Annotated in this window: 51 protein-coding genes, 1 tRNA gene and 6 pseudogenes (1 of these 58 running past the window's edge); 19 read left to right on the top strand and 39 right to left on the bottom strand. The window is 58.8% G+C overall.

Translation table 11 applies throughout. The features are described 5' to 3' along the window. Both ACN0SC_RS15115 and ACN0SC_RS15120 read left to right on the top strand, forming a co-directional pair. Window positions 1-216, top strand: a pseudogene (locus ACN0SC_RS15115) (integrase); the annotation flags it as partial. A gap of 179 nt (window positions 217-395) precedes the next feature. Then, window positions 396-1031, top strand: coding sequence for a GntR family transcriptional regulator (locus ACN0SC_RS15120; RefSeq protein ID WP_417250529.1), 636 nt, complete (start codon window positions 396-398; stop codon window positions 1029-1031). 9 nt (window positions 1032-1040) lie between these two features. Here ACN0SC_RS15120 and ACN0SC_RS15125 read toward each other — a convergent pair whose 3' ends face one another. The 5 genes from ACN0SC_RS15125 to ACN0SC_RS15145 form a co-directional block, all read right to left on the bottom strand. Beyond that, window positions 1041-2087 carry a cyclase family protein gene (locus ACN0SC_RS15125; protein WP_417250530.1) on the bottom strand — a complete coding sequence of 349 codons (1047 nt, stop codon included), beginning with the start codon at window positions 2085-2087 and terminating at the stop codon, window positions 1041-1043. Further along, the gene (locus tag ACN0SC_RS15130) at window positions 2084-3976 is read right to left on the bottom strand and encodes a TRAP transporter permease (RefSeq protein ID WP_417250531.1); all 1893 of its coding nucleotides are present in this window, start codon (window positions 3974-3976) and stop codon (window positions 2084-2086) included. The genes ACN0SC_RS15125 and ACN0SC_RS15130 overlap by 4 nt, the downstream gene beginning before the upstream one ends. Before the next feature lie 80 nt (window positions 3977-4056). After that, window positions 4057-5010: a TAXI family TRAP transporter solute-binding subunit gene (locus tag ACN0SC_RS15135; RefSeq protein WP_417250532.1), complete on the bottom strand. Its 954-nt coding sequence runs from the start codon at window positions 5008-5010 to the stop codon at window positions 4057-4059. Window positions 5011-5076: 66 nt separating this feature from the next. Next, the gene (locus ACN0SC_RS15140) at window positions 5077-5436 is read right to left on the bottom strand and encodes a hypothetical protein (protein ID WP_417250533.1); all 360 of its coding nucleotides are present in this window, start codon (window positions 5434-5436) and stop codon (window positions 5077-5079) included. After that, the gene (locus tag ACN0SC_RS15145) at window positions 5433-6794 is read right to left on the bottom strand and encodes an acyclic terpene utilization AtuA family protein (protein ID WP_417250534.1); all 1362 of its coding nucleotides are present in this window, start codon (window positions 6792-6794) and stop codon (window positions 5433-5435) included. The genes ACN0SC_RS15140 and ACN0SC_RS15145 overlap by 4 nt, the downstream gene beginning before the upstream one ends. Before the next feature lie 252 nt (window positions 6795-7046). Here ACN0SC_RS15145 and ACN0SC_RS15150 point away from each other — a divergent pair. Then, window positions 7047-7177 (top strand): annotated as a pseudogene (locus ACN0SC_RS15150) (transposase); the annotation flags it as partial. Here the strand turns inward: ACN0SC_RS15150 and ACN0SC_RS15155 are convergent. The 3 genes and pseudogenes from ACN0SC_RS15155 to ACN0SC_RS15165 form a co-directional block, all read right to left on the bottom strand. Continuing rightward, a pseudogene (locus ACN0SC_RS15155) lies at window positions 7173-7716 on the bottom strand (transposase); the annotation flags it as partial. The pseudogenes ACN0SC_RS15150 and ACN0SC_RS15155 sit on opposite strands and share 5 nt — an antisense overlap. A gap of 76 nt (window positions 7717-7792) precedes the next feature. Then, window positions 7793-7912, bottom strand: a pseudogene (locus tag ACN0SC_RS15160) (hypothetical protein); the annotation flags it as partial. A gap of 231 nt (window positions 7913-8143) precedes the next feature. Next, window positions 8144-8425, bottom strand: coding sequence for a transposase (locus ACN0SC_RS15165; protein WP_417250535.1), 282 nt, complete (start codon window positions 8423-8425; stop codon window positions 8144-8146). Between the two features lie 394 nt (window positions 8426-8819). Here ACN0SC_RS15165 and tnpA point away from each other — a divergent pair, with 394 nt between their 5' ends. From tnpA to ACN0SC_RS15190, 5 genes and pseudogenes are all read left to right on the top strand, one after another. Beyond that, window positions 8820-9227 carry an IS66-like element accessory protein TnpA gene (gene tnpA, locus ACN0SC_RS15170; protein ID WP_417250536.1) on the top strand — a complete coding sequence of 136 codons (408 nt, stop codon included), beginning with the start codon at window positions 8820-8822 and terminating at the stop codon, window positions 9225-9227. Then, window positions 9224-9574, top strand: coding sequence for an IS66 family insertion sequence element accessory protein TnpB (gene tnpB / locus ACN0SC_RS15175; RefSeq protein WP_066604743.1), 351 nt, complete (start codon window positions 9224-9226; stop codon window positions 9572-9574). The genes tnpA and tnpB overlap by 4 nt, the downstream gene beginning before the upstream one ends. 59 nt (window positions 9575-9633) lie before the next feature. Then, window positions 9634-10065, top strand: a pseudogene (locus ACN0SC_RS15180) (IS66 family transposase); the annotation flags it as partial. Between the two features lie 112 nt (window positions 10066-10177). Next, a pseudogene (gene tnpC, locus ACN0SC_RS15185) lies at window positions 10178-11440 on the top strand (IS66 family transposase); the annotation flags it as partial. A gap of 2 nt (window positions 11441-11442) precedes the next feature. Beyond that, entirely contained in the window at window positions 11443-11655 is a 213-nt protein-coding gene (locus tag ACN0SC_RS15190) for a hypothetical protein (RefSeq protein WP_417250537.1), read from the top strand. A 322-nt stretch (window positions 11656-11977) separates the two neighbouring features. Here ACN0SC_RS15190 and ACN0SC_RS15195 read toward each other — a convergent pair whose 3' ends face one another. The 10 genes from ACN0SC_RS15195 to ACN0SC_RS15240 form a co-directional block, all read right to left on the bottom strand. Beyond that, window positions 11978-12676, bottom strand: coding sequence for an alpha/beta fold hydrolase (locus tag ACN0SC_RS15195; protein ID WP_417250538.1), 699 nt, complete (start codon window positions 12674-12676; stop codon window positions 11978-11980). 63 nt (window positions 12677-12739) lie between these two features. Next, complete coding sequence (locus ACN0SC_RS15200; RefSeq protein ID WP_417250539.1) at window positions 12740-13705, bottom strand: cupin; 966 nt, start codon at window positions 13703-13705, stop codon at window positions 12740-12742. A gap of 181 nt (window positions 13706-13886) precedes the next feature. Beyond that, the gene (locus ACN0SC_RS15205) at window positions 13887-14906 is read right to left on the bottom strand and encodes a LacI family DNA-binding transcriptional regulator (protein WP_417250540.1); all 1020 of its coding nucleotides are present in this window, start codon (window positions 14904-14906) and stop codon (window positions 13887-13889) included. 123 nt (window positions 14907-15029) lie between these two features. Continuing rightward, window positions 15030-16319: a TRAP transporter large permease gene (locus ACN0SC_RS15210; RefSeq protein ID WP_417250541.1), complete on the bottom strand. Its 1290-nt coding sequence runs from the start codon at window positions 16317-16319 to the stop codon at window positions 15030-15032. Window positions 16320-16322: 3 nt separating this feature from the next. Continuing rightward, the gene (locus ACN0SC_RS15215) at window positions 16323-16814 is read right to left on the bottom strand and encodes a TRAP transporter small permease (RefSeq protein WP_417250542.1); all 492 of its coding nucleotides are present in this window, start codon (window positions 16812-16814) and stop codon (window positions 16323-16325) included. A gap of 18 nt (window positions 16815-16832) precedes the next feature. Beyond that, the gene (locus ACN0SC_RS15220; protein WP_417250543.1) at window positions 16833-17816 is read right to left on the bottom strand and encodes a TRAP transporter substrate-binding protein; all 984 of its coding nucleotides are present in this window, start codon (window positions 17814-17816) and stop codon (window positions 16833-16835) included. A 514-nt stretch (window positions 17817-18330) separates the two neighbouring features. Then, on the bottom strand, window positions 18331-19095 hold the full coding sequence (locus ACN0SC_RS15225) for an SDR family NAD(P)-dependent oxidoreductase (RefSeq protein ID WP_417250544.1): 765 nt from the start codon (window positions 19093-19095) through the stop codon (window positions 18331-18333). Between the two features lie 105 nt (window positions 19096-19200). Continuing rightward, the gene (gene hisD / locus ACN0SC_RS15230) at window positions 19201-20532 is read right to left on the bottom strand and encodes a histidinol dehydrogenase (protein WP_417250545.1); all 1332 of its coding nucleotides are present in this window, start codon (window positions 20530-20532) and stop codon (window positions 19201-19203) included. A 97-nt stretch (window positions 20533-20629) separates the two neighbouring features. Then, window positions 20630-21388, bottom strand: a complete 759-nt coding sequence (locus ACN0SC_RS15235) for an HpcH/HpaI aldolase family protein (RefSeq protein WP_417250546.1) — start codon at window positions 21386-21388, stop codon at window positions 20630-20632. 306 nt (window positions 21389-21694) lie between these two features. Beyond that, window positions 21695-22675: a LacI family DNA-binding transcriptional regulator gene (locus ACN0SC_RS15240; RefSeq protein ID WP_417250547.1), complete on the bottom strand. Its 981-nt coding sequence runs from the start codon at window positions 22673-22675 to the stop codon at window positions 21695-21697. Between the two features lie 955 nt (window positions 22676-23630). Here ACN0SC_RS15240 and ACN0SC_RS15245 point away from each other — a divergent pair. Continuing rightward, on the top strand, window positions 23631-25706 hold the full coding sequence (locus ACN0SC_RS15245; protein ID WP_417250548.1) for an ATP-binding protein: 2076 nt from the start codon (window positions 23631-23633) through the stop codon (window positions 25704-25706). Here the strand turns inward: ACN0SC_RS15245 and ACN0SC_RS15250 are convergent. The 3 genes from ACN0SC_RS15250 to ACN0SC_RS15260 all read right to left on the bottom strand — a co-directional run bounded on the left by ACN0SC_RS15250 (window position 25688) and on the right by ACN0SC_RS15260 (window position 28967). After that, window positions 25688-26725 (bottom strand): DNA cytosine methyltransferase, encoded by a 1038-nt coding sequence (locus ACN0SC_RS15250; protein ID WP_417250549.1) that lies wholly within the window; start codon window positions 26723-26725, stop codon window positions 25688-25690. The genes ACN0SC_RS15245 and ACN0SC_RS15250 overlap by 19 nt on opposite strands. Before the next feature lie 176 nt (window positions 26726-26901). After that, window positions 26902-27870, bottom strand: a complete 969-nt coding sequence (locus ACN0SC_RS15255) for a site-specific integrase (RefSeq protein WP_417250550.1) — start codon at window positions 27868-27870, stop codon at window positions 26902-26904. Next, the gene (locus ACN0SC_RS15260) at window positions 27867-28967 is read right to left on the bottom strand and encodes a hypothetical protein (RefSeq protein WP_417250551.1); all 1101 of its coding nucleotides are present in this window, start codon (window positions 28965-28967) and stop codon (window positions 27867-27869) included. The genes ACN0SC_RS15255 and ACN0SC_RS15260 overlap by 4 nt, the downstream gene beginning before the upstream one ends. 407 nt (window positions 28968-29374) lie before the next feature. Here ACN0SC_RS15260 and ACN0SC_RS15265 point away from each other — a divergent pair, with 407 nt between their 5' ends. Then, entirely contained in the window at window positions 29375-30004 is a 630-nt protein-coding gene (locus tag ACN0SC_RS15265) for a DUF4236 domain-containing protein (RefSeq protein WP_417250552.1), read from the top strand. Window positions 30005-30043: 39 nt separating this feature from the next. Here ACN0SC_RS15265 and ACN0SC_RS15270 read toward each other — a convergent pair whose 3' ends face one another. The 5 genes from ACN0SC_RS15270 to ACN0SC_RS15290 form a co-directional block, all read right to left on the bottom strand. Beyond that, window positions 30044-30691, bottom strand: a complete 648-nt coding sequence (locus tag ACN0SC_RS15270) for a hypothetical protein (RefSeq protein ID WP_417250553.1) — start codon at window positions 30689-30691, stop codon at window positions 30044-30046. Next, window positions 30688-31395 carry a hypothetical protein gene (locus tag ACN0SC_RS15275; RefSeq protein ID WP_417250554.1) on the bottom strand — a complete coding sequence of 236 codons (708 nt, stop codon included), beginning with the start codon at window positions 31393-31395 and terminating at the stop codon, window positions 30688-30690. The genes ACN0SC_RS15270 and ACN0SC_RS15275 overlap by 4 nt, the downstream gene beginning before the upstream one ends. Before the next feature lie 181 nt (window positions 31396-31576). Beyond that, entirely contained in the window at window positions 31577-32152 is a 576-nt protein-coding gene (locus tag ACN0SC_RS15280; protein WP_417250555.1) for a hypothetical protein, read from the bottom strand. Window positions 32153-32161: 9 nt separating this feature from the next. Beyond that, complete coding sequence (locus tag ACN0SC_RS15285; protein ID WP_417250556.1) at window positions 32162-33907, bottom strand: DUF6538 domain-containing protein; 1746 nt, start codon at window positions 33905-33907, stop codon at window positions 32162-32164. Window positions 33908-34001: 94 nt separating this feature from the next. Beyond that, a tRNA-Ser gene (locus ACN0SC_RS15290) sits at window positions 34002-34091 on the bottom strand. 366 nt (window positions 34092-34457) lie between these two features. Between ACN0SC_RS15290 and ACN0SC_RS15295 the strand changes: the two genes are divergently transcribed. Next, complete coding sequence (locus ACN0SC_RS15295) at window positions 34458-35864, top strand: aldehyde dehydrogenase family protein (RefSeq protein ID WP_417250557.1); 1407 nt, start codon at window positions 34458-34460, stop codon at window positions 35862-35864. Here the strand turns inward: ACN0SC_RS15295 and ACN0SC_RS15300 are convergent. The 3 genes from ACN0SC_RS15300 to ychF are packed head-to-tail and all read right to left on the bottom strand — an operon-like array spanning window position 35847 to window position 38967. After that, complete coding sequence (locus ACN0SC_RS15300; RefSeq protein WP_417250558.1) at window positions 35847-36806, bottom strand: UDP-glucuronic acid decarboxylase family protein; 960 nt, start codon at window positions 36804-36806, stop codon at window positions 35847-35849. The genes ACN0SC_RS15295 and ACN0SC_RS15300 overlap by 18 nt on opposite strands. A 49-nt stretch (window positions 36807-36855) precedes the next feature. Further along, window positions 36856-37824: a glycosyl transferase family 90 gene (locus ACN0SC_RS15305; protein WP_417250559.1), complete on the bottom strand. Its 969-nt coding sequence runs from the start codon at window positions 37822-37824 to the stop codon at window positions 36856-36858. A 45-nt stretch (window positions 37825-37869) separates the two neighbouring features. Further along, complete coding sequence (gene ychF, locus ACN0SC_RS15310; RefSeq protein ID WP_417250560.1) at window positions 37870-38967, bottom strand: redox-regulated ATPase YchF; 1098 nt, start codon at window positions 38965-38967, stop codon at window positions 37870-37872. Window positions 38968-39278: 311 nt separating this feature from the next. Between ychF and ACN0SC_RS15315 the strand changes: the two genes are divergently transcribed. Together ACN0SC_RS15315 and trpA are read left to right on the top strand one after the other, a co-directional pair. Next, the gene (locus ACN0SC_RS15315) at window positions 39279-39797 is read left to right on the top strand and encodes an acyloxyacyl hydrolase (protein ID WP_417250561.1); all 519 of its coding nucleotides are present in this window, start codon (window positions 39279-39281) and stop codon (window positions 39795-39797) included. Window positions 39798-39879: 82 nt separating this feature from the next. Beyond that, window positions 39880-40671, top strand: a complete 792-nt coding sequence (trpA, locus tag ACN0SC_RS15320; RefSeq protein ID WP_417250562.1) for a tryptophan synthase subunit alpha — start codon at window positions 39880-39882, stop codon at window positions 40669-40671. On the opposite strand, the gene ACN0SC_RS15325 is transcribed toward trpA, so the two are convergent. Further along, the gene (locus ACN0SC_RS15325) at window positions 40672-41568 is read right to left on the bottom strand and encodes an alpha/beta hydrolase fold domain-containing protein (protein ID WP_417250563.1); all 897 of its coding nucleotides are present in this window, start codon (window positions 41566-41568) and stop codon (window positions 40672-40674) included. 138 nt (window positions 41569-41706) lie between these two features. Between ACN0SC_RS15325 and ACN0SC_RS15330 the strand changes: the two genes are divergently transcribed. Both ACN0SC_RS15330 and ACN0SC_RS15335 read left to right on the top strand, forming a co-directional pair. Then, window positions 41707-42816, top strand: a complete 1110-nt coding sequence (locus tag ACN0SC_RS15330; protein WP_417250564.1) for a carboxynorspermidine decarboxylase — start codon at window positions 41707-41709, stop codon at window positions 42814-42816. A 39-nt stretch (window positions 42817-42855) separates the two neighbouring features. Beyond that, window positions 42856-44106: a saccharopine dehydrogenase family protein gene (locus tag ACN0SC_RS15335; RefSeq protein ID WP_417250565.1), complete on the top strand. Its 1251-nt coding sequence runs from the start codon at window positions 42856-42858 to the stop codon at window positions 44104-44106. Between the two features lie 153 nt (window positions 44107-44259). Here the strand turns inward: ACN0SC_RS15335 and ACN0SC_RS15340 are convergent, their stop codons facing one another. Further along, window positions 44260-45063, bottom strand: a complete 804-nt coding sequence (locus tag ACN0SC_RS15340) for a ZIP family metal transporter (protein ID WP_417250566.1) — start codon at window positions 45061-45063, stop codon at window positions 44260-44262. 157 nt (window positions 45064-45220) lie between these two features. Here ACN0SC_RS15340 and ACN0SC_RS15345 point away from each other — a divergent pair, with 157 nt between their 5' ends. Beyond that, window positions 45221-46384, top strand: coding sequence for an alpha-hydroxy acid oxidase (locus tag ACN0SC_RS15345; protein WP_417250567.1), 1164 nt, complete (start codon window positions 45221-45223; stop codon window positions 46382-46384). 78 nt (window positions 46385-46462) lie between these two features. On the opposite strand, the gene ACN0SC_RS15350 is transcribed toward ACN0SC_RS15345, so the two are convergent. Then, the gene (locus ACN0SC_RS15350; RefSeq protein ID WP_417250568.1) at window positions 46463-47620 is read right to left on the bottom strand and encodes an MFS transporter; all 1158 of its coding nucleotides are present in this window, start codon (window positions 47618-47620) and stop codon (window positions 46463-46465) included. Window positions 47621-47841: 221 nt separating this feature from the next. On the opposite strand from ACN0SC_RS15350, the gene ACN0SC_RS15355 reads away from it, so the two are divergent. Then, window positions 47842-48483, top strand: a complete 642-nt coding sequence (locus ACN0SC_RS15355) for a 50S ribosomal protein L25/general stress protein Ctc (protein ID WP_417250569.1) — start codon at window positions 47842-47844, stop codon at window positions 48481-48483. A gap of 134 nt (window positions 48484-48617) precedes the next feature. Next, window positions 48618-49337, top strand: coding sequence for an aminoacyl-tRNA hydrolase (gene pth, locus ACN0SC_RS15360; protein ID WP_417250570.1), 720 nt, complete (start codon window positions 48618-48620; stop codon window positions 49335-49337). Between the two features lie 71 nt (window positions 49338-49408). On the opposite strand, the gene trpB is transcribed toward pth, so the two are convergent. The 5 genes from trpB to rpsA all read right to left on the bottom strand — a co-directional run bounded on the left by trpB (window position 49409) and on the right by rpsA (window position 54147). After that, window positions 49409-50659, bottom strand: coding sequence for a tryptophan synthase subunit beta (gene trpB / locus ACN0SC_RS15365; protein WP_417250571.1), 1251 nt, complete (start codon window positions 50657-50659; stop codon window positions 49409-49411). Window positions 50660-50823: 164 nt separating this feature from the next. Beyond that, complete coding sequence (locus ACN0SC_RS15370) at window positions 50824-51465, bottom strand: phosphoribosylanthranilate isomerase (protein WP_417250572.1); 642 nt, start codon at window positions 51463-51465, stop codon at window positions 50824-50826. Window positions 51466-51471: 6 nt separating this feature from the next. Beyond that, window positions 51472-51819 (bottom strand): DUF1049 domain-containing protein, encoded by a 348-nt coding sequence (locus tag ACN0SC_RS15375; RefSeq protein ID WP_417250573.1) that lies wholly within the window; start codon window positions 51817-51819, stop codon window positions 51472-51474. Between the two features lie 14 nt (window positions 51820-51833). Then, window positions 51834-52115, bottom strand: coding sequence for an integration host factor subunit beta (gene ihfB / locus ACN0SC_RS15380; RefSeq protein WP_090061870.1), 282 nt, complete (start codon window positions 52113-52115; stop codon window positions 51834-51836). Between the two features lie 352 nt (window positions 52116-52467). Next, window positions 52468-54147, bottom strand: coding sequence for a 30S ribosomal protein S1 (gene rpsA / locus ACN0SC_RS15385; protein WP_417250574.1), 1680 nt, complete (start codon window positions 54145-54147; stop codon window positions 52468-52470). 345 nt (window positions 54148-54492) lie between these two features. On the opposite strand from rpsA, the gene ACN0SC_RS15390 reads away from it, so the two are divergent. After that, window positions 54493-54948, top strand: coding sequence for a hypothetical protein (locus ACN0SC_RS15390; protein ID WP_417250575.1), 456 nt, complete (start codon window positions 54493-54495; stop codon window positions 54946-54948). 93 nt (window positions 54949-55041) lie between these two features. Here the strand turns inward: ACN0SC_RS15390 and ACN0SC_RS15395 are convergent, their stop codons facing one another. Then, window positions 55042-55671, bottom strand: coding sequence for a nitroreductase family protein (locus ACN0SC_RS15395; protein WP_417250576.1), 630 nt, complete (start codon window positions 55669-55671; stop codon window positions 55042-55044). A gap of 138 nt (window positions 55672-55809) precedes the next feature. After that, a protein-coding gene (locus ACN0SC_RS15400) for a (d)CMP kinase (RefSeq protein ID WP_417250577.1) crosses the window boundary here: on the bottom strand, window positions 55810-56360 show its 3' portion. It continues 64 nt past the right edge of the window; 551 of the gene's 615 nt are visible here — the last part of the coding sequence; its start codon lies off the right edge, out of view — the gene reads right to left on this strand; its stop codon occupies window positions 55810-55812.

Below are 56360 nucleotides of genomic sequence, written 5' to 3' on the forward strand. Positions count from 1 at the left end.
GACATTCCCGGACGGACGGCAACTGTACACGGTTTCCGCTCAAGCTTTCGGGATTGGGCCTCCGAGAACGGCTACGCACGCGACCTTGCAGAACGTGCCCTTGCCCACAGCATCAGGAACGCCACCGAAGCCGCCTATCACCGCACCGACCAACTAGAACAAAGGCGGCCTATGATGGAGGCCTGGGGCGAATTCGTGGTGCGCGCGTCAAAATAAAGGGCGTGGAAGGTTTGTCGGGTCGCGCCCAGTTTATGTTCACGTTTCGATGCCAGTTGCAGGATTACGAAGTGGCTCCGGCACGTCAGAATGCAAAATTTCTATGGACAGCGGCCATGCGAGTTTGCATCTTCCGAGAAGATTGTCGATAATCTAGATGACCACCAATTAGGGACCTTATGCCGCGCAGCCACGTAATCTCGAAAGCCCTGGAACAGCAAATCATCTTTGGCCGCTTGCATCCCGGACAGCGGCTGATTGAAGATGAGCTGCTCACCCAGTTCAACGCCACCCGCCATCAAGTACGCAATGCGCTGGAGCAGTTGGTGCGGGAGGGACTTGCCACCAAAGTCCGCAACAAAGGCGTGCAAGTCCGCGCCTACACACCGTCCGAAGTTTGTGAACTTTATGAAATTCGGGACATCCTGCAAACGGCAGCAATTCTGCGGATGCCCCTGCCCTGTCCTCCGCAGGCAATTGCTGACCTTCAAGACCTCTGTGACGCACATTCTGCCGCCACCGCGCCTCAGGAAATTCTACAACTGAACAACGCCTTTCATGAAAAATTCTTTACGCTGTGCAGCAACCGCATGCTGATAGAAGAGATCGCCTCACACACCCGTGCAACACATCCAATCCGGTCGCGCGGTTTTTTCGACGCTGCCTATCTCGACCTTGCCCGGCAGGAACACCAGCAGATGGTCGACGCCCTGCGCCGGGGCGACCTAGACCAGCTGGTCGCGCTGAACTCCCGCCATATCGAACGCCCCAAGACGCGCTACCTCGAAATGCAGGTGGCGCTCGACATGGCCTGACCTCAGCCGCTAGACCGTCGCAACCGGCGTTACCGGAGAGCCGACCGCGCCCGGCAGTCGCAGCGGCGGCGCCGTCAGAAGAAAGCTGCTGCGCCCCTGCGCTCGCAGGTGGCGATTCAACGGCCCCAGATGCCACAGCTCCCCAAGCGGCAGTCCGATCTTGAACAAGCAATGCTCATGCAGCGGCAGGGATGCACGGAGTCCCTTCCCAGACTCGGCGGGGGATTGCTCCACCGCGTAATTGTCTGCCGCCAGCGCGGCGATTCCGCTGTCGGTCAGCCAGTTCAAGAGTGCCGGGTCATGGCCATCCAGAACGGCAAAGGACGTATGCAGCCGCACGGCATCCGGTTGCCCGCGCATGGCGATTACCGCATCGGCGAAACCGGTGTGCAGACACAGTATGTCCCCCCGCTCGACAGCAACCCCTTGAGCATCCATCGCGCGCAGCAGCGCATCGCGCCCAATGGCAATCCGCTTCTCACCCGCGGCAGCATGCAGGTCGACAAGCACACCGCGGCTCTGGAGACCAGTTTCTGCCATGGTCTCGATGCCCAGCCTCCGGGCCGCCACGCCCTCGATATCGCCGCAGCCGCAGCAAGGTTCACCGCCATCCGATCCTGTAATATGCTCCCCAGCGCGCCAGCCGTTGTAATAGACCGGCTCCGCCACGCCATCGCCATCGGCATCGAATAGTCCACCCACATGCGCCAGCGAGTCCCACTGGGTGGAATACTGCGTGTGTAGCAGCACCGCATCGTCGCAGATCACGTCGGTCAAATCCGGGTCGTGACGCGCTAGCGCGTGGTTAAAGTTGCTTTGTCCGTTGCGCGCGGTTGCGAAGTGTCGCGGCGGGCTGCGTCTCGGGTTCAGCGCGCTGCCGCCGGGTAGGTCCAGCGGCAGCGACAAACAAAAGCTTCGCCCCTCACGCACCTCCGAAATACCGCGCATTACAGCCTCGGATCCCAGAAAATTCAGCCTACCGATCTGATCATCGGGACCGAAATCGCCCCAGTTCGATCCTTCGGGGCGGTACGTCCAGCGGTGTGTCCTAGTCATTCGGCTGCCTCCGCCACCGACCGCCGGCGCGAGGCCACCAGCACATGCACCAACGCCAAAACGGCGATGCCCGCAAAGTCGCTCACCGAATGCGGCCAAAGTAGCAGCCCACCGGCAAAAATGCTTAGCACCCGCGCGGCGGCGCCCGCCATCAGCCAGCCCGGCAACAGAGCGCCGGTCTGCGCCGCCGTCAGCGCGTAAATACCCAGAAACGCGGTGGTCAGCGACCAAAGTACCTGCCAGGTAATACCGTCCTGCAGGAGTAATTCCGGATGATAAGCAAAGATCATCGGAATAATGAAGCCTGGCAAGGCAAGCTGCATCGCATACACACCGACTTCAAGCGGTTTGGTCCCCTCTCCCGCAATGGTCGCCGCAATGAAGTTGGAGGGGCCCACGGGCGGTGTGATCGATGACAGGGAAGCAAAGTAGATCAAGAATAGATGCGCGGCGATTGGCGCAACGCCAGTATCAATCAACGCAGGCGCCACCAGAACCGCCATCAGAAGATAGCAGACGATCGTCGGAAGTCCCAAGCCAAGAATAATCGATGTCAGTGCTGAGAACAGTAGCAGCAGAACGAAGCTGTTGCCCGCAAGGTCCGACAGGATCTGCGACAGGACGAGTCCCAGCCCCGTAGTGCTGGTCAGCCCAGCGATGATCCCGGCCGCGGCAACGATGCCGACGATCACGGCGCTGCCTTTTGCGCCCTCAATCAGCCCCCGCGCAAGGTTACGCAGCACGCGCAGCAGGTTGCGCGTCTCGATAAGGTCCACCGCCAGAACCGAAAGCACCGCCCAGAAGCCCGCCCGCTGCGGCGTGTAGCCCTGCACAAGCATCACGATCAGAACCGCGATCGGCAACAGCTTGAGCCAGCCGCCAAAAACCAGATCCTGCGGCGCCACATCTTGGCCCGCAGCCGGAACGCTGCGGATGTTCTGGCGCACGGCGGTCAAGTCGACCATCAAAAAGATGCTGCCGTAGAACATTACCGCCAGCGGCAAGCTAGCCAGCATAACAGAACTGTAAGTGATGCCCAGAATGTCAACCATCAGGAACGCCGCACCGCCAAGGATAGGCGGCACAAACTGGCCGCCGACGCTGGCCGTGGCCTCGACAGCTGCGGCAAAGGCTGGGTTAAATCCAGAGCGGCGCATCATCGGAATGGTAAAAGCGCCGGTGCTGGCAGTGTTGCCATAAGCAGTGCCCATGACCGCACCCAGAGAGCCGCTGGCAACAACCGCGATCTTGGCCGGCCCGCCGCGGGTGCGGCCAAGCACGGCGCGGGACTTGTACAGTAGGAAATCAATCAAGCCGATCTGCCCAAGGTAGGCCGCGAAGATCACGAACAGCACGATATAGTTAGCGGACACTCCCGCGATGGTGCCATAAATGCCCCTCCCGGTCACATAGAGCGCCTGAACGATCTGGGTGATGCTCAGCCCGGCGTGGGAAAACGGCTCTGGCAGGCGGTTGCCCGCCAGCGTGTAAAACACGAAAAAGCCTGCAATGATCGGGATGCTAGGCCCGGCGACCATCCAGGCCGCCATCAGCGCAATCAATATCGCCGCGATGCCGAGTAGCAGCTCCACCTTCGACGGCGGCAAACCGACGAACTGCCAGGCAATCGGATAGAGATACAGCGCATAGGCGCTGACTCCGGCCATCAGCACCAGCGCCACGACCGACGGCAGGCGCCAGACACCCTGCACCGCGGCACGCATGGCAAACAGCATAATGAACCCCGCACCGATATGCAGGATGCGGTTGATGACAGGATCTACGAAGTAGACGCCCGAGGCCATGACAAGCGTCAAGCAGGCAAACCCGAGAGCCGCCGCGTCGCGGCCGATCTCGGGCGGCGACAGGCTGGATTGGCGGTCAGACATGGGAGAACTCCCCTTTTAGGACGGTCAGAACAGAATTTCAGCGGCCCCACACAGGGGCCGCTCCATTATTGGGCCGGCGCTTACCAGATGCCGATTTCGGTAAAGTACCGGATGGCGCCAGGGTGGTAAGCGATGCCCTTCTGGCCCAGGAAATCACGCGAGGCCAAGGCGTTCTCTGCGGTCCATTGGTTGCCGTTGGAATGGACCTTAGCCAGCTGTTCACTGTTTTCATAAATTGCCTTGGTCACGGCATAGGCCGTGTCATCAGGCGTGGCGGCAGTGATCATCATCAGTGAAGGCAGCATGACCGTTGTGACCGGCTCGGGTTGATTGTTGTAGGATTCGGCCGGGATGATGCCGGTGGTCATGTATGGCATGCGCTCGCGCACCATGGCAATTTCTGCCTCAGTTCCGCCGATCATCCTCGCATCGATCGAGGACATCACATCAACGACCGCGCCTGTAGGAATACCTGGGGTGACTACCATGGTTTCGATATCTCGGTTCTTCAGCGCATCCGCCTGAGCCTGATGGCCGATACGGGCCGAGCGGATATCGCTAAGGTCGGTGCCAAGCGCGCGGATCGCGCCTGTGGTGACCTCAAAGGCTGCGCTGCCGGGCTCGCCCACGCCGATGGTCCGATGGGATGCCATCGCTTCGGACCAGCTTTTGGCGCCATCCTCGGCCCGCACCACCACCTGCATGAAATTGCCGTGGCCGGCGCCGATAACGCGGATCTTGTCGGGATTTACGGTGCCGTCGGCAATGCCGTTTGCCACGCTAGTTGCAAGCGCCAGACCCATGGTCAGATCCCCACCGGCCGAAAGGCGGCGGGCGTTCTCCATTGATCCCGCTGTTGTGACCGGCGTAACTGTGGTGTCCAGCTCATCGCTCAGCACCTGGGCAAAGCCATTTCCGAGCACGAACCAGACGCCGCCTTCCGTGGCGGTGCCGAGCCGGATGGCATCCGCCGCCGCGGCCTGTGTTGCCATAATTGCGGTAGCTGCCGCGACAGCAAGGTATTGTTTATACATGTTTTCCTCCCTTTGAAATGTGTGGGCTATGCTCTCCTTCATGGCCCATGTAAAGTTTGCGCTGTATCATGGACTGCCTGGCCGGCTCACCGGCAGCGACAGCAGCCGGAAAGACTGCGACTTTCCGTGCCCGTCAAGATTCAGACTACCGTTCACACCGCCCTCGAGCACGCCGTCGATGACAAAGTTCATGCCCCCCAGCAACGGCAGAAGGTAGCGGCGGACCGAATGCGCGCCGCGATGGCCAAACAGCTCCTGCACGCGCTCGGCAGTAACCTGCTCGACCAAAAGGCCATAGTCCGCCGGATCATAGGCAAACAGGCAAATGTTCAGCCGCTCGCCCTTGTCGCCCGCTCGGGCATGGGCAAGGTCATAAAGGGGCACGGCCTGGTCCGAGGCCTTTGGAACAGCACGGTTATGTTTCATGGCAGAAGCTCCATTCGCGATTGCACTGAGGATTTTGGAGCAAGACAGGAAATCGTGTGAATGCGTTCGGTCGCGGCGAGACGCACCCCGCCACCGCCGGCTGGGCCACAACACAGCAGCGCCAGAACCTCCTGGGTTGCGGCCTCCACAACTGCGCGACTTCCACCTTCCACGGCCATGCGAAGCCGGATATCCTCTGGCTCCTGCAAGGCAGCAGCCGACAGTGCGCCGTCATCGCTATCAAAGACGCTGGCGACGCCAATCAGGTCGAACCGGTGCCGCAGCTCCAGCCCGCGGATCACCAGCCGTTCGCGCAACACATCCCGCGCCAACCGCGCCCGCGCCAAAGCGCCGGGGCCAGCATAACTGATCTCGCCCTCGCCCAGCCAACCGCCGGGATAACTGACGGTCACCTTGTAACTGTTGGTCGCAGGCTTGCCCCGCACACCTTGCACGGACACACGGTCCGGCGCCTCCTGACACACGCTGACGCCGCTGAGGTCGATGATGACATCGGGGGTGATGTAATGCGCCGGATCATGCACCTCATATAGGAGCTGCTCCTTGACGGTTCGCAGTTCGACGATACCGCCTGTATTGTCCGGCTTCGTCACCGTCAAAGCGCCGTCCTCGCACACCTCAACAATCGGGAAGCCCAGCCGCGCCATGCCTTCGACCGGCTTTTTCTGCGGATCGGCAAAGTAACCACCGGTAACCTGCGACCCGCATTCCGCAATGTGTCCTGCCAGCATGCCGGCCGCCAGCCGCGGCCAGTCATCCTCCGCCCAGCCGAAGTGATGCAGCAGCATCCCCAGCGCCAGCGCTGGATCGGCGACCCGCCCAGTGATGACAATCTGTGCGCCCGCGCCCAACGCTTCTTGGATGCGCTCTGCCCCAAGATAGGCGTTGGCAGCGATCACCTGCGCATCCGCAGGCACCGCCCGGCCGTCGTCACCGTCCCAAGGCTGCAGCGGAAGGTCAGCCAGTTGCGATGCAATATCATCGCCCGTGACAATGGCAATGCGGGGCCGCGGGCACCCCAGTTCGCTGGCAATCCGATAAATCCGTTCGGCCGCAGCCCGCGGGTTAGCCGCCCCCATATTTGAGACAATGGGCAGGCCGTGGTCCAGACAACGCTGAAGGACTGGACGCAGCAGCGGATCAAGCAGCGGTTCATATCCCGCGTTCGCGTCCTTCTGCTTGGATTTCTGAGCCAAGGCAAGCGTACGCTCGCCAAGCGTTTCAATCATCAGCCCCCCCGGCAAGCCAGAGGCGATCAGATGATCCACCACAGGCCCCGGCGCATCAACCCGGTCGCCTGAAAAACCTGCGCCACAACCGATCAAGAATCTCTTCATCTCACATCTCCTCCGTCACTCGAAACACTATCGACATTATTATCGATAATTCAAGCGTGGAGTTTAGCTATGAAAATTATTCACTTTAAAGCCACTGCCTGAGCTTGCATCGAGGGACAAGCGGCACCTCGCAAACTATGCTCGACCTTCGATGCTCTGTCGACAAAGTGAAACCTCGCAGATCGTGACCTGCCCTCCGACAAAATCCCACATTTTAATGTAGAGTCTGCCCGATCTTGAAGAAGCAGACGAATGCGGAAGAGCCTTTTACCGAGGCGCAGATAATCGGGATGATCAAGGAGCAAGAGGCTAGCATGCCGACGGCTGAGGTGTGCCGCAGACATGGCCGCAGCCCTGCGACGTTCTACAAGTTTAAGTCTAAGGATTGCGTCCCGGGAAATGGTGTAACTTTGCTCTTCGGCCTTGGTTTGGCCGCAGTTCCAGGACGGCGATCATCGCTGGGTCCATAGGATCAGTGTCGCAAATGGCAGCGATGGTTTCCAGAGTCATGTACATCGCGTGATCGCCTATTCATCATTTTTCTCCAACATCAGGGCACCGACCAGTCGCGTCACTGCAGCCTCGTTCGGAAATATCTCTACGACGTTGGCCCGGCGCTCTATCTCATTTTTCAAGCGCTCTGGCGGGTTCGTGGAATGGATTTTCGCCAGTGTTCGCGGGAGAAGCTTTTGTAGGCAAGGACGTCATCCTCTGCTTGGCGGATCAGCTCCGCGAGCTTGGAATGGCGCGGTTCGAAGGCGTCGACCAGCTTGGTCCAGTGTTCCTTCGACGCTGCCAGCGTGTCCTGATCGAAGGCGGTCCTGAGTGCTGCGGTGAAGATGGGGTAGTCCTTCTTGCCAACGCGGGCAAGCGCGTTGCGCATAAAATGTACGCGGCAACTCTGAACCGTGGCGCCGAGTACCAGCGTTCCTCAACAGGTATGGCCAGATCTTATGCTGCGGATGTTTCTTACTGGTGCTCGGTTCCTGACAGATCGGCACCAAACGCATAAGACGCATCAACCACCGGACACGATGGCGGCCACATTGGTGATTGTCGCGCTTCATATAACGCACCATCTGACGCGCCCCATACAGAGGCGTTTGCCAGGAACTGATTGTCGATTATTCTCATGAGGCGCAGGTTCTCAGTGCTCTCGCCAACAGGCTGATAGCAAAGCCCGGGTCGTGATAATTGCAGCAGTACGCACGGTTTACGCATACTCAGCTTATGATCCCGGCTCACCATTTTCTGTCCCGTTGACCGACAGTGCCTTGCCAACGGCGAGGTCTCAAGAGGGGCGCGTCCCGAGCAATTGATGCGAGGCATCCACTGCCCAGCAGTGCATGCTAGCATGCACGAAAAGGGGCTAAAAAATCTCGCTCCACAACAAGCTGGCAGATCTTGGCGTGCAGCTTATCAACATCAGCGGCACTGTCCTGTTCTGGCACTGAACCTTTGCGCATAAAGGCCGCCGCCATGTTTTCTACCGCCGCGCGTTTCCAAGTGCCGATCTGCGTTGGATGCACGCCGTAATTCTGGGATAGCTTAGACAGCGCCATCTCCTCGCGGATCGCTGTAAACGCAACCTTGGCTTTAAACTCTGGAGAGTGGCTCTTTCTTTTCTGCATTTTGGATCGTCACTTTTTTCATGCGATCCACCTTAACGTCTGGTCCGAATCTCCGCGACCACCTCTCATCTCTCAGGACCCAAGCGACCTGACCGATTTCATCGCCGATACGAGGGACTTTTTGGCCAATACCCGAAAGTTGGAGGGTTGCCTCTTCTGTAGCATCATTTTGGATGATTAGTCCTCTGGACTCGTGCTGACCGTTGAGCGCTGGAGAGACCAAGATGCGCTGACAGCTCATACCCTACGCGCTGAAATGGCGAAGGTGATGGGAAATTGGATGAGTAGGATAAAACTGGACATCCGAAAGCATGATGCGTCAAACGCGCTTGAACGTAATGCTCCGGCGAGGGCCGTCTGAACATGGCTTGGCTCCGATGGTAAGTCCGAGCTTATGTCCGACTTTATCAACTGTTCCCAAATTGAAGTTCTTTCCGCGACCGATGGCGTTCGCCGTCGGTCCTGGTCTGATGATGACAAACTACGCATTGTGGAGGAAAGCTTTATTGGCCACCGACAGGTGACCGCGACAGCTCGGCGGCATGGTATTTGCCGCTCGCTTCTGACCACTTGGCGGCGGCAGTATAGAAACGGTGAGCTTGGCTCTTCTCGCCCGGTGTCGTTTACGCCAGTGAGTGTAACGCAGAGCGGGACCACGGCGCAGAGCAGTTCGCTCAATTCCTGTCCGTCTCCGGCCTGTCAGATTGAGATAGCCTTGCCGAATGGGCGTAGGCTCATCGTGCCGGCGGGTGTTGAACCTGCGGCCCTTGCCCGGGTTCTGGCTGTGGTGGACCCGTCATGATTGCGTTTCCGGCGGGCGTGAAGGTTTGGATTGCAGGTGGCGTCACCGATATGCGGCGAGGCATGAATACGCTGGCGCTACAGGTGCAGGAAGGGCTCGGCCGTGACCCTCATGCAGGTGAGCTCTTTTGCTTTCGGGGCCGCAAGGGCGATTTGGTCAAAATCCTGTGGCATGATGGCGTGGGCATGTCGCTCTATCTGAAGCGCCTGGAGGCGGGCAAGTTCATTTGGCCCGTGAGCCAATCTGGTGAAGCTGTACAGATCTCGGCGGCGCAGCTCGGATATCTGTTGGAGGGGATCGACTGGCGCAATCCACGCTGGACGCAACGTCCTGCAAAGGCGGGATAAATCGCGTTTTAAGCCTGTTTTTGTTGGAGTTTTTGCGGCGCAGATGATAGACATTAGCTATGTCAAATGCCGCTTCCGAACTCGCCAAATTACGTGCCGCTCTGGCTGTCGCCGAAGCGCGTGCGGAGGTTGCGGAAAGCGAATTGGCGCAAGCCCGTGCGGTCGTATCCTGCTCGGAAGCGATGATCCAGGAACTCAAGCTTGAGATCGCCAAGCTGCGCCGCGACAAATACGGCATCTCGTCCGAGCGACGCGCCCGGCTGATCGATCAGCTGGAACTGCAGCTTGAGGAGCTGGAAGCTTCAGCAACCGAGGATGAATTGATCGCCGAAGAGGCCACCGCAAAGGCCAGCACTGTGCGCGCCTTTACGCGCCGCCACCCTGTACGCAAACCGTTCCCCGATCATTTGCCGCGCGAACGGGTTGTCGTCGAGGCGCCTACTGCTTGCACCTGCTGTGGCTCGGACAGGATCGTGAAAATGGGCGAAGATAAAGCGTTTTTCGTTTAATCTGAATCAGATTGAGCGAGAAACGTTTCGACACTGCATTGATGTTGCTGCGCCTCTCAAAAATTGAGTGCCACAAGTTTTTGAGAAACACTTTATTACCGAGACACTGGAAGGGCTCCGCCCGTTCTTGCCTCAAACCGTCCCCCGGACGGTTTGCCGCTGCGCGGATCAGCGCGAACTCCCACGCCAGTGGAAGGTGATCCAGACCGTGCGTGAAAAGTTCACCTGTCGGGCGTGTGAAAAGATCAGCCAGTCCCCAGCCCCGTTCCATGCAATCCCTCGTGGCTGGGCTGGCCCCGGTCTGATCGCCATGCTGGTCTTTGAGAAGTATGGCCAGCACCAGCCGCTGAACCGGCAGGCAGAGCGCTTTGCTCGTGAAGGCGTTGAGTTGAGCTTGTCGACGCTGGCTGATCTGGTGGGACATGCCGCCGTCGCGTTACAGCCCATTCATGCGCTGATCGAGAGCCATGTGCTTGCTGCGCACCGTCTACATGGCGATGATACGACTGTGCCGCTTCTGGCACGGGGAGGAACGAAGAAGGCTCGGCTCTGGACTTATGTGCGTGATGACCGGCCTTGGAACGGAGGAGCACCGCCGGCGGCAGTCTTCCACTTCTCCCGCGATCGCGCCGCGACCAATCCCAACCAGCATCTCGCCGGATGGCAGGGCGTCCTGCAAGCCGATGCCTATGGTGGATACAACGACCTTTACCGCGATGACCGCGAAGCCGGAGCTGTGACCAGTGCGTTGTGTTGGGCGCATGCACGCCGGAAGTTCTTCGAGCTCGCCGATATCGCGGGCAACGTGCGCAAGGGGAAGCCCGCCCATCAGATCTCGCCGGTCGCGCTGGAAGCGGTGAAACGGATCGACGCCATCTTCGACATCGAACGCGAGATTAACGGGCTGGATGCTGATGCGCGCCTTGCCGTCCGCCAAAAACTCTCGCGCCCCTTGGTTGATAATCTCCATGACTGGCTACTGGCAGAACGCGCAAAGCTGTCCCGGCACAACAAGGTCACCAAAGCGATCAACTACATGTTCGAGAAAGATAGCCGTTGGAAAGCCTTCACGGCGTTCCTCGATGATGGCCGCATTTGCCTGACGAATAATGCAGCTGAACGCGCCCTGCGCGGCGTAGCCTTGGGGCGGAAGTCATGGCTCTTTGCCGGTTCCGAGCGCGGGGGCGATAGGGCAGCCTTCATGTATACCCTTATCGTTACCGCAAAGATGAACGATATCGATCCGCAGGCCTGGCTCGCCGATGTTCTTGCCCGGCTGCCTGAAATGCCCGTCGCGCGCGTGCCGGAGCTTCTGCCATGGAATTGGAAAAACTGGTCCCTCCCAGAGGCGGCATAATCATGCAGCTCAATAAGGTGCATTCCGTCAAGACCATCGAGCGCGTTGCTGCCGAACTTGGCGAAACCGTCGACCGGATATTCGATCTCGCTATCAATATGGAAACCGAAGATGGCGTGATTTGGGTCTACGGCCTCCGCGACGAAAGCGTCATCGCATTCACGACGTTCGGTATCGAAAACCTACGCGACCTGATCGAAATGGACCAGGAGTAAGCGCGGTGGTCTCCCTGTGGCCTACGCCGGATGATTACGCTTGAACTGGCGAATTAGGTCGTTCTTTAAACCGACGTGATCGCGTGGACCAATGTCATCGGCATGGGGTCGGCATCGCAGCAACCAGCGACGTTATGCGCTTTGAACCGTTCCTTCGGCGGCAGTTTTCTGGCGGCCGAAAAGTCCAAAGCCGCTACCCTACGACCGCCGAGAATGCTGCTTGATGGGTTGAACGACATTGATCGGCGGAACGGTTGAGATCGGCTGTGGGCCGTTCGCGCAAACATTGCTCAGAATACAATATGACACGCGAAAAGAGGCCTTAATTTTCCAGCCAATCCTCAAGCGCACGGTTTGTTGCCTCTGGTTGCTCAAGCGTCGGGAGATGTCCCGCACCCTCGATGACTTCCAGTCGGCTCTTCTCCAGCGCATCACACATCGCCAAATGGCGATCCATCGGACACAGGCGATCGTTCTCGCCAGTCAGGACAAGGGCGCTACCCCGATAGGCCCGCAGCGCCTCGATTTGATCGGGCCGTGTCATCAGCGCCCGCGACTGGCGCAGGAAAACCTCCGCACCGAGATCAAGCGCCATATCCAGTGCCAAAGCATCCATTTCAGGCGTTTCGCACCTGCCATGCCGATAGAGGGGGATCATTTCGCGCGTCATCACCTCCGCGAGCCTCCCCTCCCTGACGGCGTCCATTTGCGGGCCCCGCTTTGCCTTCACCACATCGGTTTCGGCAAAAGGATTGGTGTCGAGAAGCGCAAGGCGCTCAACACGTCCCGCGGCCTGCCGCACCACCTCCATCGCGACGATCCCGCCCATGGACAGCCCCGCAAGCGCGAAACGCGGCGGTGCATTTTTCAGAATGTCGGCGGCCAATGCCTCAACATTGTCGTGGTCGCTGATCGGTGCATGGTGGACCACACGCTCTACTGAAAAAGCCGCGATTTGCGGCGCGAACAGGCGCGCATCACACATCATGCCAGGGACCAGAACAAGCGGCAGCTTTGTCATGTCTCATCTCCAAAGAAACGATCGGGCGCAAAACGCGCCCGATGTTGTGTTCTGGTCCTCAGGTCAGTCCTGACCGTTCCATGTCGGACCAGCCGGATCATCGGTCGCGGTGATCCGGTAAAGACCTGCCTGCCCTGTCATCGACGGCTCGACGGCATTGCTTTCCCCCGGCAGCACAACCGCCGTATCACCGTTAGACAGGGAAACCTCGACATCATTGATCCTGATGCGCCAATGGCCCGAGGCAGGCATCAAAACAACAGGCTTCTCTGCCTTGACCATCTCGGACTGCGCCGAACCGCGGCTGAGGAAGTCCACCTCGAAACCGGGTTTATCCTTGATCAGCCCCTCGCGCCCGATGACCGTCACAGGTTTATTGGCCGACAGGGCCATGAGGTCCCAGTAGCGGGCGACGTATTTGCCGACCACATCCTCGACAGGCACCTCGGGGAAGGCTTTCAATTCCTCCTCGGTCAATAGCGGCATGGGGCGGACATTGTGGGGAAGGGTCTCGCCCTTCTTGGAGTCATATAGCACGCCATTGTCGCCAAGCATCAACCCGTGATCGCGCGCGTCCTCGATGACTTGTGGGGCCCACGTAACGCCGCCCCCCGCATCATCGCCGCCAAGGATCGACATGATCATGCCGTAGTCCTGTCCAACATTTTCAAATCCGCGGAAAATGCCAGTGGGAATGTTGAAGATATCACCCTCTTCCGCGATGAATTCACCCGCTTGCCCCCAACGGCCCCAGAAGAACCGCCAGCGGCCTTTGGCGACGAAGAAAACTTCCGCCGTTGTGTGGGAATGCAGGGAGTTGCGGCATTTCGGGGGCTGGCCCGCCGCACCGATGTTGAAGCCGATCTTGTCGGTGATATGCACGTGTTGGTCAGGGCTTTCCGAGACCCCGCCCCCGACGATTGTGAAGTTTTCCTTCTGATCCGAGCCGGGAGTGTGGGCGTCGATGAATGCAGTCTTACAGGGCTTAAGATCGCCGTAGCGCACGATGCGTTCGTGAATAGTGCTCATGAGTTTATCCTTTTCAATCCATTTTCAGGTGTCTGGCAGTCGCAAGCACCCGCACTCGGAGGACGATTGTTGAGCCGTCGCGCGCGACGGCTTTGCAAATAGGCATGACGCCTGCGCAGCGTCTCGCTCCCGCAACACCGCCCCCTGCCCTGACGGACACAGCGATATGGGATGGCGACACTCACGGACGGAACACCTCGGGTTTGCGCGCCGATCCGCGAATGATCAGTTCACCCGAAATCTGACGGTGCGCAATATCCTCATTCCCGTTGATGCGCCCCAGAACGGCCTCCACCGTTTCCTCGACCATGCGATCAACCGGCTGTGAAATGGTGGTCAGGTCATAGGTCGGCCAGCTTGCCTGCGGAACGTCATCATAACCGATAACAGAGACATCCTCGGGCACACGCAAGCCAAGCTCGAAGCGCAGCACATCCATCGCGGCAATCGCCATATGATCGTTGCCGACAAAAACAGCGTCAGGTTGCTCCACCCCGCCAAACATCGCGCGGGTAACGTCGCGCAGATGCGCGATGTCATACATGCCGTCCTCAACCGCGAAGGGTTGCAGACCCTGATCAGCAAGCGCCTCGACAAATCCCTTCGCGCGGTCCCGTCCAGTGGATGACCCTTGCCAGCCCGAAATATGCGCAATCTTCCGGTGGCCGCCCGCGACAAGGAAGTTAGCCGCCATGCGCCCACCCGCAAGATTGTCAGAGGTCACAGCCGACAAGCGCGGATCATCCTGAGTGCGGTTGAACATGACAATCGGGATACCTGCGCCTTCACAGCGGGCAGTCAGATCGTTGGAAATCGAAACCGAAGCGGTGATAATCCCGTCCACCCCGTAGTCGAGCAGGTTTCGCACGACTTCTTCCGTCCCCGCCTCGCTGTTCTCAGCCATAAGAAGCAGGATGTGATAACCTTGCTCCTGAAGTTTGCGGCTGAGAAGCTCGATGGCGAGCGGGTAGAATTGGTTCTCCAGATAGGCAACGACCAACCCGATCATCCGGCTCTTACCCGTGATCATCGCGCGCGCCATCCGGTTGGGACGATACCCAAGCTCCTTCGCAGCCTCCAAAACGCGGGCGCGGGTTTTTTCGGACACGCTGGCACCATCGGTAAACGACCGGCTCACCGCCGACTGCGAGACACCCGCAAGACGCGCCACATCCGCCAAAGTGACCGTATCACGCGCCATGTCCCATCCTCCCGACGGGGGCGCTGTATGATGCTTTCTTCAGACTCATATCACTTCTCACCTGGTTACTCCGATTTCATCTTCGCCCCGACGAGAGGTCGGAGACGAAGTTAACGTGCGCCCCTATTGGCCGTAGCCGAGAAATGTTTGTGGCAGAACCAGTGACAGCCAAGGAACAAAGGCGATCAAAAGCAGGGCCACAATCATTGCCATCACCCACGGGAAAATCTTGCGCGCGACCTTGTCGAATTCAATCTGACCGACAGCCGCCGCCATGAACAAATTCGCGCCCAGAGGCGGCGTGACAAAACCAATCGCCAGCGCCACGATCATCACCACACCGAAATGCACCGGATCGATCCCGAGTTGCAGAATGATCGGCAGAAGCACGGGTGTGAGGATCACAATTGCTGCGAGGGTTTCAAGGAAGGTTCCGACAAAGAGCAACAGGGCAATGACCGCAAGCAGGACCACATACTTGCTTTGCGTATGCGCCAGCACGAATTGCGCCAGTTCCGTCGGAATTTTCTCCAGTGCGATCACGCGACCGAAAGCGACAGATGCGCCGATAATGACCAGAACGGCGGCGACCAGAAGGGCAGAGTCCAACATCATTTTCGGGATCGCCCGCAGCGGCAACTCTCGATACACAAAACAGCTCACAACCATCGCATAGACCACAGCCACGGCGGAACTTTCCGTCGGCGTCACGATACCGGAATAGATCCCACCCAGAACCACAACCGGCATGGCAAGCGCCAGCTTCGCCTCATTGAGCGCCGCCCAAAGGCTTCCCTTGTGCAGCGATCCGTTTCCCAGATCAGGCACGCGGCGACGATGCAGGATGTTGTAGCCCACCAGCGTCAGGGCGATCACGATCCCCGGAACGATACCCGCCATGAACAGCGCCGTCACCGAAACGCCTGCGGCCACGGCATAGACGATCATCACAACCGAGGGCGGGATCATCACGCCGAGCCCCCCTGCGGAGGCAACCATTGCGGAGGCATAGGCGCGATCATATCCTCGGTCGACCAGTGCCGGGATCATCGCAAGCCCGATAGCGGCGACGGTTGCCGATCCCGTCCCCGAAATCGCAGCGAAGAACAGGCAGGACATGATGGTGACGGTCCCAAGGTCACCCGGTGCGCGCCCGAAGGCGTGATCGGCAACTGCGATCAACCGCCGCGAAATACCGCCATGCGCCATCATCGACCCTGCGAGCGTGAACAGCGCAACGGCGATGAGCGTAAAACTGTCGATCCCTGATACCAGTCCGAGCGCATACATATCGAGGCTCAGAAACGGGATGTAGGTGATGGCAAGCATACTGGCGGCACCAAGCGCGATACCAATCGGCACACCAATAGCGAGAAGGAGGAAGAAGCTTCCGAAAAGTATGGCTGTCGTCATGGCTCAGATATCCGTTTGCAGCGCGAGTGGAAGGTCGTTCTTGACGGCTGCGCGCCAGATCGAGTGCAAAAGACGCAGGCTGGACAGCCCGCCCGAAAAGATAATCGCGGCATAGAGAACGCCCGAAGACCACTCGGTAGAGCTCAGGATTTTTCCCCGTTCCACCGCCTGCTGGGTAATGGTCACACCGAGCCAGCAAACCGTCAGAGAATAGGCGAGGAATGCAAGTTCGGCCACGACGAAGGTCCAGCGCCGCCAGACCTGCGGCATCGCATCCAAAAGGACAGTCACCCGCATATGCCGCTTCTCACGTATGGCGTAACTCACGCCGAAGTAGATCATGTAGACGAAGCAAAACCGAGCAAGTTCGTTTGCCACCGCAATCGAGGTGGAGAAGGCAAATCGCGCGATCACATCGGCGAAAACCAACAAGATGACGAGCGTGAATGCAGCGACAATCACTGCTGGCTCGAACCATTTTTCCAGATAGCGCATCTGCCTTCTCCCTTGAGTTTACTTGGACACGGCGGCCATGAAGGTGTCGTAGAACGCGTCTCCGACCTTCGCGCGGACATCCGCTTCGATGGCCGAATTCATGGTTTCGCCAAGGCGCTTTTTATCCTCGGCGGGCAGTTCATTGACCACGAGCCCCGCCTCTTTGAGCTTCGCGAGTGTTTCGGCATTCGCCGCCTCGGTCAGTTCACGTTCTTTTTGCACAGTCTCCCGCGCCACCTCATCGATCAGCGCGCGATCTTCGTCGGACAGCCCCTCGTACCAGTCGAGATTGGCCATCCACAGTTCGGGCCAGTAGATGTGCCCCGTGAGCGAGACATATTTCTGCACCTCGAAGAACCGTTCGATGATCATGGAGCTCAGAGCGCTTTCCTGACCGTCGATCAGCCCTTGTTGCAGCGAGGAATAGATTTCACCCCATGCCAGAGGCACGGGCACGGCCCCAACGGAACGCCACGCCTTGATTGCAATCGGGTTGTCAGCCGAGCGCATCCGCAGACCTGCAAAAGCTTCGTAGCTGTCGAGTGGCGCGCGCGAATTGGTGAAGCTGCGGAAGCCGAGTTCCATGAACCCCATATTCTTGAGCCCACGGCCTTCCATCGCCGCCGAAATTGCGTCGCCCGCCTCGCCGTCTAGAAGCGTGCGTGCTTTTTCCTCGTTTTCGAACAGAAGGAACTGGTCGAGCACGGCCAACTCGTCCACGGCCGAACTCAGATGCACCGAAGCGCCTGTCGTCATCGTGATATTGCCCGACTGGACCAGCTCGGTCATTTCCTGAACGCTGCCGAGCTGGCCGCCTGGGAAAATCTCGACCTGGATTTCACCGTCGGAGCGTTCTTCGATCTCGCTCTCAAAAAACGCCAGAGCCTCGTGGACCGGTGATCCCTCGGGCGTTGCGTGACCGATACGGATCACCTCGTCAGCATTCGCCTGAATGGCGCAGGCAAAGACAAGACCCGCTGCCAGTGTGAATTTACGTTTCATGATTTCCTCCCGTAGTCATATCAATTGTCTGCGCGAACACATTTTCAACGTCGCCGAGAAGTGTGTGACAGACTGGCCCTCAAGCCCCGCGCAAAGATCGCGCTCCAGAAAACACGTGGTTCTGGCGCATTGGGACCAACATTGCACTTACTCCTCCGCGAGCCGGGCAGTGTGCGTTCCTCCCGAGAAAGCCCGCCGCGCTAGGAGTCAGGTATCGGAGTTCTCGCAAATGCGTCAATAAATTTTGCAAACGTTTGCAATATGAAAATCCCCAAGAATTGAAATCATAATTATATTTCAATTATTTACCTGAAGATGGGCAATTCTCTAAAGAAATCCTATGAAAAAATTGCAAACGAATCCATGCACTTTTCGCGGGAAAATCGGTGGCATCCCCATGCATCAATGATCTGAATCTTTTGAACAACCGCACAAAAAGAAAGGAGCCCGGCGCCTGCGCCGTGCTCCTGTGTGCTTCAAGGACGCCCTCTCGCGGAACCGTCCGCTCCCTCGCCTATCCGGCGGTCCAACCACCATCGATCATCAAGGCGGTGCCCGTCACCATCGCGGAAGCCTCGGACGCCAGATAGACCACGCCCCCCATGATGTCACCAATTTCGCCGATACGGCCTAGCTTGATCTTGTCTTCGATCCACGCGCGCCGCGCAGGGTCAGAGAGGGTTTGCTCTCCCAGAGGCGTGCGGATGAAGGTCGGACAGAGCGTATTGATCCGCACGCCATGCGCGCCCCATTCAATCGCCATAGATTTGACCATGCCTTCAACTGCATGTTTCGAGGCACAATAGACCGCGCGATCAACACCACCGACATGCCCCATCTGGCTGCTGACATGGATGATCGACCCCTTACGTCCGCTCGCGATCATGCGTTCGGCGGTCAGGGTCGATAGAAAATAGGCAGCACGCAGATTGACGTTCATCACCGCATCAAAATCGGCAGGATCTGTCTCGATGGCAGGTGTGTGCCGCGCCATGCCCGCCGAGTTCACAACGACATCGAACGGCTCCATGCCGTCAAGCGCCTGCCGAACGGCGGCGACATCCGTAACATCCAGCGCACAGGACGCGGCGTCCGCCCCCTCATCCGCCAATGCCGCGACCAACTCGTCAAGCGGCCCCTGCCGTCGCGCAACGGCCGTAACATGCGCCCCCGCCCGCGCCAGCGCCGCAACCGCGCCCAGCCCAATTCCAGAAGTCGCGCCAGTAATCAGGGCACGTTTACCAGTCAGAGAGAAGCTCGGCGATTTGGGAAGTTGCATCGGGTTGGTTCCTTGGTCAGGGCAATAGACAATGGAGGAGAGGACACTACCAGCGAAACACGGCGCGCGAACATAACACTCGCGCGCCACATTATTTGAACAGCTTTACTCCGCAGCCTCACGATAAGGCGCGGCCTCACCATAAGGCAGATTGACGCCACCGTAGCGCCGCACGCGGATATTGCACTGTTCGGCATGACCGACAAAGCCTTCCAGCAAACACAGGCGAGACCCGTACTCCCCGACCAAAGCCGCGGCCTCATCCGTAACGATGCGCTGGTAGCTGTGGGTCTTCAGAAACTTTCCAACCCAAAGACCACCCGTATATCGACCAGCCTTTTTCGTCGGCAAGGTATGATTGGTGCCAATCACCTTGTCGCCATTGGCAACGTTCGTGCGCGGCCCGAGGAACAAAGCGCCATAACACGTCATATTTTCAAGGAACCAGTCGTCGCGATCCGTCATCACCTGCACATGCTCGGAGGCAATATCATCTGCCACTTCCAACATTTCATCGTAGCTGTCGCAAATGATGACTTCGCCGTACTCCTCCCAAGAAACTTTCGCGGTTGCCGCCGTAGGCAAAACGGTGAGGAGCCGATCAATCTCGGCCAAAGTGTCCTCAGCGAGTTTGCGCGAATTGGTCAGCAGAACGGCTGGCGAGTTATAGCCATGCTCCGCCTGCCCCAGCAAATCCGTGGCGCAAAGCTCGGCATCCGCAGCCGTTTCATCCGCGATCACCATCGTCTCGGTCGGTCCCGCGAAAAGGTCAATCCCCACACGACCGAAAAGCTGCCGCTTTGCCTCTGCGACAAACGCATTGCCCGGTCCGACGAGCATATGCACCGGATCAATCGTCTCGGTGCCGATCGCCATTGCGCCAATCGCCTGAATGCCGCCCATCACATAGATTTCATCCGCGCCGCCCAGATGCATGGCGGCAATAACGGCAGGGTTGGGTTTGCCGTTGAACGGCGGTGTGCAGGCGACGATACGCGGCACACCCGCCACTTTCGCCGTTGCCACCGACATATGGGCGGAGGCAACCATCGGAAACTTCCCGCCCGGCACGTAGCAACCAACCGATTGCACGGGGATATTCTTGTGACCGAGGATGACACCCGGCAGGGTCTCCACCTCGATATCGGTCATGGACGCTCGCTGGGCCTTGGCAAAATTCACCACCTGAGCCTGCGCGAACTTGATGTCGGCCAATTCGCGTTCGCTCAACTGTCCGATCAAATCGTCGATCTGCTCTTGGCTGAGACGGAAAGACTCAGGGCTATAGCCGTCGAACTTCTCGCTAAGCTCGCGCACCGCGACGTCCCCGCGTGCTTCGATGTCCTGCAAGGTGCTCTCGACCACGGCTCGGGTCTTGGCATCATCACTTGCCCGATCAGCATCAGACTTGCCACGTTTCAGATATTCAATGGTCACGGCGGCCTCCTATCGCATACAACCTTCAGATACCGCCTTCATAAGGCCGCCGAACCGTGTCGCAAGATTTTCCAAAGATGTTGAAATTATTTCATCCTCATTCGCATAGGCGCTTGAAATCGCGAGCCAACGCCTTGCCGCCTGCGGTCATGAGTGTGTGCTCTGACCCGACAACAAAGAATGAGCCACCCGCGTCGCGGTGCGCCGTAAGCGGCTCGGATGGCGCGCAATACAACCCTGTCGCAGCGCCTACTGCTCCAAGAATTTTCGCAGTCATTTCCGCAACTTCAGGTGCGAAGAAATCCTCCAGGCCATGCGACACCGCGAGGTCCGCACGCCCGATGAAAAGGGCATCAACCCCCTCCACCGCCGCGATTCCCGCGTGATTAACAACGCCATCGGGATCCTCGATCTGGCAGATCAAAGCGCATTCTTCCCGCGCCCTGTGAAGATGCTCACCCAATGGCCGCTCCGCATAATCCGCCGCCCTCGTGGTCCCCGCGAAACCGCGCCCGCCAGCTCCGTAGGACACTGATGGCGCCAATGCCTCGGCCTGCTCTACGGTCTCGACATGAGGCACCATCACACCAGCCGCACCGGCATCGAGAACATTCAACACCCAGTCCGACGTCGACACAGGCACACGGACCACGATGGGGCACCCGACGGCACGCCCGGCCAATATCATCGCATCAACACTCCCCCGATCAAACGGTGCATGTTCGGCATCCACCACGAGGAAGTCGAACCCCGCGCGGGCCATTATTTCGATGATGATCGGATGCGGTGTTTTGATAAACGCGCCCAGTAGCGGCTCCTTCGCCGTGAGACGGGATTTGAACTCTGCGTTATTCATGCGCTTTCTCCTCAAGCCGCTTGTTCGAGTTTGATAGGTTCGGGCGCGCCTGCGGAGCAGGAAAGCGCGTGGTTGCGAATGGCCTTCATCAAGCCAAATTGGCCTCCCTACCACAGCAACGCGTCACGTCCCGACGTGCTCGCGACCAATTTACTTGCCGCATATCCATTCAAGCCGACGAACAAATGCCGCTATACATCGGCCCTCCCGCACACACGACTCGCCCCAATTGGCACTGACTGTCTGGGACAGGACACGGCTCGCTGCAGCAAAGCAACTCTTCCGCGCGCATTTGAAATTATTTCATCAACCGCTGTCGCGCACCTGCATTTCACCCTGCAAAATGCGGATATCTCCATTTTCGGGGACGCCATTTGATGAAAGGATTATGTCCACCGCCTGAGCCAGCATCCGACGCAAGGGCTGGCGCACGGTTGTGAGCCGATATGGCTCCCATGCCGCCATGGGAATGTCATCAAAACCAATTACCGCGATATCGTGAGGCACCGAGACACCCGAGGTCCGCGCCGCGTCCAGAAGTGCGATTGCCATGATGTCATTGGCACAAAATACGGCATCAGGTAACGGACGGTGACCGAGAAGCTCTTGGGCTACCGCATAGGCTTGCTGATACTCGAAACCGCCATCGAATTGGACGTCAATTGCCCGCCCCGCCTCTTCGAGGCAGTCGCGAAAACCGCGCATCCGTTCCAAATGGGTTGATGTGTCCTTGCGCCCGCCGATAAAGGCAATTCTCTGCCGCCCTCCGTCAAGAAACCGTGCCGCAATCTGCCGCGCGCCGCCATAGTTGTCGCAACAAACGGCCATCATGGTGCTGTCAGTCTGCACACGGTTTAATAGAACGGCGGGAATTCTGTTTTCACGACAAGCCCGCGCCAGCTGTGATCGCAACGTTGAACTGGCAAGAATAACGCCTTGAGTGCGGAATTCCAGCACCTGCCGCATGACGGTGTCCACCTCCTCGGCTGAGGGCACCACATGCATAATTGCCTTGAGTCCACGCTCGGGCAATTGGCGGGTCAACTCGTCGATGGCGATAGGATAGAATGGATTGCGCAATTCACTGACAACCATCGAAATGGTTCCCGTCGCTTGTTTCGACAAGATTTTATCGACGCTGCTGACATAGCCGAGCTGTGCGGCAGCGGCAAAAATTGCCTTACGCTTCTCATCCGCAACGGAGCCATCTGAACGATAGGCCCGTGATACGGCTGACACGGAAACCCCAGCGAGCGCGGCAACATCCTTGGCTGTTACTTTTTTCATGCGCGCAACCATACACAGCCTAGGGCGCCTTGCAAATATTTCAATAATATCATTGAAATTTTTCCTCTATACGACAGCACCTGTTGGGCGCATTTGGGATTTTAGTAAGGGATGACATGCGCGCAGTTGCGGCAGGGGCGGCATTGGAGAGAGCAGAAGCTCCCCCCATCAACGAGGATTTTGCAACGATGCGTGGGCCCTGGGGGTCTCCTACAGGTTACTGCCTGCCCTTTTTGCGTAGAGCCGAACGGACTTCGGCAGATCAACCGTGTTTTCTGAAGTTTACGTTTCCGAAACAGAATTTCGTTCAAATTGCAACGAATGGCTAGTTTGACGGATCGCGCAGCAACATTCCGATCGACAAGAGAACAGCAGAAATGGGCCGTTTGCGTCGACCGACACAAAGGAGCGTGGTCGACGTAGCCTTATTCGTTAATGCGTAAACTCTGGGGAAAAGACATTCCACTGGACCGGTTCATCCCCGCGTGTGCGGGGAACGGTCACCTGATTTGAATCGCGTCAACCACTCAAAAGCAAAACGAAAATGCTGGGCTGGATGTGGAGCCGAAGCTTCCCAAAATCAGGAAAGATAAGTAACAACAGTGCGTTGCAGGAAGATAATGGCGGAGACGAAGGGATATCCTACTTCAATCGGCCGATGTAACGATACCAGTGGGTTAGCTTGGACCACGCCCCAAGTACTTACTTGCACTGTACCAGATGACTGGAACATGGGAAGGGTATGTCGCCAGAAAACCCACCATATTTCGTGCGGGTAGCAGGACCGTTACGCTTGCCTTGTCGAACCGGGTCCAGAATTCATGCCAGTCTCAAATGGCACCCTACCAGTCTCGTGGCCAATTGAGGCTACCGCCACCTCCAAGAGAACTTCACCACTTGGCACACGCCTGTTCCAAGCCTAGGGTTACGTAACTTATAAGACGAGGATTACTTAATGGCTTTCGATACCCGTCCAGCATCCATGAAAATGCGCATTGACATAGGTATGCTCGATGCACTTGGCGTTGGAATGTACGAGACGATTGGTCAAAGCTTGGTGGAATTTGTAGCGAATGGCCATGATGCAAATGCTGGTCGCGTTGAGATACTCATGCCTTTTGAGCTTATCGCCGAAGAGCGAAAAAAGGCACGGGATCAAGCGAAGGCGAATGGCCAAGATTTAAAAGAGGGCGTCTACACTCCGCTGCCCACGACGGTTGAAATTTCAATTAAGGACGATGGGCACGGCATGTCGGCAGAGGAAATACAGGACAAGTTCCTCCTCCTAAGCCGAAACCGCCGAAACGAAAGCAAAATGTCGGAAGGCGACAAACGCCCGGTTATGGGTAGAAAAGGCCTTGGCAAGCTCGCAGGGTTTGGGGCAGCCGAGCAAGTTGTCATATCGTCCACTCGCAAAGGCGCTACGTATAGAACTGAATTGGTGATGGACTATTCTGCGATTGCGGCGCAGCAACAGGTGGACGAAGTGGATTTCGAGCCACGCTACATTGAGGGCGTTCCGGTTGACGAACAAGGCACGACAATCACTCTAAGGCGACTAAAGTGCGATGCCCTTAAGCGCTCCGAGCCAGCTTTGCGGAAAACATTACGTCGAAACTTTGCTCACATGGGCGAGGTTTTTTCGGTGTTTCTGAACGGAACCAAAGTCGAACCTCCGAATGTGGATTACGAATACTCATATCCTGAGACCCGTGACGACGATGACCTTGCCGAATTTCGCGTGCCTCTTGAGGAAGCAGACGACTTCCCGATCAGAGCGGTAGTACGATTTCGAGCGAGAGGCGACAGTGATGCCACCATTGAAAGAGGACATTTGCCCGCTGCGGAACGTGGCGCTCGGGTCTACTGCAAAGGGCGGCTTGCAGCTGGCCCAACACTCTTCGACCTGCCGACCGGCATGCACAACTTCCACTCTCAAGCATACATGGAAGCCATCGTGCATGCCGACGTTCTGGATGACATGTCGGTCGACTTAATCAGCACAAACCGCAGAGGATTGCGCAGCGACAACGATGTCGTCGATGCTTTCATTTCTAAAGTTACCGACATCATGAAGGATGCGATCTACGCACACGGGAGATTTCGGGACAACGCCGCCAAAGTCGAGTTCGAAAAGAAGTCGCAAGATAATCCCTACCTGCAACAAGTCATGGCGTTGCCTGCGTCCACGAGAACACCAGCGCGAAAACTACTTGAGACGCTCGGCGCGCGGGAGGGTTTCGATAGCCCCGTTTTCCAAGAGATTGCCCCCTACTTCGTTGGCGCAATCAACTCGTCAGAAGTCTTGGTCGAGTTGATCAAGAGCGGGACCAGTCCAAAAGACCTTAAGTCAGTAATCGGGCAATTGAACGATCTCAGCGACATAGAAAGACGCGATGTCCTCAAACTTTACCGTGGTCGGCGCAGTGGGATCGCGGCGCTTCAGAAGCTAGAGGAAAAGTCACATGATCATGGGCCGCAATATGAGAAAGAGTTACACACTCTTCTGAAAGAAAACGTTTGGCTGATACAGCCAGAGTTTGGAACCTATCTTACGAGTGATGATCCGACGGCACATGTTGTTCGGAAGCTTAATAGCCTTCTAAAAATAGATACGGAAGTGGAAGCCAACGCCAACAAGAGGCCCGATCTAGTTTTTGCTGCGATTGACCGCGAGCAGCCCACAAATGTTACAATTGTCGAGCTGAAATCACCAAATGTACCGCTTGAGATGGATCACCTCAGCCAGCTGAAAGGGTATATGTACGAAGTTGAGGAAACATTGCAGCAAGACTATCCGGGACACCAAGTCAGAGTACGCGGGCATCTGATTGGCAACCATGCCCCGCCCAAGTCAACGGCATCTGGCCCACGACTTTTAAGGCAAGAGATTGAACGCTCAGGCGCGGCTGAGAATTGGGAGGTGATAACCGTTCCAGCTCTACTTGAGCGCGCGCGGCAGGCTCACATGCAGGTTATCCATGCACTAGAACAGGAAGAAGCAGACGGGGCTCAGGCTGCTGCCGAATAACTTGTTTCTGCCATATGCTCTCGTGTCAGCGCCTTCATGACCTCTTTTGCTATCGCTCGGCCCAGTGGGATAGGCACACCGTTTCCGATCTGGCGTGCGATAGGAGTAGGCTCTCCAGCAAGAACCCAACTATCTGGAATACCCTGCAATCGCGCTCCTTCTCGCAGCGAAAGCACGCGGTTTTCGAATGGATGAATATATCGACCCTTCGATGGGTTTAGGAATGAACAACGAACAGTGTTCGAGGGTTCGTCAGCGTCTATTCTTCCCCATACATCCGTCGCCTCACCAATCAAACCATGCCATGACTGTGGGCAAAGGTCCGGGCGATTAAGGATAAGATCACGTTTCCCGCCTCTTTCGGGAATTGCTTGGAAGCGCTCCATTGCCAGTGCGCTGGGGGTCGGCCACACGTGCATTGGATCGTCGGCTTTGATAGGTCTGTTCAGGACTACATCTTTGAATGTCCTTGGGCGTGATTTTCTGGGTGTCGGCATGTCAACGCGCCCGACCCGAGAGCCAATGGTAAAAGCGCGACCTCGTTTTTGCGCTGCCCCGTAGTCAATCGCATCCAACACGAAGACTTGGGTTTCGTAGCCTTGGAATTTCAATCCCTGCGAAATCTCATCAAACCAATGGCTTTGAAGGAAACCCGGAACATTTTCGATTACAACGATCTTAGGGTTCAGTGCAGATGTCCATTCGAGCACGCTCAACCCAAGTTCGTTTCTAACATCCTGCGGGTCTCGGCGCCCAAGTGTAGAAAATCCCTGACAAGGTGGTCCAGCTACAATGACATCGGCTGAAATGTCTGTGCGTACCGCTCGAACATCCGCGACCTCCGCACACTTCGCAACGTTGTTCCTGTAGGATTGAATTGCTTTCTTATCCAGGTCGATAGCTAGCGCGGGTCTCAAACCAACGGATTTGAAAGCATGACTTAAAAGTCCTGCACCACAAAAAAGGTCTATAAAACGGGGTCTAAACCGCTCGCCGCTCAGGCTGCCGTCCTGTATCATTCTGCTCTGCCTCGTATCGGCGGTGCGTCAATGAACGCGCACTCGTCCGTATTTTTGAAGGAATGGTAGCTGAGACACAGGCTCTAGCCAAGAAAAATCACAAGCAGCACACCAAGTCGCGGATCGGCATGTCGTGAGATTTCAATTGTTCGAACGGTGTTGTCTCTTTGGAACATCTACAGCAGAGCCCCTGCCGCGTTCCCGTCGAACAACCCAGCATCACGCACGTAGCGTGACAGCATCAGGTCCGAGGCATGGCCTGTCTGTGCCCGCACCTTGTAGGTCGGCACCCCGGCCTTTGTGGCGCTGGTGGCGAGGCCTGCACGGAGGCTGTGACCGCTGTAGCCTTCGGGGTCGATCCCCGCCCCACCGAGACGATCGCGCAATATAGTGGACACGGCATCGGAGCGCAGGCGGTCGGGTTGCACGTTACCGTGGCGGTCAACGGGGCGGAAGATTGGGCCTTCGTCCTTGTTCAGGACGCCCAGCCAAGCCGACAATGCGGCGACTGGGCAATGGCGGGTTCGACCAAGGGGGATGCCGATCTTGCGTCCTTGGCCTGTTTGGTCGGTCTTGGAGCGGCGCAGGTGCAGCACCAGCCCTTCGCGGACCTCTTCGATGTCGGGCAGATCAAGGCCGACCAGTTCCGACGACCGGAAACCGCCCGCCCAGCCGATCAGCAACAACGCCCGGTCACGTTTTCCACGGGCATCATCCCCAAGCGCATCCAGCAGGATGAATAGGTCTTCACGCAGAAGCGGGCGGGCCTGATCCTGAGCGGTGCCTTTCAACCTCTTGATCCCCCGCATGGTGGCCTGAACGATCTCGCTGCGGCAGGGGTTCGGCCAAGCATTTGCCTTGTGGACCTTGCTTAGTGTCGCCACCCGCCGCGCGAGGCTAGACGGAGCCAGCGTATCGGCGTGATCGGCCAGATAGCGGGCGACCAGATCAGCCGATGCGGGCAGTTCCCCGCCCCAATCAGAAAAATGCGCCAGATCGGCACGGTAGGCCTTGCGCGTGTTTTCGGACAGGCTTTCTCGGATAAAATGCTCAACGGCTCCATCCGCCGCCAGATCGTTGCTTCCCCCGCCCTTTGTGGACCGGGATAAGAAAGGATTATGCCGGTTTAGAACGAGATCGCTCATGCCACGCCCTCCCGCACAACCTCGGCCCGGATCGCGTTCAGCTCGGGCATCGCATCCTTGAGGGTGGCCAGCCCGAATTCGAGAGCTTCGCGCGGCAGACCTGAGCATTCCCACTGCCACCTGTCCCGCAGGCTGGCGCTCAGCGGCCCGACCGCGTGGCGGCGCAGGCACTGACCTTCGACCCGAAACAGCAGCTCCCCGGCAACCTGCACTCGGTTCGTTCGTGGCAGGAACGCCCCGGCCCATGACGCCATGCCTGCATTTCGCAGGAGCAGCCGACCAAGGGCCGCACGACCGGGCCGCGTGTACATGTCAAAGGCATAGGACGGCACCCCATTGATCCGTGTTTCAACCGGGGTTGGATCATCTTGAACCCCGGTTGCGACCACCCCGTTTTCGAGGGACAACAGAGCGACAAACGGCGACAGCATGGCCGAAGTCTTGGTGAAGTTGGCCCGCGCGATCTGCACCATCGTGGGCGCGACGCCCAATTCAGCCAGGGTATCGAAGGCCAAGTTCGGATTGCCTTTGCGTGTCGGCAGGTGATCGCTCTGGCAACGTGCCGTGCCGACCAGATACCAGAGCGCGAGGGCCTTGCGGTCGAGCGACGGGCAACCCAGAACAATCTGGCGCAGGCGGTCATCTGACATCGCGCCGAAGCGGGTGCGGTCCTCAGCCAGATCAGGCAGCCGTTCGAGGCTCATGAGCAGATCATCGGCAGCGCGGGATTTGCGGGCATCCACCATGCGCCGGATCAAGTATTCTGTGACAACCGCATCCCCGCCCAGATCACGCCGCACCTTTGCGCTGGCCAGACACGCGGCGGTGATCGCCACGGTTTTGATATCCGCTATGCCGATGTCTTCGGCGGCGATGATATTGAGGCGGCGCAAGAGGTATTCCCTTTTGGCCTCCAGCAAAAACCGTCCGGCTTGACGCGCCGCATACAGGTCGCTCCGGCGGATGGCCTTCTGCAACAACGAGCTGGCGACCCAATGCGTACTGGTGAACGGGACGATCCTCGACCCCGGATCAAGCGCGGCAATCTCTTGCGCGGCGATAGTCTGAAATCTGGTGAGTTTGGACGTGTCTATCACGGTTTGCCCTCCTTGGCATTTTCGGAGGGGGGCGAGATCGTCTCACCCACATTAAGCGTATCCAGTGACGCCTACAGGGGAAGGGAAATCGGGGTGACAGGACGCGTTCCCCCAAATAATGCCACTCCATGTTGCGTGCAGTTAATTGCAATTTCTCTAGATATCCACATTGGCACAACATCTGGATTTGCAGATGGACCCGTTTTGTCCCCCCAGAAAACGACGCTGGATTTCCACTTTGCGCACCCCGCATCTGGCCAACCTGCATTGGCTGAACCCGGAATATGGAATTGTCGCCAAAAATGTCGCGGGGACAGTCAGTGATACAGCCTGGGGGAGAATTTGAGGCTCGCTCAAACCGACTTAGGCGATTAAGCTCGCGACATGTTCTCAAAGGAAATCATCGTATGGCATTTCGATTTCAAAAACGAATTAAGATCGCGCCGGGTGTGCGGCTGAATGTGTCCAAGAGTGGCGTCAGCACAAGCCTTGGCGGCAGAGGTGGAACCGTCAATCTAAGTTCTAAGGGCGTTCGCACCACGGTCGGCATTCCGGGGACGGGTCTATCTTGGTCCAAACAAAGCGGGTGGTCTGATGCAAAGACGATGAAGCCGGAAGATGAGCTTTTGCAATTGGGGAAGCTCTTGGATCGGCAGGCAAAAGCGTTCAACACCCTCTCCCCAAAAACCAACAAGGTCTCGGAAGGCTGGAACAAGGCCGTGGCCAGCTTTGAAGGCGGTCGCGGCCCGAGTACCGCAAAGTTTCAGACCCTGACAAAACGCTTTGATACGGCGATGGCCGGGTATCAGAAAATCGAGGATACCGTTGACGATCAGAGGGCAGAGTTGCGGGCAATCACGGATCGGCTGCGAGGCATGAGATTTGGAATATTTAGCGGCAAGCTGAAAGCGGCACAAAAGGACTTGCTCTTGTTGGCAGACGAGCACCACCAAGGCGCGCGCAAACTGCTGGAGGCCTTGGGTCGCCTTCGGCGCGAGGTAGGGAACGAGCTGTCAGATGCCGAAAGCAAAATCTGATCCGATAAGCTGGGCTGCTTTCAGGCCATGCGATCCATGTTATCGCAGCCGATCTTCGACGAAGGCTTGCGCGCACCCATAGTGCCAGTTTGTCCGACGATTGGTCTCGAACTTTCGCAACGCGCAACCCGGAGCTTTTGGCGGGATGGCTGAGTTGTAGAACACGGTGCGTTCGCCGCGATAATCGCCCGTCAGGCGGCAAAACAGCGGCAGGTAGTCCTTGCCACCAAAGAACGCCAACGGCTCGTTGCCGTCCAAGTCCAATGCGCAAATGTCGTCATAGACGGCTGACTTCTTCCGGCGATTGATCGGCTTTGTCTGCGCTGAAAATGTGATGTCATATGCAGGCGTGAGGAAGTCGGCTCGGATCAACCCCCAACCTGCCGACAGGATAAACAGTTGGGACGTAGGCAGAGTGGCGGCAAGAGAAGCATAGACTGGCGGGCGGTAGAGGTTGACGGCAGGGAGCAGCCCCAAAGGATTGTTGCCCTTCGATTGATTGTAGCTCAGCAGCTTCTCGCGCCAGCTTGTTCCGTCGCAGGACACGTCATCTGGTCGCGCATAAAGCACCCGATCATCGGGTGCCAGTTCTGGCTGGGCAACAAACCTGACACGCCGCCCGTCCTCAGCCCTCAACGATGGTGCATGGGCGACCTTGGACCCGGCACATTGGATGACAGCGATCATCGCGCCTTCCCTCGCTTCTCGACCCAAGATGCCATCACATCCAGAAAGGCTGGATCATAGTCTTCATCCACGTGGTTATTGTTCCACAAGCCCGACGCCTGCACCTTCGGACGGTCGCAGTATCGCCCCAACCAATTTGGTGACGGAGGATCAAGGGCGGGTTTGCCAAACTCGCTGAGCAGAGCAATTGCACCGCGTTCGATTATCCCTCGGTCACTGTCTGGTCCCGGCGCATCATCTACGCCCAGCCAGAGAAAGGGCATCGCGCCGATCTCGGAACTGACCTGTTGTTCGGTGGGCAGCTCTGCGGCGCGAACTTCTTTTGGAGCCGAGCTTCGGCGGCTATCCCAGGACGGGCAGGACAATCCATCGCGGGCGATCAAAGACGTTCCAACCAAGAGCCGAAAGATAGACCCCCGGTGGTTTCCACCGCCCGAACGGGCCGTGCCACGATGCTGGGACAAGCGTTTCCATAGCGTGGTGCCTGAACCTGCTTTCAAGGCATGGGTGCCGACGCGAACAACACGGGCACCTGCGCCTGAGCCGCTGCGTTGCTCGCCGTCTTCAAAGAAGAAATAGACCCCTCGGGTCGGCCAATGATCACGACCGCCTGATCTGGCAAGCGTTCGACAACCTCCGTGCGTGAACGAAAGCTCTTTCAAGAGTTCGTAGAAGTATTTTGTGTCTTCTTCCCGAGGTTTCACTTTTGACCTCCTGACCAGATCGCGATGTGCGAGTGCAACGAGTACTCGCGTCCTATTATCTTTAGATAATAGGACAGTGTTTCTCTTAATTTCCCCGTTCTCTACAAGTACTGAAAGTACTTAAACGTGGCTGAACTGCCCCCTTTATTAAACGTTGCCAAAACGCCGAAACCTACCATCCTCAAATATCCTTCTGGTAGGCATTCGCAGGCCCCTTCGCGTTGCCCGGCCCTACGCCATTCCATGCGGCCTCAACCATTTCCCATGTCATCTTCTTCGAGTGCGCGATGGCTTCTTTGAGGGCAATCTCTTCGACATGGACGTACGACTTCTTGTGTGCCCCGGTGCCCATAGCTCTGAACTCCAGAAATTCCGCGCAATTTTTCTTTACGCGAGGAAGCGCCCTTTTCTTGTACTCGTCTATCGTCAACCCGCTGGCTCTCGCCCAGGCTTCCCGAGTGTGGCCAACCCATTCTTTTTCAAAGCGTACGAACTTCTTTTTCCGATTTCGCCACAGGAACAGAATATGAAAAAGCAGCGCCGCAGCATAAAGATCATTACCTGCCAGTATGCGACACAACGCCATAAGGTTTGGCTGCTCCCATTTGGCATTGGCCGCGTCGGCTTTCGAAATGGTTTTGGCCATTGCCTTCTTCTTTGATGAAGGTGTCTTGGCGGACTTGGCCTTGGTTTGACCAGTTTCAACCGCCTTCTTGGCTTCCGCCTTGGCCTTCGGTGAATGAAGGAACGACTTCATGAAATCTCCTTAGCTTTTCCACCCGAAGCCGGTCGCATGGCTCAGGTCCAATCCGGTGTAGCGCACTTTCTCGATCTCTTCTTTCAGCCTCGCTATGGACGCGCCCTTGCCATATCCCCAGTGCGCGGCATCATCGGAATGGCCACAGAGCTGCATAGCGATGGCGTCAGTCACATTGGCATCATGCAGGGCGTCTACAAAATTGTGCCGGAAGCTGTGAAAAACATGCAGCGGGGTTCGGAATTTCCATGTTTTTCCGTAGTTACTCCAGAACTTGGACCACGGCTGGCTGTATGTTCCATCGCTGCCGAGTTTCAAATCTGGGAACAGGCGACTGCCAGTTCGATCTGCTACATAATCGAGAAACCCAAGGTTTAAGATGGCCGAGTGGATCGGCACCCGGCGATAGCTGGACCCGGTCTTGAGGTTTTTGATCTCCACTTCTGGCTCGTCTTCCCATTTCGAAATATCGAAGTAAGCGATCCCCTCCTCTGATCGGATGTCGGCTTTCAGCAACTGGATAATCTCACCAGACCGCATCCCTGCGAACAGCGCGATCACAGGCACCCAATACCGCCCGTCTTTCATCAGCAGATCACCCTTTACGCCAGATCGGGCAATACTGCTGCGCCCGGTGTAGATCGGCGTCTGGAATATCTGATGTAGCTGCTCGGCGCTGTAGGGCAGCCGCTTGGGCTTGTCCTTGGGCGGCTTCTTGACCAGCAGCTTGATGTCAGCGCCCGGTACCTTCGGCAGATATTCTTCGGCCACCATCCACGCGACAAACCGCTTGAAAAAATCGAACCGCTTCTTCTGGGTCTCATAACCCATCTTGGGCAGCAGCTTGCCTGCTTCCACCGCAGCAACCGGGTCCAGATCGCGGGTTTCGGGCTTCTTTTGATAATGGGCGGGTATCTGGCCGATCAGATCGCGCAGCGATTTCATGTCATTCGTATCGAGCAGAGACGCGGGCTTGTCGAAGTCGATCACGGCACGGGCGAGATCGAAGGACAGGCGCAGATCGCCCAGCGTCTTTTCCTTGATGTTTTGCGTGGCAAGCAACTCTTCGTATTTCTTGGACAGTTCGCGCAAGGGAGGAGCGACAGGAATTGAAGGGGCTTGGACTGTCGGAATAACCTGCACCGCCGCCGGGACTGTGCCATCTGGCGATGGCTCAACACCTTCAAACAACGGATCAGCAATCTGCGTCTGAACGTAATCCCCGTGTAGCTTCGCCAACAGCAGGCGGTCCGCCTCGATCTTGGCTCTGAGCAGGCCCGTCTGGGCGCGCTGGAGCGCCTGAAAGCGGCTTGTTAGGGTGTCCGGGGGGATTGCCCCCACAAGAGTGGTTGCGTCGCTCTGCACGTCGCTGGGAAAGTCCCTGACCGCAAGACGCCGACGAAGGAGGGCGAGCCGTGTCTCAAGGATGGCGATGCAATCCTCGACATCCACCTCAGCTTCGGGCGCGAAGATGTCGGCAAACTCCTGCCCCCAGTCCAGCGCCTCACGGAAATAGTCGCGGATCGCCTGATCTATCGCTGTGTCCTGACCTTGAGCCATCCTCCGCGCCTCCGTCACCACGAGATCAACATGATTGCTGATCGCGCGGCATCGCATGAGAGCCAATGATCGCTCAGCAGTCCTTAACGAAATCTTAACCTCTTTTCGGCCCGCAGCATCCCACAAATCCTGCGGAACCGAGGCGCGAAAATAGAAGGTTCGCCCGCGTGTAACCAGTCTTGGTGTCGTGGCCATCCTTGCCCCTCTGTACCAGTAAACTGTACCAGGGCGCGGATTTCGGCCTTCCCGAAAATAAGTATCGTTTATAATCAGCAGGTTAGCCGTGAAATGGCGGAGACGAAGGGATTCGAACCCTCGAGACCCTTCCGGGCCTACTCCCTTAGCAGGGGAGCGCCTTCGACCACTCGGCCACGTCTCCGCGGACCCGTTTAGTGATCCGCGCGGGGGCTGACAAGGTGAAATTGTTCGCAGGCGTGCAAAAGGTGGCGGGTTGAGGTTTGGCGAACCGTTACATGCGCGTCATGGCGGCGATACAATGGCGCGGCACAAGGGGCGCATAGAGGGCGCAAGGGCGTCTGATCGTTCAGGAGCGACCCACAATGACCGAGATTTCGCCACTTGCCTTCGTGCTGGCCTGCCTGACCGAGCCATCGCGCGACAGCCTGACCCGCCGCCTCCTGCGTGTCATTGGCGCAGTCGGCCGTTAACATATTCCCTGACATTGAGCCTTATTTCTGCCCGTCTTCGTCGTTAGACTCGCGCCGTAATCGCGAGGACGGACGCAATGGACGGACTATCACAGAAACTGAATGCACGGTTTGACGAGATGCGCAGGGCCGCTGTTGACGCCCCGCCTGCAAGCATCGATGAGCGCCACGACCGGCTGGATCGGCTGGCGGCGGCGCTGGAGGCGCGGGCGGAGGATCTGGTCGCGGAGATGAGCGCGGACTTCACCTTCCGCAGCCCTGACGAGTGTCGGAATTTCGACATTGCCACGGTGCATAGCGCGATCAAGGATGCCAAGCGCAATCTCAAACGATGGATGGCCCCGCGCAGGGTGGCGATGCCGCTGGCCTTCCGCCCCGCGCGCGCTGCACTCCACCCGCAACCGCTCGGCGTGGTCGGGATCATCGCGCCGTGGAACTTCCCCGTCTACCTCGCACTGGCCCCTCTGGTGGCGGCACTGGCAGCGGGCAATCGGGCGATGATCAAACCCTCCGAGGCGTCCCCGCGCACCTCCGACTGCCTCCGCGACATGATCACCGACGCCTTCGCCCCCGACGAGGTCTGCGTCGTCACGGGCGGGGTGGAGGTCTCGGCGGCCTTCTCGGCGCTGCCCTTCGATCACCTGCTGTTCACGGGCTCCACCTCGGTGGGGCGCAAGGTGGCGCAGGCGGCCGCAAACAACCTCACCCCCGTGACCCTCGAGCTCGGAGGCAAGAGCCCCGCCGTGGTGATGCCCTCGGCCGATTTCGACCGCGCGGCGCGGCGGATCGCATGGGGACGTTCGGCCAACGCGGGGCAGATTTGTGTCGCCCCCGACTACGCGCTTGTGCCACGAAAGAAGATGGAGAGCTTCGCCGATGGCGTGATCGGATGGTGGATGAAGTTCTACCCCGAGGGCGCGGAAAGCGCCGACCTCACCGCCATGGCGCAGGCCCCTGCCGCCGCCCGCATCGACGCGATGGTTGGAGAAGCACGCGCGCGTGGCTGTCAGGTGCTCACCGCCCATGACACGCTGGCCAAGGAGCAAAAACGCGCACCCGTGGTGGTGCTAGATCCGCCAATGGATATCGCCGTGATGCAGGAAGAAATCTTCGGGCCGATCCTGCCCGTCGTGCCCTACGACAGTGTAGAGGAGGCTCTGGCGTTCGTCGCCGCGCGCGACCATCCGCTGGCGCTCTATGTCTTTGCCGAGGAGCGTGACGAGCAGGAGATATGGCGCGACCGTTCGCTCTCGGGCAGCATGGCGATCAACGACACGGTGGTGCATGTGGGCGTCGACACCCTACCCTTCGGCGGGGTCGGCGCATCGGGACAGGGCGCCTACCACGGCCGCGCGGGCTTTGACCGCTTCTCCCACCTCAAACCCGTCTTCCGCCAGTCGAAATGGAACGCCATGGCAATCACCGAACCGCCCTTCAAAGGGCTAAAACGGCGTCTGATCAAGGCGTCAGAGCGATTTCGATAGAACGGGAACGCGCGGGGCGAGGTGGGCAATGGTCCGCCGCAAGCCCTCGTCAAGTGTCACGTGCGGCTCCCATCCCAACAACGCACGCGCCTTGGTAATATCAGGGCAGCGGCGTGTCGGGTCGTCCACAGGCAGGGCGCGTGAGGCGATATTCAACGGGACGCCTGCCAATGCGCAGACCACCTCGGCCAGATCTCGCACGGTGATTTCTGAGGGGTTGCCCAGATTGACGGGACCAACTGATGTGTCTGGCAGCTCCATCAACAGCACAAAGCCTTCGATCAGATCATCCACATAGCAAAAGCTGCGGGTTTGCGTGCCGCCGCCGTAGAGCGTAAGGGGCGCGCCTGTAAGGGCTTGCGCGATGAAATTCGTCACCACACGCCCGTCCCCGGGATGCATTCGCGGACCATAGGTGTTGAAAATCCGCGCCACGCGCACATCGACGCCATGCACCCGCTGGAAGTCGAAACACAGTGCTTCAGCGGCGCGTTTGCCCTCGTCGTAACAAGCGCGCGGCCCCGTGGGATCGACACTCCCTGTATAGGTTTCGTCCTGCGGGTGGCGGTCAGGGTCGCCGTAGACCTCGCTGGTAGACGCCTGAAACAGCCGCGCCCCGCGACGATGGGCAAGCTCCAGTGCGTGCAACGTACCGAGAGTGGCGATCTTCAGGGTGCGGATCGGGTCGACCTGATACTGGGGAGGGGAGGCAGGACAGGCGAGGTTGTAGATCGCATCCACCTCGAAATCGAAAGGCGCGGTGACATCACCCTCAACCAGCTCAAACCGCGGATCGTCGGCCAGATGGGCAACATTGCTCCGCTGGCCCGACGAAAAATCATCGAAACAGATCACGTGATGCCCCGCATCGATCAACCGATCCACCAGATGCGACCCGAGAAAACCTGCGCCACCCGTAACCAATATCCGTTTCAATGTCATCCGCGCCTCTTTCCAATATTGCGGAACATCACTTGCGCGAGCGCATTCCTCAGTCTTCCCAATGGGCCTCGATCTGCTGGGCAGCAAACTTCGTCTCGCTCTCGAAGGTGAGGGAAAGGGCAAGTGCCTGCCCCTGCTTGGCAATGCGCCTTGCCTCCATCGGATGGCTGCGCACCCAGTCGAGCTTTTCGGCAAAATCGCTCAGGTCGGCGCGGATTGGCACATGGGTCTCGAAAGGCACAAGACGGTCGTAATACCATTGGCGGAACCCGTATTGGCTGTCCACCTTCAACACGCAACAGCCCAACAAAAGCCGCTCGAACAGGTTGCACCATGCATTCGTAAACCCGTCCACGTCCAGCGCATATTTGTCGCCCGCCCATAGCGCCAGTTCGCGGCGCTCTCCCAAGAGCCCAGCGGCATCAAGGAGCTGCGGGTGGAGCGTGCATGACCCCTCGACAAATCTCACATCGCTATCGGGAAGATCACGCGCGACCAGCGCCGTGCGCAGACGCTGCAACACCCACGGCTTCGCAAGATCATCGGGATCGACCGAGAACAGCCCCACACCCGTCGTCTGCCCCCGCCAGAAAAGCCCCTCGTCCCGCGCCTCCCAATCGGGCGCATCCGCCGCAATGCGACGCGCCCCCGCGTAGCCCTTCGACCGGAAGAAATGCTGGTCTGGCAGGAGAACCTTCCCCTTGAAACAGGTCGAATAGGTAAACCGCGACAGGCCTGGCGACTCGCCATCAGTAAGATCGCAGGTGATCCGCTTCACCTGTGCATCGGACTGCGCGAACCAATGGATATAGGCGGGCGGAATATGCTTGTAGGAACGCTGGACGCCATGGAGCGCGCGGGGCGACAGCATTACCGTGATACCTCCACCCTCGCGCACAAGGTGCATCTCGGTCCGCGAAGCCACCTCATCGGAATAGACTTGCCGCATCCGTGGCGGCGCGAGATCATTGCCTGCGAAATACTTGCGGATGTAGTGCGTGTTCCGAAGCGCATACACGCGCCTCTTAAGACGAGAGCGACGTAAATTCACCGGAGCGGCCGCTTAGGTGTTGAACAGGAAGTGCAGAACATCCCCGTCCTTGACCACGTAGGCTTTGCCCTCGGCGCGCATCTTGCCCGCCTCTTTCGCCCCGACTTCACCGCCGCAGGCGATGAAATCGTCAAAGGCGATAGTCTCGGCGCGGATGAAGCCCTTCTCGAAATCGCCGTGGATCACACCGGCCGCTTGCGGTGCAGCCGTGCCCTTGCGGATCGTCCATGCGCGCGCCTCTTTGGGGCCGACGGTAAAATAGGTCTCAAGTTGCAACAGCTCGTAGCCTGCGCGGATCAGACGGTCGAGACCCGCCTCTTCCAGCCCCATTTCGCCAAGGAACATCTCGGCCTCTTCGGCATCAAGCTGGCTGATTTCTTCCTCGATTTTGGCGGAAATCACCACGGCACCAGCGCCCTGCTCGGCGGCCATTTCGGCGACCGCCTTGGAATGGGCGTTGCCGCTCGCAGCGTTCTCTTCCTCGACGTTGCAGACATAGAGGATCGGCTTTTGCGTCAGAAGTTGCAGCATCTTCCACGCTTTCGCATCCTCCTCGTCCACCTCGACGGAACGGGCGGGGCGGTCGTTTTCCAGCGCCTCTTGCGCAGCCGCGAGAAGGCGGTCCTGCTGCTGGGCTTCCTTGTCGTTGCCCTTGAGCTTGCGCACCAGACCCGCGCGGCGCTTCTCGATGCTTTCGAGATCGGCGAACATCAGTTCCATCTCGATGACCTGTGCATCGTCCACGGGATCGACGCGGCCCTCGACGTGGGTCACATCCCCGTCCTCGAAACAGCGCACCACATGGGCGATGGCGTCACATTCACGAATGTTGGCGAGGAATTGGTTGCCAAGCCCCTCCCCCTTGGACGCGCCTTTCACCAGACCCGCGATATCCACAAAGGTCATGCGCGTGGGGATGATCTGCTTGGAGCCTGCGACTTCCGCGAGCTTGTCGAGGCGCGGGTCGGGAACGGCCACTTCGCCCACGTTCGGCTCGATGGTGCAGAAGGGAAAGTTCGCGGCCTGCGCAGCGGCTGTTTTCGTCAGCGCGTTGAACAGCGTCGACTTGCCCACATTCGGCAGTCCCACAATACCCATTTTAAAGCCCATAGCGCCCTCCAAAGATCGGTTTCGCGCCTCAATACCCACGCCGCCCTATCGGCGCAAGCAGCAAGGACATTTGACGGGTGCAGCAATGCGGCGGCCTGCGGGGCACGGAACACGGGTTTCGCGCCTCTTGCCGCCCGCCACGACACGCCACGATCCGCATCCTCGTCGAACTGATTTCCTTTCACACCAATTTTCCTCACATATCGTGACGAAAACCTGCTAACTCCTCTGCAGGACTTTTTTACGGCCAAAGCGCCGTCGTTTTTTGTGCCTCTCTCGTTCCATAGAAACAACATACGCGAATTAATCACATGGCACTCACACACCACATGACACGCGCTGCCGCGACCCTCGCTGCAGCCCTCATCGCCACCTCTGCCACCACGGCGCAGGCCGATGACCGCGAAATCTCCATCGGGGCTGGTTACTCCGATTATTCCTACAGCGCCGGTTCGGACGGCGCGGCTTTCGCCGTCCAATACACCTTCCACCCCTTCTACGAGCGCGGTAATTTCCGTGCGCGTTACGCCACGGGGTTCGACCTCCACGAGACGGGCGACATCCACGTCGGCTTTGGTGTCGCGGGTCGCTGGGATATGGCGAACGACTGGTTTGTCGATGTCAGCGTCATGCCTGGCCTCTATTTCGAACAGGTGCCCGAAAACGACCTCGGCTCGACTTTCGAATTCCGCTCGCAGATCGGCCTTGGCAAATACCTCGCCAACGGAAACGCGGTTTCGCTATCGCTGGCACACAAATCGAACGCCTCCACCACCAGATTCAACCCCGGTGTGAACTCGCTGCTTCTGCGCTGGCACCACGCCTATTGAGCGAATGCGGGATGCACGGGGCATTGATTTCCCCCGCGCATTTGGGCAAACGGGTCGGGACACAAATGGACAAGGCCCCATCATGACCCGCATTGACGCCAAATTCGCTGAGTTGAAAGCCGCTGGAAAGAAAGCCTTCGTGGCCTATGTCATGGCGGGCGACCCCGACGAGGCAACCTCTCTGGAGATCGTCAAGGCGCTGCCTGCGGCGGGTGTGGACATCATCGAATTGGGCCTGCCCTTCACCGATCCGATGGCGGACGGCCCCACGATCCAGCTTGCGGGCCAGCGTGCACTGGATGGCGGGATGACACTGGAAAAGACGTTGGCAGTGGCCAAGGCCTTCCGCGAGGAGGATGACACCACGCCGATCGTCATGATGGGCTATTACAACCCGATCTATTCGCGCGGCGTGGACAAGTTCCTCAAGGATGCGGTCGCGGCGGGCGTCGATGGCCTGATTATCGTGGATCTGCCGCCCGAAGAGGACGAAGAGCTGTGCATCCCCGCGCAGAAGGCGGGCCTCAACTTCATCCGTCTGGCCACGCCCACCACCGATGACAAACGCCTGCCCAAGGTGCTCGAAAACACCTCCGGCTTTGTCTACTACGTCTCCGTGACGGGCACGACGGGCGCGGCGGCGGCATCGGGCGCGGACGTGGCCCCCGAAGTTGCGCGGATCAAGGCGCAGACAGACCTGCCCGTGATCGTGGGCTTTGGCGTGCGTACCCCCGAAAAGGCCGAAGAGATCGCCGCCGTCGCCGATGGCACGGTCGTGGGCTCCGCCATCGTAGGCGAAATCGGCAGCGGCAAATCCGTCGAAGAGGTCGCAGCCTACGTCAAAACCCTCGCCGACGGATGCCACCGCGCCTGATCACACATACGGCCGTTTCAGAAAATGCGCGGCCAGCTCCAGTGAATGCAGGGACAGGCCGTAGAACTGGCCGAAGTGGTTGAACCCGTGGTTCACCCCCGCGAAGAAGTCATAGGCGTGATCAATCCCCGCCTTGGCATATTCCCCCGCCAGCCAGCGCGTGTCGGAGGCCAGACAATCGAACTCCGCCTCACACATCCACGCGGGCGGTAGCCCCGCCACATCCAGCCCCGTCAGGTCGCCATAGGGCGCGTCCTGCCCGTCGAGATACCACGCCCAATAGGTCTCCATCGTCCGCGTTGACAGGCCAAATTCCTCCGCGCCGTAGGCCTCATGCGAGGGCGTCTGCGAAGTGTCGCGATAGCAGCCATACCACAAGAGCAGCCGCGAGATCACATCGCCCTTCCCCGCGTCGCGCAGCTTCGCCGCAACGCCCAGAGCTAGGTTCGCCCCCGCACTGTCACCTGCCAGAATGATCCGCGCATTCGGACGGGCCGCGTGTGTCTCCTCAACCAACCGCACCACGTGATCCAACCCCGCGGGATAGGGTGCCTCGGGCGCGAGCGGATACTCGGGGCCCAGAACCTCATGCCCCGTCAGATAGGCCAGATCGCTCATCACCGCGCCGTGGGTCACGGTATCGCAATTGGCCCAACCGCCGCCGTGGACGTAGATAATCATCGCCGAACGATCCAACCCCTCACGCGGGGTGAACTTGCGCACCGCGCCCAGATCGGTGTTCTCCACCTGATCGGCATAACGCCCGACCAAGGCTTCGCGCGCCTTTGATGTGGCCGCGCGAATCGCGGGCATCGCCTCTTTCGTCATCTCGATGGTCTTCGCCGCCGAGAACCGTTCGGCCACGGCCTTTAGCGCGGGATCAATTCTGTTGCTCATCCAAGCCTCCATGTTGCCGCGCAGTTTCGCGCCGCCATGACCAATGCGCAAGTGCCCCACGCGCAGGAAACTGTTGCGAGAACGTCCCCCGCGCCCTAAATGGCCCCACCACATTCACCCCGCGCGAAGGCCCGCCCCATGATCCCGACGCCCTACTATCTGATCGACAAGGAACGCCTCCTGCCCAACATGGAGAAGATCGCCCGCCTGCGCGAAGGCTCGGGTGCAAAGGCGCTTCTGGCGCTCAAGTGCTTCTCGTCTTGGCCCGTCTTCGACTTCATGCGCGACTATATGGACGGCACCACCTCGTCGTCGCTCTATGAGCTGCGCCTTGGCGCGGAGAAGTTCGGCGGCGAGACACACGGCTATTCCGTGGGCTGGGCCGATCACGAGATCGACGAGGCGGTGAAACACGCCGACAAGATCATCTTCAACTCGCTGGGACAGCTTGACCGCTTCACCACACAGTCACAGGGCATCGCACGCGGGCTGCGCCTCAACCCGCGCTTCTCCACTTCCGACTTCGACCTCGCCGACCCCGCCCGCCCCTTCTCGCGTCTTGGCGAATGGGACTTGGCGCGGCTGGAACAGGCCGAAGACCGCATCAACGGTGTGATGATCCACTACAATTGCGAGAACGACGACTTCGACCTCTTCGACCAGCAGTTGACACGGATCGAGCGCGACTTCGGCGCCTTCCTCAAACGCCTCGACTGGGTCTCGCTGGGCGGCGGCATCCATTTCACGGGCGCGGGCTACCCGCTCGACCGCCTTGCCGACCGCCTTAAAGCCTTCTCGGATACCCTTGGCGTGCAGGTCTACCTCGAACCCGGAGAAGCGGCGATCACGGGCTCGACCTCGCTGGAGGTCTCCGTGCTCGACATCGTGGACACCCGCAGCGACGACACGCGCAAACAGGTCGCCATCGTGGACAGCTCCATCGAGGCGCATATGCTCGACCTGCTGATCTACCGCGAAACCGCCAAACTGCCGCAATCGGGCGACCACCGCTATCAGGTCGCGGGAAAGACCTGCCTCGCGGGGGATATTTTCGGCGAGGCCGCCTTCGAGGCACCGCTATCCGTGGGCGACCGCATCTCGATTGCCGACGCGGGTGGCTACACGATGGTCAAGAAGAACTGGTTCAACGGCCTCGCCATGCCCGCCATCGCGGTGCGCGAATTGGACGGAACCATTCGACTTGCCCGCCAATTCGGCTATGAAGATTTCGTCGCGGCGCTTGGCTAAGCCGCTTTCTCTCACCCAACAGACAGGGGGTTTTCGACGTTGAAACGGAACGTTCTCATCATCGGCGCAGGTGGCGTCGCTCAGGTCGTCGCGCATAAATGTGCGCAGAACAACGATGTTCTCGGTGACATCCATATCGCCTCGCGCACGCAATCCAAATGCGACGAAATCATCGCAAGCGTGCATGAGAAAAGCGCGATGAAGGAGAAAGGCGTTCTCGAAAGCCACCATGTCGACGCGACACAATCCGACAAGGTCGCCGATCTGATCCGCAAGACGGGCGCACAGATCGTCATCAACGTCGGCACGGCCTTCGTCAACATGCACGTGTTGGAAGCCTGTATCGAAACGGGCGCAGCCTATATCGACACGGCCATTCACGAAGAACCCGACAAGATTTGCGAAACGCCGCCGTGGTATGGCAACTACGAATGGAAACGCCGCGACCGCTGCGCCGAAAAGGGCGTGACCGCGATCCTCGGTGCGGGCTTCGATCCGGGCGTGGTCAACGCCTTCGCCCGCTACGCCGTGGACGAATTCATGGACGAGGTGAAGAGCATCGACATCGTGGATGTCAACGCAGGCTCGCATGGCAAATATTTCGCCACCAACTTCGACCCCGAAATCAACTTCCGCGAATTCACGGGCGTGGTCTACTACTGGGAAGACCAGCAGTGGAAACAGAAGTCGATGTTCGAGACAGGCCGCGAATGGGATCTTCCCGTGGTTGGCCCGTCAAAGGCCTATATGTCGGGTCACGACGAGATCCACTCGCTCTCGGCCAACTATCCGCAGGCGGATGTGCGTTTCTGGATGGGCTTCGGCGATCACTACATCAACGTCTTTACCGTTCTGAAAAACCTCGGCCTGCTCTCCGAGCAACCCGTTGTGACGGCAGAGGGGCAAGAGGTCGTGCCGCTCAAGGTGGTGAAAGCCTGCCTGCCCGACCCGTCGAGCCTCGCTCCCGATTACACGGGCAAGACCTGCATCGGCGATCTGGTGCGCGGCGTGAAGGATGGCGAGGAGGCAGAAGTCTTCGTCTACAACGTCGCCGATCACAAGGAGGCCTATAACGAGGTCGGCTCGCAGGGCATCTCCTACACCGCAGGCGTCCCGCCTGTCGCCGCCGCGATGCTGGTGGCCAGTGGCGAATGGGACGCTGGCACGATGGTCAATGTCGAGGAATTGGATCCCAAGCCCTTCTTCACCGTTCTCGACCGTATCGGCCTGCCCACCCGTGTGCAGATTGGTGGTCTGGGTGGCGAAGACAAGGCGTGGAGCGAGATCTGAGTCGCCGCGTCCGCGCGGGTTAACGCAACGCCCGCAGGGGTCCGACAGATGTCCGACACATAGCCGACGCATGTCCGACACCCGTTTTTCGAGAAAAAGGCCCGCCAGATCGGCGGGCCTTTGATCGTTTGTGGAGGCGGTTTGGCGGCCCGCCTACCCCAGTGTCACGTCGAGGAACATCATCAGGATCAACCCCACGATAAGCCCCGTCGTGGCATGGTTCTGGTAGCCTTTGCGGTGGGTCTCGGGGATGATTTCATGGCTGATAATATAGAGCATCGCCCCCGCCGCGAAGGTCAGCCCCCACGGCAGAATATGTTGGGAAATATGGATCAATCCCACGCCCAGCGCCCCGCCGACAGGCTCCACCAACCCCGTGAGAAGCGCCAGCGTGAAGCTGCGAATTTTGGAGTATCCCTGCCCGCGCAAGGCCACCGCAACGGCTAGCCCTTCTGGCGCGTTTTGCAGGCCGATCCCCGTGGCAAGGCTCATTCCGTTAGCGACATTTCCGCCGCCAAACCCGATCCCCACGGCCATGCCTTCGGGGAAGTTGTGGATGGTTATCGCTATGATAAACAACCATATTTTCGACAGGGCACCCGGATCGGCGCCTTCGGGCCCGACCACGAAATGCTCGTGTGGAAGTGTTTCGTTGAGGAAGGCCACCGCCAGTGCGCCCAGCGCGATCCCCCCCGCCGCAATCGCCGCCGAAATCCAGACCACGCCATAAAGTTCGTCGCCCGCCTCCAAGCCCGGAAGGATCAGGGAGAAGTAGGAGGCCGAGATCATCACCCCCGCCGCAAAGCCAAGCAGCGTGTCGTTGGTCCGCTGAGACATGGTGCGCCCGAAAAGCACAGGGATCGCCCCCACACCCGTCATCAACCCCGCGCCCAAAGACGCGATAATTCCAAGCATAATGACGTTCATCGCCAACCCTTTCGAGACAGTCCGCCCCATGACGCGAAGACCTCAAACGCATGGGAACACAGATGCGATTACGGTTACTCCCGCGGCAAATGGGCCGCAAGCCCAATGCATTTCGCCCTTGGCGCGCGAGCCAAAACATGCAAATTGGTCCGCAAAGCAAACCAATTCGAGGGATAAGGGGACCGATATGGCCGTCATTACCAATATCGACGATCTCAAGCAGCTGCATAAACGGCGGACGCCGAAGATGTTTTATGACTACTGCGAGAGCGGTTCGTGGACCGAACAGACCTTCCGTGAGAACGTCTCCGACTTCGACAAAATCCGCCTGCGTCAAAGGGTTGCTGTGGATATGGAGAACCGCACAACCGCGACGAAGATGATCGGTCAGGATGTTGCCATGCCCGTCGCCCTTGCCCCCGTGGGTCTAACAGGGATGCAACGCGCCGATGGTGAGATCAAAGCGGCCAAAGCGGCGGAGAAATTCGGCGTTCCCTTCACGCTTTCCACCATGTCGATCTGTTCCATCGAGGAAGTGGCCAAACACACGACCAAGCCCTTCTGGTTCCAGCTCTACGTGATGCGCGATCAGGAGTTTCTGGAAGGCATGATCCAGCGTGCCAAGGACGCGGGCTGCTCCGCGCTTGTGCTAACGCTCGACCTGCAAATCCTCGGCCAACGCCACAAGGATCTCAAGAATGGTCTCGTCGTGCCAATCAAGCCCAAACTCGGCAACATGCTCGACCTCTCGACCAAATGGCGTTGGGGTCTGGAGATGCTGGGAACGAAGAACAAGAGCTTCGGCAACATCGTTGGCCACGCGAAGGGCGTGAACAACCTCGGCTCGCTCTTCTCATGGACTGCCGAACAATTCGATCCGCGTCTGGATTGGGACAAGATCAAACGCATCAAGGAATTGTGGGGCGGCCCGCTCATTCTTAAAGGCGTGCTCGACGAGGAGGATGCACGGCGCGCGGCGGACGTTGGGGCGGATGCAATCATCGTGTCCAACCACGGCGGTCGTCAGCTTGACGGTGCGCTTTCGTCGATCCGCATGCTGGAACCCATCATCAAGGCCGTGGCCGATCAGGTCGAAGTGCATATCGACAGCGGCATCCGCTCGGGTCAGGACGTTCTCAAAGCAACGGCCATGGGCGCAAAAGGCACCTATATCGGCCGCGCCTATATCTACGGTCTGGGCGCTATGGGTGAGGCGGGCGTGACCAAGGCGCTGGAGGTCATCCACAAGGAGTTGGACATCTCCATGGCGCTCTGCGGCCGTAGGGATATCGAGGAGGTTGACCGCGACGTTGTTCTGGTCCCCGAGGACTTCGAGGGGCGTTGGACCTAAAGGACCACACCACCTATCCGAAAAAGCAAAACGGCGCCCCATACGAGGCGCCGTTTGTCGTTCTGGTGGGCCCTCGCCCTATCGCGGCTGGCGCGCACGCAGGATCATCACAGCGGGTACCACAAGCGAAATCAGCACAGCAACAAACCCGAAGGCAATCCGCAGATCAAAGGCCTGAGACAGAAAACCGATCAGCGACGGGCCGACAAAGAAGCCCGTAAACCCGAAGAGCCACGCCCGCGAAATCGCCAGACCACGCAGCGATGGCCGCACGAATTTGGCAAGGATCGAATTGGCCGTGGGCACGATCACCGCCATGCCAAGCGCGATCGCGCCGATCGACACCACAGCAAAGCTCAAGCTCTGCGACAGAGCGAGGCCCAGAGCGCCGAGCGCACCGAGAACGCCCGACCACAGCACCAGCCGCTCCTCCCCCGCTTTCTCCGCGATCAGTTGTCCTGCCAGACGCCCGACACCCATGACGAGGCCAAGCGTGAAGGGGCCGAAGCTCCCCTCCCCCGGCGCGCCACCAAGCACACGCTCAAGGAAGAGCGCGGACCATGCCTCGACAGAATTCTCGCCGATGAAACTCGCAAACAGGATTAGCGCCGTCAGCCCGATGGCAAACCACGGCAAGCCCGTTGATGCAGAAGGATGATCGTCGTCATCCTCGACATGCGCCGACCAGCCCCGCCCCTCAATCGCACACAGCGCCAAGATTAGCGTCAAGCCAGCATTCACCTTAACGATATCGGGATACTCCCACCCCGCCAGCTTCAGCGACCCCGCGATCAGCGCCGCGCCTGCGAAGGCAAAGGAAAACATCGCGTGATTGACGTTCATCAGGTGTAATTTGTGGCGTTCTTCAAGCAAAGAGATGCGGATGTTTGAACTCATATCGAGCATCGCAACGGTCAACCCCATCAGCACAAGCGCGGGATACATCATCTTGAGATCATGCACCAAGGGAGGGAGAAGCATCCCCACAACCGCAAGAACCGCGAAAAGCGGCAAGGCATAGCGGCCGACCTTCACCACCAGTTTCGGCGCGAGGTACATGGAGATCATTCCGCCGACAGCCGCCGAGATCAGCGCAAGACCGAGCTCGCCGTCGCTTGCACCGATCTGTGCCTTCATCGTGGGAACAAGGGCGGCGAATGTGCCCCAAACCGCCCCAACCGTAGCAAGTGCGGCAAAAGGCGTGCGCGACAGGCGCACTGCTTTGACGATCGACATCAAGTCCCTCCTCGTGACCCGTCCGCGCGCCCGTGAAGATCAAAGCGCTTTGGCGTTCACCCTATCGTGCGCCTGCGACTTCGGACAACGCACATTTGTGCAAATGCGGCCCGCGCCGACAAAAACAGGACTTCCCTTTACCGAGATTCTCGCCTATACGCGCGGCTTCACGCGGGTATACAGCCTTGGAGGATACCCGCCCTAACACTGGAGAATAGCAAATGGCTGGTGAGATTCCTGATCTTATTGCCACGGAACGTACGGGGACAGGCAAGGGCGCCGCTCGTCAGGCACGTCGCGACGGCCTCGTTCCGGGTATCGTTTACGGTGGCGAGAGCGATCCGCTCCCCATCAACATCCCCTTCAACGTCCTGTTCAAGCGCCTGAAAGCGGGCCGCTTCCTGTCGACGTTGTTCAACCTCAAAGTCGAAGGTCACGACGACGTCCGCGTCATCTGCCGCGGCGTTCAGCGTGACGTGGTCAAGGATCTTCCGACCCACGTTGACTTCATGCGTCTGCACCGCAGCTCGCGCATCAACCTCTTCATCCCCGTCGAGATCATCGGCGAAGAGGTTTCGCCTGGTGTGAAAAAAGGTGGCGTTGTCACCCACGTTCGTACCGAGGTTGAGCTGGTCGTGACCGCGGGTGATATCCCCGATCACATCACCATCGACGTGTCCGAAGGCGAAATGGGCGATGTGTATCACATCTCAGACGTCAAGCTGCCCGAAGGCGCACGTCCCGTCATCGAGCGCGACTTCGTGATCGCCAACATCGCGGCCCCTGCTGGTCTCGGTGGTGCATCCGACGACGAAGATGAGGCCGATGCAGCCGAAACCGAAGAAGCCGCAGCAGAGGAGTAATCCTCCGCCGCAAGGCTACTTGGGAAAAGACAGAAACGCGGGTCTCGATGAGGCCCGCGTTTTTCGTTGCGCTTTCCCGTCTGGAAAGCACCGCACGCCTCGCGTAGAACCGAAGAAAGACAAGGGAGAGACCCATGCGACTGTTCGTCGGCCTCGGCAATCCGGGGGCAAAATACGCAGGTAATCGCCACAACATCGGCTTCATGGCCGTTGACAGGATCGCCAGTGATCATGGCTTCGCGCCGTGGCGTGCGAAGTTTCAGGGCCATGTGAGCGAGGCCAAGCTAGGCGGTGAAAAGGTGATCCTGCTCAAGCCCGCGACTTTCATGAACCTGTCGGGTCAATCGGTTGGTGAGGCCATGCGGTTCTACAAGCTCACCCCCGCCGACATCGTGGTGTTCCACGACGAGCTGGACCTTGCTCCCTCTAAGTGCCGTGTGAAGACTGGCGGAGGTCATGCGGGACATAACGGGCTGCGCTCGATCCATCAGCACATCGGCGCGGAGTATGACCGTGTGCGCATGGGTATCGGCCACCCAGGCCACAAGGATCGCGTCGCGGGCTATGTGCTCTCGGACTTCGCTAAGGCCGATCAGGACTGGCTTGATGACCTCTTGCGCGGCTGCTCGGACGGAGCTGCGGCACTGGCGGCGGGCGATAGTGCGAAGTTCTCCAACGCCGTGTCGCTACGCACCAACCCGCCCCGCTCATCAGGCGGCGCACGGCCCACCAAAGGAACGGCAGCCAAGGCGCCCGAAAAGCCTGCTGCCCCCAAAGCCGCACCGAAACAAGAAACCCTAAGCGCCGATCCGCGCTCCCCTTTCGAGAAGCTACGCGACAAGTTCAAACGCTGACCGCTCGATCACGCACACATGAAAAAGCCCCGCTATCGCGGGGCTTTTGTCGTTCTGTTGTCGCTGGATGCCTATTCGGCATCGCGGCCCTCTTCGCCCGCAATGTCGAAGCCAAGGTGACGCGCCACGGCGAAGATGTCCTTATCTCCGCGTCCACACATGTTCATCACGATGATATGGTCTTTGGGCAGTTCGGGAGCGATCTTCATCACATGCGCCAAAGCGTGGGACGGCTCCAATGCGGGAATGATCCCTTCGGTGCGGCAGGAGAACTGAAACGCCTCCAGCGCCTCCTTATCGGTGATCGAGACATATTGCGCGCGACCCGTATCGTTGAGCCATGCGTGCTCTGGCCCGATCCCCGGATAGTCGAGACCCGCCGAGATCGAGAACCCTTCGAGAATTTGCCCGTCATCGTCTTGCAACAGGTAGGTGCGGTTGCCATGCAGCACACCTGGACGCCCGCCCGTCAAAGAGGCGCAATGCTCCATCTTGGCGTTCACACCCTTGCCGCCTGCTTCAACACCGATGATGTTGACGCTCTCGTCATCGAGGAAGGGGAAGAACAGCCCCATGGCGTTGGAGCCACCACCGATCGCCGCGATCACCGTATCAGGCAAACGCCCCTCGCCCTCCTGCTCAGGTAGCTGCCAGCGGACTTCCTTGCCAATGATCGACTGGAAGTCACGCACCATCGCGGGATAGGGATGCGGCCCTGCGACCGTGCCGATGCAATAGAAAGTGTCACGCACGTTCGTCACCCAGTCGCGCAGCGCGTCGTTCATCGCATCCTTGAGCGTGCCACGACCGGAGGTCACAGGCACCACTTCAGCGCCCAGAAGGCGCATACGGAAGACGTTCGGCTTCTGCCGCTCGACATCATGCGCGCCCATGTAAACCACGCACTTCAATCCGAACTTGGCACAGACGGTCGCGGTTGCAACGCCGTGCTGACCTGCGCCAGTTTCAGCGATGATCCGCGTCTTGCCCATGCGGCGGGCGAGAATGATCTGGCCAAGCACGTTGTTGATCTTGTGCGCGCCCGTGTGGTTGAGCTCGTCGCGCTTGAGATAGATCTTCGCACCGCCCAACTCCTCGGTCATACGCGAAGCGTAGTAGAGCGGGCTGGGGCGACCGACATAGTGTTGCCACAGGTCATCCATCTCGGCCCAAAAGGTAGGATCATCCTTGGCGTTTTCATATTCCTCTTCGAGCGACAGGATCAGCGGCATCAGCGTCTCGGACACGAACCGCCCACCGTAGTCGCCGAACCGCCCGTTCTCGTCAGGGCCGTTCATGAAGGAGTTGAATAGATCATTCATCGGGATGCTCCAATCTGGGGTTCCTTGGGATGTAGCGCAAGCTGGGGGAGCGGTAAAGCGGGGCCCTTCACCTGTTGGGCAAATATCCCTGCCGGAGGCATTGAATAGTTAACCAAGGGGCGCTCCGCGGGGGATACTTGAAAACAGATGAAAGCCGCGTTGCGTCAGCCTGCTCGCAGGGCCGCCATGAAGGCGCGGATCTTTGCAGGGTCTTTGACACCTGGCGCGCTTTCGACCCCCGAAGAGAGATCGACCTGTTTCGCGCCCGTCATCTGGACCGCCTGCACGACGTTATCGACCGTCAGGCCGCCCGCAAGCATCCACGGCGCGTTCCAGCCACGCTTGGAGATGAGCCGCCAATCGAAGGACAACCCGTTCCCACCAGGCAAGGCACCGTTCTTGGGCGGCTTGGCATCGACAAGCAACTGGTCAGCCACCATGCCGTAAGCATCGAGCGCCTGAACATCGCGCGGCTCGGAGACGCCGACAGCCTTCATCACAGGCAAACCAAAGCGGTCACGCACTTCCGCCACGCGCTCTAGGCTCTCGGACCCGTGGAGTTGCAGCATATCGATGGGCACCTCACCCGTCAGGCGATCAAGCTCCTCGTCGCTCGCGTTCACCACGAGTGCGACCTTGGCCACGCCCACAGGCACATCAAGCGCCAACGCGCGGGCGGTTTCGATGTCCACGTTGCGCGGGGATTTGGGGAAGAATACGAAGCCCACATATTGCGCACCTGCCTCCACGGCAGCCGAAACCGCGTCAGGCGTTCTCAGCCCGCAAATCTTCACTCGGGTATCCATGGGGGATCAGTTCTCGAGCAGCGCGAGAACTTCGTCGCCTTCGGACTTCGCCTTGTCGGTTTTGAGCTTGGACACCTCGCGTGCGAGTCGGTCCTTGGCCAGCTTGTTATCGCGGGCGGCGGCGCGGTGCTTGCTCTCGCGCATCCATTCCCAGAAAAAACCGATCAACAGCCCGCCGACAATCGCGCCAAAGATGACGACGAAAAGCGGTAAGGTCACGGAATATCCGATCCCGACAAGCCCCGCCAATTCGCTTGGCAAAAGATTGAGGGTCACAAAGTCACGGTTGGCCAGCGCCAAGGTGATGAGCACGATGGCGATGGCGGCCAGAAAGGCGTAGCGGATATAGCGCATAGGAAGCGCTCCTCTCACTCTTCGTTCAGACGGTCGCGCAGGAGCTTGCCAGTCTTGAAGAATGGCACATGCTTTTCCTCAACAGGAACGGCTTCGCCCGTGCGCGGGTTCCGTCCCATTCTGGCATCGCGCTTCTTGACGGAAAAGGCGCCAAATCCGCGCAGTTCGACACGGTCCCCACGGGCCATGGCTTCAATGATCTCTTCAAAGATCGTGTTCACGATCCGCTCGACGTCTCGCTGGTAAAGATGCGGGTTTTCGTCAGCGATCTTCTGGATCAGTTCAGACCGGATCATGAAGGCCCCCCAAAGTGGTTTCGTCGGTTAGTATCGGTGCTGCAACAGCGTGATCACCCTGTGGGCGACCCTTAGGGACTATAGGCGCGGATTGCGCGTCGTGAAATAGATTCATTGGCGCCCCACGTATTTTTTTGCCCCTAATACGCTGACAATGGGCGGAAAAATCGGCGGTTTCAACCAACAAGGGAACGAGACTGACGGTTCGAGCTATTGCCGCGCCGCGGCAAACACGCCGCGATTCGACACATATCTGACGGGGCACCACGAGCCGCGCGGCGCGTGTGCCCAAAAAGAAAAGGCCCCACCAATGGCGGGGCCTTCTCCGAATATTCTTGATCGCGCGGAGCGATTAGTCGTCGCCGCCTTTGAGAGCGCCGCCAAGGATATCGCCGAGCGTTGCACCGGAGTCGGAGGAACCGAACTGTTCGACGGCCTCTTTCTCTTCTGCAATCTCGCGTGCCTTGATGGACAGACCCAGACGACGGGTTTTCTGATCCACATTGGTGACGCGCACGTCGACCTTGTCACCGACCTGGAAGCGCTCGGGGCGCTGCTCGGCACGGTCACGGGAAAGGTCGGAGCGGCGGATGAAGGATTTCGCACCTTCGTATTCCACTTCGACACCACCATCTTCGATCGCGGTCACTTCAACGGTGATGATCGAGCCGCGCTTCACGCCTTCAACAGCGCCGGAGAAGCTGTCGTCGAGGGCCTTGATGGAAAGCGAGATGCGCTCTTTCTCAACGTCCACTTCGGTGACAACGGCTTTAACCACATCGCCTTTGGCGTAGTTCTGGATGGCGTCTTCGCCACGCTCTTCCCAAGACAGGTCGGAGAGGTGAACCATACCGTCGATCTCGCCGTCGAGGCCAACGAACAGACCGAATTCGGTGATGTTCTTGACTTCGCCTTCGACCTGCGTGCCCTCGGGGTGGGTTTCGGCAAAGACTTCCCACGGGTTGCGCATGGTCTGCTTGAGACCGAGCGAAACACGACGCTTGGCGCTGTCGATTTCGAGGACCATGACTTCCACTTCTTGCGAGGTGGAGACGATTTTGCCCGGATGGACGTTTTTCTTGGTCCAGGACATCTCGGACACGTGCACGAGACCTTCGACACCAGGCTCCAGCTCGACGAACGCACCGTAGTCGGTGATGTTGGTCACGCGGCCAGTGTGAACGGTTTCGAGCGGATACTTGGCTTCAACAGCATCCCACGGATCGTCCTGCAGCTGTTTCATGCCGAGGGAGATGCGGTGGGTCTCTTTGTTGATCTTGATCACCTGAACCTTGATCGTCTCGCCGATGGAGAGGATCTCGGAGGGGTGGTTCACGCGGCGCCAAGCCATGTCGGTGACGTGCAGCAGGCCGTCGACACCGCCGAGGTCCACGAAGGCTCCGTATTCGGTGATGTTCTTGACCACACCGTCAACAGCCTGACCTTCGGAAAGGTTGCCGATGACTTCCGCACGCTGTTCAGCGCGGGACTCTTCGAGAATCGCACGACGGGAGACAACGATGTTGCCACGGCGACGGTCCATCTTGAGGATCTGGAACGGCTGCTTGAGGCCCATGAGCGGGCCTGCGTCACGCACGGGGCGCACGTCGACTTGGGAGCCAGGCAGGAAGGCCACGGCGCCGCCGAGATCGACGGTGAAGCCACCTTTGACGCGGCCAAAGATTGCGCCTTCGACGCGCTCTTCTGCGGCATAGGCTTTTTCGAGGCGATCCCATGCTTCTTCGCGGCGGGCTTTGTCACGCGAGATGACAGCTTCGCCACGGGCGTTCTCGACACGGTCGAGATACACTTCGACTTCGTCGCCAACGGCAACGGTCGGTGCTTCACCAGGGTTCGCGAATTCTTTGAGGTCAACGCGGCCTTCCATTTTGTAGCCGACGTCGATGATGGCTTGGCCTGCTTCAATAGCGATGACTTTGCCTTTGACAACCGAGCCTTCAGCCGGCGTGTCGATTTCGAAGCTTTCGTTCAAGAGGGCTTCGAAGTCCTCCATAGATACGTTCTGAGCCATGTGGTCTCAATTTCCTTTTCAAACGTTATTCGGGCCGCGCGGTTGTCTCCACGGGTCTTGGTTTCATTTCATCTGTGGCCATCATCTACAGAGTTACGGGCGCGGCGACACAAACAAACAAGAAGGGCCGGAGGTTCACCTCGGGCCCTGCTCACCACGCCAGCGACTCTTAACGGTCGTCAGACAAGCGCGCGTATAGGGGAAAATGCAAAAAGTAGCAAGTCTATGTGCCCTATGCGCCCCTGTTATCGGATAACGGATGCGTTTGAGTGGTTTGCTTTTGTATAACATCGCCCTGTGTGGAAGCGTGTCGGGACAGAAATCATTTTTCAGGAACCACTCCATATGAATATCTCTAAACGCACTTTCCTCACAACGGGCGCCGCCGCTGTTGTTTCCGGCGCCTTCGCTATCCCCGCTCTCGCAGCAGGGAAAGAAGGCTTCACCCCTCTTGCTGGCGCGGCTCTTGGTGCGGCAGGACCACTCGCACTCGGCCTCGGCGCGATCATCGCCGTTGGCGCACTTGAAGGCGGCGGAGGTGGTGGCGGTAAGGTCGAAGTGCGGGACCTATCCGTCACCGCGATAAACAAAGCAAAACCAGAGGACCGCCCTACCGTTCTCGGCAAGGAACTTGAGGCGCGTCTGTCTAAAGAATTCCCCAAAACCGAATTCAACGGCGAGATCGTCAATGCGGTTCGCAAGGCCTATGGTAAAGGGCTGGTCAAAGGCGAAACGATGATCAGGGCCAAGGGCGACAAGCAGGAATGGGCAATCCACGTCAAGATCATCATCAACATTTGATCGACAGTGCCCCGCGCACACCCAGACAAGATAACAAAAGGGCGCGGATTACTCCGCGCCCTTCCCCGTTTCCGTCGACATAAACGAGGAAAATCAGTCGATGAAGGTGAACATCTCGTCGCGCGGCTTGCGCACTTTAGGGAGGTTCACGAGCCAATCGCCTTCAGCGTCGCGGTGGCCGAGTGTCAGAACGATTTGGGACTTCAGGCCCTTCTCGGCCAAACCAAGCGCCTTATCGACCTCGGCGGGGTCAAACCCTTCCATCGGGGTCGCATCGACCTTCTGCTCGGCAGCGGCCAGCATTGCGAAGCCAAGCGCGATATAGGCCTGACGCGCGGCGTGATCGGCGTTGACCTGTGCGGGGCGCGGCAGATAGGCGGCTTTCAGACCTTCGTAATACTGGCTCAACAACTCACTCGGACCGCGCAATTTCTCGTTCAGCTCGCGCACGCTATCAATGCGCTCGGCGGTGTAGTTATCCCACGACGCAAATACGAGAACATGGGAGCAGTCGGCCATGAGCGACTGGTTCATCCCCATCATCGGGATGGATTTGCGTTTCTCGGGGTTGCTGATAACGAAAACTTCAAAAGGTTGGGAGCCAGACGAGGTCGGAGCGAGAGAGATCGCTTCCAGAATTGCGTCCAGTTTTTCAGCTTCTACCGTTTTGGAGGGGTCATATTTCTTAGTGGCGTAGCGCCACTGCATGAGGTCTTTGAGCATCAATTTTTATCCTTACAAACCCGCTTGAGTGCGTGGCGATTTGTCATGATGCGTAGCTAAGGATCGTCCCGTGATTTGACCACCGCACGAAATTGCAGCGCCACTGTGCCTGCATGCACAGACCACAGCGAAAGACGCTCAAGCGTCCAATACGGCCTGAACCTTCTGCACTGCCAAGGCGACAGCTTCTTCAATGCTCAATGCGGTGGTGTCGATCACGATCGCGTCATCGGCCGCGACCAAGGGGGCAGTTGCCCGTGATTCATCACGGCGGTCGCGTTCTGCGAGATCTTTGGCCACTTCCTCTTGCGTGATCTCCACACCTTTTGCGCGCATTTCGAGATAGCGGCGCTCGGCACGCACCTCGTCTGAAGCCGTGATGTAGAGCTTCACTTCCGCATCGGGGCAGATCACCGTCCCGATATCGCGCCCGTCCAAAACGGCCCCGCCATCACGACGCGCAAAAGCGCGCTGGAAATCCACGAGCGCTGCGCGAACATCGTGTTGTGCAGCGACCTGCGAGGCGGCGCGGGCAACCTGCGGAGCGCGCAGAGCATCCTCGTCGACCATATCTTCCGGCACGAGCGACTTTGCCGCCTCCACCGCATCCATGCCCTGCAACGTCTTGGCACCGACAGCGCGGTAGAGAAGTCCCGTGTCCAGATGGGCGTATCCGAAACGCTCGGCGA

This window comes from Celeribacter sp. (assembly GCF_048261515.1).
Classification (GTDB): domain Bacteria; phylum Pseudomonadota; class Alphaproteobacteria; order Rhodobacterales; family Rhodobacteraceae; genus Celeribacter.

What these genes read in the sequence shown, in the direction of transcription:
- ACN0SC_RS15120 (WP_417250529.1), top strand. Translation starts at nt 396, where the DNA reads ATGCCGCGCAGCCACGTAATCTCGAAAGCCCTGGAACAGCAAATCATC.
- ACN0SC_RS15125 (WP_417250530.1), bottom strand. Translation starts at nt 2,087, where the DNA reads ATGACTAGGACACACCGCTGGACGTACCGCCCCGAAGGATCGAACTGG.
- ACN0SC_RS15130 (WP_417250531.1), bottom strand. Translation starts at nt 3,976, where the DNA reads ATGTCTGACCGCCAATCCAGCCTGTCGCCGCCCGAGATCGGCCGCGAC.
- ACN0SC_RS15135 (WP_417250532.1), bottom strand. Translation starts at nt 5,010, where the DNA reads ATGTATAAACAATACCTTGCTGTCGCGGCAGCTACCGCAATTATGGCA.
- ACN0SC_RS15140 (WP_417250533.1), bottom strand. Translation starts at nt 5,436, where the DNA reads ATGAAACATAACCGTGCTGTTCCAAAGGCCTCGGACCAGGCCGTGCCC.
- ACN0SC_RS15145 (WP_417250534.1), bottom strand. Translation starts at nt 6,794, where the DNA reads ATGAAGAGATTCTTGATCGGTTGTGGCGCAGGTTTTTCAGGCGACCGG.
- ACN0SC_RS15165 (WP_417250535.1), bottom strand. Translation starts at nt 8,425, where the DNA reads ATGCAGAAAAGAAAGAGCCACTCTCCAGAGTTTAAAGCCAAGGTTGCG.
- tnpA (WP_417250536.1), top strand. Translation starts at nt 8,820, where the DNA reads ATGTCCGACTTTATCAACTGTTCCCAAATTGAAGTTCTTTCCGCGACC.
- tnpB (WP_066604743.1), top strand. Translation starts at nt 9,224, where the DNA reads ATGATTGCGTTTCCGGCGGGCGTGAAGGTTTGGATTGCAGGTGGCGTC.
- ACN0SC_RS15190 (WP_417250537.1), top strand. Translation starts at nt 11,443, where the DNA reads ATGCAGCTCAATAAGGTGCATTCCGTCAAGACCATCGAGCGCGTTGCT.
- ACN0SC_RS15195 (WP_417250538.1), bottom strand. Translation starts at nt 12,676, where the DNA reads ATGACAAAGCTGCCGCTTGTTCTGGTCCCTGGCATGATGTGTGATGCG.
- ACN0SC_RS15200 (WP_417250539.1), bottom strand. Translation starts at nt 13,705, where the DNA reads ATGAGCACTATTCACGAACGCATCGTGCGCTACGGCGATCTTAAGCCC.
- ACN0SC_RS15205 (WP_417250540.1), bottom strand. Translation starts at nt 14,906, where the DNA reads ATGGCGCGTGATACGGTCACTTTGGCGGATGTGGCGCGTCTTGCGGGT.
- ACN0SC_RS15210 (WP_417250541.1), bottom strand. Translation starts at nt 16,319, where the DNA reads ATGACGACAGCCATACTTTTCGGAAGCTTCTTCCTCCTTCTCGCTATT.
- ACN0SC_RS15215 (WP_417250542.1), bottom strand. Translation starts at nt 16,814, where the DNA reads ATGCGCTATCTGGAAAAATGGTTCGAGCCAGCAGTGATTGTCGCTGCA.
- ACN0SC_RS15220 (WP_417250543.1), bottom strand. Translation starts at nt 17,816, where the DNA reads ATGAAACGTAAATTCACACTGGCAGCGGGTCTTGTCTTTGCCTGCGCC.
- ACN0SC_RS15225 (WP_417250544.1), bottom strand. Translation starts at nt 19,095, where the DNA reads ATGCAACTTCCCAAATCGCCGAGCTTCTCTCTGACTGGTAAACGTGCC.
- ACN0SC_RS15235 (WP_417250546.1), bottom strand. Translation starts at nt 21,388, where the DNA reads ATGAATAACGCAGAGTTCAAATCCCGTCTCACGGCGAAGGAGCCGCTA.
- ACN0SC_RS15240 (WP_417250547.1), bottom strand. Translation starts at nt 22,675, where the DNA reads ATGAAAAAAGTAACAGCCAAGGATGTTGCCGCGCTCGCTGGGGTTTCC.
- ACN0SC_RS15245 (WP_417250548.1), top strand. Translation starts at nt 23,631, where the DNA reads ATGGCTTTCGATACCCGTCCAGCATCCATGAAAATGCGCATTGACATA.
- ACN0SC_RS15250 (WP_417250549.1), bottom strand. Translation starts at nt 26,725, where the DNA reads ATGATACAGGACGGCAGCCTGAGCGGCGAGCGGTTTAGACCCCGTTTT.
- ACN0SC_RS15255 (WP_417250550.1), bottom strand. Translation starts at nt 27,870, where the DNA reads ATGAGCGATCTCGTTCTAAACCGGCATAATCCTTTCTTATCCCGGTCC.
- ACN0SC_RS15265 (WP_417250552.1), top strand. Translation starts at nt 29,375, where the DNA reads ATGGCATTTCGATTTCAAAAACGAATTAAGATCGCGCCGGGTGTGCGG.
- ACN0SC_RS15270 (WP_417250553.1), bottom strand. Translation starts at nt 30,691, where the DNA reads ATGATCGCTGTCATCCAATGTGCCGGGTCCAAGGTCGCCCATGCACCA.
- ACN0SC_RS15280 (WP_417250555.1), bottom strand. Translation starts at nt 32,152, where the DNA reads ATGAAGTCGTTCCTTCATTCACCGAAGGCCAAGGCGGAAGCCAAGAAG.
- ACN0SC_RS15285 (WP_417250556.1), bottom strand. Translation starts at nt 33,907, where the DNA reads ATGGCCACGACACCAAGACTGGTTACACGCGGGCGAACCTTCTATTTT.
- ACN0SC_RS15295 (WP_417250557.1), top strand. Translation starts at nt 34,458, where the DNA reads ATGGACGGACTATCACAGAAACTGAATGCACGGTTTGACGAGATGCGC.
- ACN0SC_RS15300 (WP_417250558.1), bottom strand. Translation starts at nt 36,806, where the DNA reads ATGACATTGAAACGGATATTGGTTACGGGTGGCGCAGGTTTTCTCGGG.
- ychF (WP_417250560.1), bottom strand. Translation starts at nt 38,967, where the DNA reads ATGGGCTTTAAAATGGGTATTGTGGGACTGCCGAATGTGGGCAAGTCG.
- ACN0SC_RS15315 (WP_417250561.1), top strand. Translation starts at nt 39,279, where the DNA reads ATGGCACTCACACACCACATGACACGCGCTGCCGCGACCCTCGCTGCA.
- trpA (WP_417250562.1), top strand. Translation starts at nt 39,880, where the DNA reads ATGACCCGCATTGACGCCAAATTCGCTGAGTTGAAAGCCGCTGGAAAG.
- ACN0SC_RS15325 (WP_417250563.1), bottom strand. Translation starts at nt 41,568, where the DNA reads ATGAGCAACAGAATTGATCCCGCGCTAAAGGCCGTGGCCGAACGGTTC.
- ACN0SC_RS15330 (WP_417250564.1), top strand. Translation starts at nt 41,707, where the DNA reads ATGATCCCGACGCCCTACTATCTGATCGACAAGGAACGCCTCCTGCCC.
- ACN0SC_RS15340 (WP_417250566.1), bottom strand. Translation starts at nt 45,063, where the DNA reads ATGGGGCGGACTGTCTCGAAAGGGTTGGCGATGAACGTCATTATGCTT.
- ACN0SC_RS15345 (WP_417250567.1), top strand. Translation starts at nt 45,221, where the DNA reads ATGGCCGTCATTACCAATATCGACGATCTCAAGCAGCTGCATAAACGG.
- ACN0SC_RS15350 (WP_417250568.1), bottom strand. Translation starts at nt 47,620, where the DNA reads ATGTCGATCGTCAAAGCAGTGCGCCTGTCGCGCACGCCTTTTGCCGCA.
- ACN0SC_RS15355 (WP_417250569.1), top strand. Translation starts at nt 47,842, where the DNA reads ATGGCTGGTGAGATTCCTGATCTTATTGCCACGGAACGTACGGGGACA.
- pth (WP_417250570.1), top strand. Translation starts at nt 48,618, where the DNA reads ATGCGACTGTTCGTCGGCCTCGGCAATCCGGGGGCAAAATACGCAGGT.
- trpB (WP_417250571.1), bottom strand. Translation starts at nt 50,659, where the DNA reads ATGAATGATCTATTCAACTCCTTCATGAACGGCCCTGACGAGAACGGG.
- ACN0SC_RS15370 (WP_417250572.1), bottom strand. Translation starts at nt 51,465, where the DNA reads ATGGATACCCGAGTGAAGATTTGCGGGCTGAGAACGCCTGACGCGGTT.
- ACN0SC_RS15375 (WP_417250573.1), bottom strand. Translation starts at nt 51,819, where the DNA reads ATGCGCTATATCCGCTACGCCTTTCTGGCCGCCATCGCCATCGTGCTC.
- ihfB (WP_090061870.1), bottom strand. Translation starts at nt 52,115, where the DNA reads ATGATCCGGTCTGAACTGATCCAGAAGATCGCTGACGAAAACCCGCAT.
- rpsA (WP_417250574.1), bottom strand. Translation starts at nt 54,147, where the DNA reads ATGGCTCAGAACGTATCTATGGAGGACTTCGAAGCCCTCTTGAACGAA.
- ACN0SC_RS15390 (WP_417250575.1), top strand. Translation starts at nt 54,493, where the DNA reads ATGAATATCTCTAAACGCACTTTCCTCACAACGGGCGCCGCCGCTGTT.
- ACN0SC_RS15395 (WP_417250576.1), bottom strand. Translation starts at nt 55,671, where the DNA reads ATGCTCAAAGACCTCATGCAGTGGCGCTACGCCACTAAGAAATATGAC.